This is a genomic window from Citrobacter sp. Awk 2 (assembly GCF_028069815.1).
In the GTDB taxonomy this organism is placed as follows: domain Bacteria; phylum Pseudomonadota; class Gammaproteobacteria; order Enterobacterales; family Enterobacteriaceae; genus Citrobacter.
Map to the genome: position 1 here is coordinate 1 of NZ_JANEWL010000006.1, position 56,432 is coordinate 56,432.

The window sequence follows — 56,432 nt, forward strand, 5'->3', positions numbered from 1 at the left end:
ATTTAAATCACTTTATTTATTCCTTATTTATTCAAAATGGCCTGGCGATTCTCCACATTAACAAGGAAATGGATATGAGTTTACCTTCCCAGGATAATAAGGTAGGGCCGGGCGCTTATTTTGCTCTGGCATTCGCCGCAGTATTTTTCTCTGGATTACTTGGCGGAAAAGAGTGGTACGGCGTATTTGATTTCACCACCCTGAATGGTGCATTTGGCAAAGTGGTCAGTAAAGCGAGCCTGGAAGGCGATACGCTGACCACGGCGAGCAGCGCGTTTCGTGGCACCGGCGGTCACGGTGCGATGGACGGCTTCCTTTTCGCATTGGGACTGATTCCTGCCGTTATGTTTGCTCTGGGCATGATCAATGTGCTGGAGCATTACGGCGCTCTGCGTGCGGCGCGTCGTCTGTTAACCCCTTTGTTGCGTCCGCTGATGGGGATCCCCGGGAATACCGGACTGGCGCTGATTGGCAGCTTGCAGAGTACAGACGTTGGCGCGTCGTTAACGCGTAACCTCGCTGATGAAGGCGAAATCACGCAGAATGAGAAAGACATTTTTGCTATGTTCCAGTTTTCCGCTGGGGCCATGATCACCAACTTCTTCTCCTCTGGTGCAATCCTGTTCACGCTGATGGCCGTAGACGGCACCCCAGCCGTGCCTGCGTCTATTGGCGCATGCGTTGCTGTGATGTTCATTATGAAAATTGTTGGCGCCAACATGATGCGCCTGGTCCTGACGTTCACCAGTAAAAAAGCCGAATCAACTGTTGCGGGAGAAGCATCATGAGCGCACCAACTTCTAATCCTGTTATTACCGATGTGTTTGTCGAAGGTGCCCGCAAAGGTTGGAATATTGCGACAACTAGCACGCTGCCGAACGTTGTAATGGCCTTTATCATCATCAAAGCGCTGGAGATCACCGGTGCGCTGAAAGGGCTTGGCATGGTATTCGCACCGCTGATGGGGCTCTTTGGTCTGCCCGGCGAAGCTGCTGCGGTGTTGATTGGCGGATGGATGTCGATGGGCGGAGGAATCGGTGTCGCTATTGGTCTGTTTGATAAAGGTATTCTGACCGGTGAGCATCTGGCGATACTTGCCCCGGCGATTTATCTGATGGGCTCGCAGGTACAGTATCTGGGCCGCATTCTCGGGGTGATTGGCACTAATGCTAAACGTATTCCCCTGATGATTATTATCTCCGTTCTGAACGCTTTTTTAGCGATGCTGCTGATGCGCATTATTCTCTGATAAGGAAATACCATGGATTTGGAAAAGTACATTGATGAACTGCAAACGCTGGTCAACATTGACTGCGGAACGCAAACGGTCGCAGGTGTTGCCCATGTTGCTGCGGTGATGCGCGAGCTCTGGCAGCAGGAAGGCTGGCAAACAGAGATGGTTGATTTAGGCTGTGCGGTTGGGCCAGCGCTACTGGCGACCAATAAACCTCATGCGACAGAATATGATGTGCTGCTGGTCGGCCATCTGGATACCGTTTTCCCGGCGGGAACCGTGGCTGAACGGCCGATGAGCCGTGATGAAAATCGCCTGTACGGACCAGGCGTCTCCGATATGAAAAGTGGTTTGCTGAACATCGTCTGGGCCATGCGTACCTTGCCCGCGGAGCATCAGGCACGCTTATCTATCGCCGTCGCCATGAACCCGGATGAAGAGACCGGTAGCGTTCACTCCAGCGAATGGATTGGTGGACTGGCGAAACGTGCGCGTTGCGTGCTGGTGTGTGAGTCTGCCCGGGCAGACGGTTCGCTGGTGAAAGCGCGCAAAGGCGTGGGCGGCTATCAACTGACCTTTGAGGGGGTAGCAGCGCATGCCGGTAATGAACCGGAAAAAGGGCGCTCTGCCATAACCGCTTTTGCTCATAGCGTCCTGGCGATTAACGCATTGGCTGACATAGCGCGTGGCACCACGCTGAACGTGGGAGTGGTGCAGGGCGGAAGTGCGGCGAACGTAGTGGCGGCGAAGCTGCATGCGGAACTGGATGTGCGTTTCTGGGAAAACGAAGAATATGATCGTGTGCATCAGGCGCTTCAGTCTCTTTGTCAGCAAGGTTTCCTTGAGGGCGTGACGACTACGCTCACCCGCGTAAGTCATAAACCTGCGATGGCGGCGAGCGAAGACACGCAACACCTGATGACTCTGGTTGAACGCGCTGGGCAGGAAGAGGGAATTGCGGTTACCTGGCAGGCTGTTGGTGGTGGCAGCGATGCGAACCTCACGGCGGCGTTAGGCATTCCGACACTGGACGGGCTGGGACCCATCGGTGCAGGTTTTCATAGTGCAGATGAGTGGCTGGATATTGCCTCCATCGAACCGCGAATTCGTTTATTAAAACGTATCATCACGATGTTGTAATCTACGGCTAATATAGCCTCCTGCAGGAGGCTATATTAATGCCATGGTTATTTATCAACGTCAGAAATATTAGCTAGCATACTATTAAATGTTATTTATGCATCATGCGACTGAAGCTGGCTTTCTGAATGACGATCGCGCAGCGTTGAATAAATAAAGGTGATGACAAACAGCAGGGAAAATAAAACGACAATCGTCGGCGCGGGGGCACTGTCGATGAAAAATGACAGGTATACACCCAGAAATGATGTTGCAACCGATATGGCGGTAGCCAGTAATAATGCCTGGGCGAACCTGCGTGTCATTAAAATCGCAATCGCACCGGGGGCAATTAACAAAGAGATCGACAAAATAATACCTACCGACTTTAGCGTCGCGACGATAGTCAGGGCGATCATACACAGCAGACCATAATGCAGCAGTGTGGTGTTAAGACCGCTGGCCTTTGCCTGGTGCGGATCGAATGCATGCAGTAGCAGATCTTTCCATTTGAGCCCGATGATAAGCGCTATCCCCAAAGCGATAACCGCAGTCTGCGCAATATCGCCCAGCGAAACGCCCAGCATGTCACCGAACAAAATATGGTCCAGATGAATTTCAGACTGGATTGACACATACAGCACCAGCCCGGCGCCAAACATACCGGAAAAGACGATCCCCATCAGGGTATCGCGCTTGATACGGCTGTTATCGTCAAGATACCCGGTTGCTACTGCGCAGAACAATCCGGCGACAAAAGCGCCAATCGCCAGCGGAATACCTGCAATCCAGGCCAGTACAATCCCCGGAAAGACCGCATGGCTCATGGCATCACCCATTAGCGCCCAACCTTTCAACACCAAAAAGACCGACAGCAGTGCGCAGGGTACGGCGACGATAACTGAGATGGTCAGCGCATTGACCATAAAGCTGAACTGAAAGGGTTCCAGTAATGTGGTTAAGAACATGAGGACTCCTTGTTCACCCGTCGGGCGCGGCGGCGATTTGCCAGCAGACCATGTTTGGGCGCAAACACGAACGCCAGCAGGAATAACAGCGTTTGCAGAACCACAATAATTCCTCCGGTTGCGCCGTCCAGCCAGTAGCTTAGCCAGGCACCAAAAAAGCTGGTCAGGCTACCGATAGCGACTGCGATAGTGAGCAGGCGTGGAAAACGATCCGTCAGCAACCAGGCGGTTGCGCCAGGTGTGACCACCAGGCAAATGACCAGAAATGCGCCGACGGTTTGCAGTGCGGCAACGGTGGAAACGGAGAGCAGCGTAAAAAAAAGCAGCTTCAGCCGACCAGGATTCAGACCGATCGAGCGGGCATGGTTTTCATCGAAAAAGACCACCATCAGGTCTTTCCATTTCAGCAGCAGGATGGTCAGTGAGATAACACCGATGATCGCCAGTTGCAAAATGTCTTCCGGCGCAATCGCCAGCACGTTACCGAGAATAATGGTCTGGATGTTCACCGACATCGGATTGAGCGACACCATAAACAGCCCGATACCGAAGAAAGAGGAAAATATCAGCCCGATGATGGCATCTTCTTTCAGACGTGATCGCTGATTGAGAAACAGCATACTGCCCGCAGCCAGTCCCCCGGAAAGAAATGCCCCCAGCGCGAAGGGAAGCCCTAACATATAGGCCCCGGCAACACCGGGCACGATGGAATGCGATAGTGCATCGCCAATCAGCGACCAGCCTTTGAGCATCAGGTAGCACGAGAGGAACGCGCACAGGCCGCCGACCATCGCCGAAACCCACATGGCGTTGAGCATATACTGGTAACCAAAGGGTTCTGTCAGCCAGTTCATGACTATTCCCCCTCGCGTGCCGCGCGACGTGAAATAAACGGGCGCTCATCATCGGTAATCACATGTTGCTCGCCCCCGCTCAATGCGACGTGACGCAGAACGCCGCTAAATGCCTGTTCAAGGTTCTCGGTGGTAAAGGTGGTGTCAGTTGGACCGCTGGCCAGTACGGTGCCTTTAATCATTACCGTGTAATCACAAAACTCGGTGACCGAGCCCAGGTTATGGGTGGAGACCAGCATGGTTCGGCCCTCATCGCGCAATTCTCGCAGCAGACCGATGATACGGGCCTCGGTTTTTACATCTACGCCGGTGAAGGGTTCATCCAGCAAAATGACCTGCCCATCTTGTACAATGGCCCTTGCCAGGAAAACGCGTTTTTTCTGCCCACCGGAAAGTTCACCAATCTGGCGATGGCGGTATTCCAGCATATCGACCCGCGCCAGAGCAGCATCTACGCAGGCGTGATCGTGCGCCTTTGGCCGGCGCAGCCAGCCCATATGGCCAAAGCGTCCCATCATGACCACATCTTCCACCAGCACCGGAAATGACCAGTCCACCTCTTCAGACTGGGGCACATACGCAATCAGATTCTGTTTTAGCGCCTTGCTGACCGGCTGTTGCAGGATAGAGATTTCCCCCTGTGCCAGCCGGACAAACCCCATCAACGCCTTAAACAGTGTTGATTTCCCGGAACCATTTACACCAACCAGCGCGGCAATCGAGCCGCCCGGAACCTGAAACGTGGCATCCCGCAGTGCGGTGTGGCCGTTGCGATACGTCACCGTAACCTGATTCACGGTAATCGCAGATTGACTCATGGTTGACTCCCAAGGCCGTTGTTGATGCCGTTAACAATGGTTTGTGTGGTGACGCGCAGTAGATCCAAATAGGTCGGGACCGGGCCGTCGGCAGCGCTGAGTGAATCGACGTACAGCACGCCGCCGTAATGTGCGCCAGATTCTCGGGCCACCTGACGCGCGGGCTTGTCGGACACGGTACTTTCGCTAAATACCGTGGGGATCTGATGCGCTCGTAGGGTATCGATCACCTTGCGTACCTGTTTCGGCGTACCTTGTTGATCGGCGTTGATCGGCCATAAGTACAGTTCTTTCAGATCGTTATCGCGTGCCAGATAGGAGAACGCCCCTTCGCTAGTGACCAGCCAGCGTTTATCGGCAGGAATTTTGGCAAGTTCAGCTTGTAGCGGCGCGAGCGTTTGCTTAATTTCCGCTTTATAACGCTCGGCATTCTTCTGGTAGGTCTCCGCGTTTTCCGGGTCATATTTCATTAACGCATCGCGGATGTTATCCACGTAAATCAGTGCGTTGTCTGCTGACATCCAGGCATGTGGATTGGGTTTTCCATTGTATGGCCCTTCGCTGATGCCCATCGGTTGTACGCCGTTTGAGACCATCACTTCCGGTACGCCGGACAGATGTTGGTAGAAGCGGGCGAACCAGAGTTCCAGATTGAGACCATTTGAGAGAATTAACTGCGCACCCTGCGCCCGCTTAATGTCGCCTGGTGTGGGCTGGTATTCGTGAATTTCTGCTCCGGGCTTGGTAATTGAACTGACGTCCGCCGCATCGCCTGCCACATTGCTTGCCATATCAGCAATGATCGTAAACGTCGTGATGACCTTAAACTTTTCTTTCGCCCAGGCAGGTGACAGCGTAAGTGCCGTCAACAGGCTGGCAAGGAGAACTGATTTCAGACGAGGCAGATGCGGCATAGTATCCCTCACAACAAAGTGGTTAATTAATCATCGAATATAGCCTTTGCTATGTTATATAGCACATGGCATAAATAAATGAAAATAATTCTTATTTGCGTAGGGCGCTAAGGATGTATCACCTTCAGGTAATAGTGCTGCGTATTTTTAAGGTGTATTATTTATGCAACTTAGTTGTGGAGGCATCATGTCCGGCAAACGTATTGCTCGCGAAAAAATGACGATCCAAAAGATGATCTCGCTGTACGAAAGTCAGTGTCCGGAAGCTTCAGATGAGCAGGGGCATTACGATGCGTTGTTTGCTTATGCGCAAAAGCGCCTGGATAAGTGCGTGTTTGGCGAGGAAAAACCGGCCTGCAAACAGTGCCCGGTACACTGCTATCAGCCAGCCAAACGGGAAGAGATGAAGCAAATTATGCGTTGGGCCGGGCCGAGAATGCTCTGGCGTCACCCGATTCTGACCATTCGCCATCTGATTGATGACAAGCGTCCGGTCCCGGAATTACCTGAGAAATATCAGCGCAAGAAGTAATCTGGTTATTTTGTGCCGGATGGCGGCGATGCCTTATCCGGCCTACAAGAGCAAGTGCACCGTCGCGTAGGCCCGATGAGCGTAGCGCCATCGGGCAATTTAACTATCCGGTACCGGATGGCGGTTACGCTTTGGTGGCAATAAGAATGGCCGAGGCTTTGATCAGCGCGATGACCCGGCTTCCCTTGCTCAGTTTCATCTCTTGCTGACTTTCGTTCGTCACGACCGCGACAATGTCAAAACCGGCATCAGTTTTGATGTGTACGGTGGCGTTAACGGCGCCTTCGGTGACCTGTGAAACGCTACCGGCAAACTGGTTGCGGGCAGAGAACTTCAGACCGCAGTCTTCAGTCGCCAGCGTCACCCACGGCGCTTTGATCAGCGCAATGGCTTCTTTTCCTTTCGCCAGACCCAGTGCCTGCTGACTGCTATGAGTCACAATCGCGACCAGTTTTGCGCCGCCAGCCAGCGTCAGTTCAACTTCATCATTCACTGCGCCAGTTGCAACTGCACTGACTGTACCGGTTAATTGATTACGTGCTGATACCGCCATACTGCCTCCTTTCGTTGAGTTATCACCCAGTATAGCCACAATGGCTAAACCAGCGCATCCTTATCAATACCTAATCGCTTCATCCGCGACAACAACGTGGTTCGTTTTAGCCCCAGTCGCTGCGCAGCACCTTTAGGACCGGCGACAACGCCATTGGTCTCTTTCAGTACCCGCATAATCAGCTGGTATTCATCTTCGCCATCCTGTGCGACTTCGGTTGCAACCGGAGGGGGGGGCGGTGCCTGCGTGGTGATATCCGGTAGGGATAATTGCAGTACGTTGCCTCGGGTCAGCAGAACGGCGCGTTCCACCACGTTTTCCAGTTCGCGGACGTTACCCGGCCACTCCATGCTGCTCAAGGTACGAAGCGCTTCGGCAGGAATACTGTCGATATTGCGCCCCATCCGGCGAGCGATTTTAAAGGTAAAGGCTTTCACCAGCAGTGGAATGTCTTCTGGACGCTCGCGCAGCGGAGGTAAATGGATCGGGAAAACGTTCAGCCGGTAATACAGATCGTTACGGAATTCCCGATCGGCAACCATCTTTTTTAGATCGCGGTTGGTGGCGGCGATCAACCGAACGTCGGTTTGGATCAGTTTGTTGCTGCCCAGGCGTTCAAATTCCTGCTCCTGAAGTACACGCAGTAACTTCGGCTGGAGTTCCAGCGGCATGTCACCGACTTCGTCGAGGAACAGGGAGCTTTTATCCGCCAGTTCGAAACGCCCAATTCGCTGTGTGCTGGCCCCGGTAAATGCGCCGCGCTCGTGACCAAACAGGTCGCTTTCCAGTAATCCGGCAGGCATTGCTGCGCAGTTCATCTTCACCATCCGGCGGGCATTACGTCCACTCAGATTATGAATTGCTCTGGCGATCAGCTCTTTACCCGTACCTGTCTCACCCAGAATCAATACGGTACTGTCGCTTTGCGCCACCATTTCGACCTGTTTGAGTACGCTGTACATGGCTTCGCTGCGACCGATAATTTCGCCGAACTCACTGTCCACATTGTTCAGTTGCTCGGTCAGCGCCAGGTTTTCATCGACCAGACGTTCTTTCAGGCGGTGTATCTCCTGATAGGCAAGCGCGTTATCTACCGCAATGGCTACGCGTTCGGCAATCTGGCGCAACAGTTTCAGGTTGGCGGTGGTGAAAACTTTTTCTTCACACTGCGCCAGTTTGAGCACGCCAAGCATCGTATTGCCGGACATCAGCGGCAGCAGGCACAGCGTTTGTAACTGGTTACCCCAGGTTTCGAACAGCATGCGTTCATACGGCGCAAGGGTATCGCGTTCGCTCAGGTTAATCAGCAGCATCTCTTTGCTGCGGAACACCCGCTCGGAAAGCGTGCCAGCTTCATCCACTTCACTTTGTTCGTGAGCTGGATGATTCTCATCCAGATAGTGGGTGGAGTAGATACTCAACTTATTTTTGCGATCGCTGCGTAATACGATGCTGATGGCATCAATATCGAAATAGTGGTGGATCTCTTTGGCGACTTCGCTGACCAGTTCGTCAATGTCCAGTCGGGAGAGTACCGCATTGGTAATGGCGACGAGGATACGAAAGTTATCACGTTCGCGACACAGCAAATCGTAATCGACGTTGTTGCTGACCCTGCTCTGAATTTGTTCCGCAACGACGCCGACTATTTGGGTGAAGGTCTGTAGCCGGTTGTACTCTTTTTCACTCCACGGGCGATCCTCGTTGCGGATAAATTCGCAGCCGCCAAAGATGCGTCCGTCCGCCGCCAGCGGCAGCAAACAGTAGTGACCAAATTCAGAATACAATCCGCCAGAGGCCAACTGTGGCCAGGTTTCTGAAAATTCATGATAGTTACAGTGCAGCGCATCGGGGCGAGACAGAATACGACGTACCGGACCGTGTGCCAGTACCGTTTCGTCTTCATAGTCGATGGGGTTACCATTTTCACGCGTCGCAAAATAACGCGCACGCTGCGTCTGTGCCTGCCATAACACAATAGCCGCGCAGTCAGCCAGCGCTGAACGCTTGACCAGCTGCGAAAGCGCCTCACTAAGAGACTGAAGATCGGGCTGCTGTAATAATGTACGAGTAATATCGAACAGGCCTTGCTGTCCGAGGTCACTCATCGGTGTATACGACATATTGCTTTTCCAGGGAAAACACCGCAGAACGGTGCGAAAACGGTAAATGAATTATAGGTATAAGTCGTAAATTATTGCCGGATGGGTCGGGTATTCAAACCATAGGCCTGATAAGCAAAGCGCCATCAGGCAGTAATACAGTATTAATGCCGGATAACGACCAAAACGCGGCTTATCCGGCCAGGAACAGATTGCCAACCGGCTGCTAGCATATACGAGGCAGTGGCTCGGCGTGTGGTAAATCGAGGGTCCGTTTCACGCCGTAAAGTCCGGCAAGACGTACACCTTTACGTTCAACCACTTCACCAATTAGCGCGGCATCGCGTCCTAAAGGATGGGCGTGGAGTGCGGCGAGTACGGCTTCAGCAGCCTGACGTTCAACGGCAATCACCAGCTTGCCTTCGTTGGCAAAGTTGAGTGCGTCCAGACCCAGCAGTTCGCAAACGCCACGCACGGCAGGTTTCACCGGCAGTGCCGCTTCAGACAGCTCAATGCCAAATCCGCAAGAGGCCGCAAATTCATGTGTTACCGCATTTACGCCGCCGCGGGTGGCATCACGCAGCGCTTTCACGCCAGGAATATCGCGTAGCGTCTGGATAAGCGGCGTTAACACCGCACAGTCGCTGACCAGTTCGCCATCAAGCCCCAACTGTTCGCGCAGGTTGAGGATAGTCGCACCGTGATCGCCAAGTGTACCACTCACCAGCAGCACATCACCCACGCTCAGGGTTTGCGCACCCCAGTGAATATTGGCGGGAATCGCGCCCATACCGGCGGTGTTGATGAACAGTTTGTCCGCGGCGCCGCGCTGCACTACTTTGGTATCACCGGTTACGATAGCAATACCCGCTTCACGGGCGGTTGCTGCCATGCTGTTCACGACGGTTTTCAGCGTGTCCATTGGCAGACCCTCTTCGAGGATAAAACCGCAGGAGAGGTAGCGCGGTATCGCGCCGCTGACCGCGACATCGTTAGCCGTACCGCAAATTGCCAGCTTGCCAATGTTGCCGCCGGGGAAGAACAGGGGGTCGATAACGTAGCTGTCCGTTGAAAACGCCAGACGATCGCCTTCTGCGACCAGTTGTGCCAGTTCCAGGCGCGCCTGATCTTCCTGTTCAGCCAGCCACGGGTTAGCAAAGGCTTCCATAAACAGACTGTTGATCAACTGCTGCATAGCCTGACCGCCGCTACCGTGGGCGAGTTGTACGCTGTTCATGCTTCACACTCCTGCTGACGATACTGATACCAGGCGGCACATGCGCCTTCAGAGGAGACCATCAGGGCACCAAATGCGGTCTCCGGGTTACAGGTTTTACCAAATAATGGGCACTGATGCGGTTTGCATCGGCCAGTCAGCACCTCTCCGCAACGTGCGCGCGGATCGTCATAGACCTGCTGCGGCGCTGGCTGGAAATGTGCTTCGGCGTCAAAACGCTGATAATCAGGCGTCAGGTGAACGCCGGATGATTCGATCACGCCCAGACCCCGCCATTCGCTGTCACCGTTGACACTGAACACGTCGGCGATAGCCTGCTGGGCTAACGCGTTACCGGCATCCGGTACCACGCGGCGGTACTGGTTCTCAACCTGGCTTTGGGCCGCTATTTTCTGCTCGATCAGCATCACCACGCCTTGCAGCAGATCAAGCGGCTCGAAGCCGGCGACCACCAGCGGGCGATGGAAATCTGAGGCAATGAAATTATAGGCGTCAGTGCCAATCACCATACTGACGTGACCTGGCGCCAAAAAGGCGTCGATACCGTTGTCCGGCTGTTCAAGCAGGCTGCGCAGCGTTGGGATCAAGGTGATGTGCTGGCAGAAAAAGTAAAAGTTCTGCACATCGCGCTGTTTTGCCTGCTGCAGAGTGATAGCGGTTGTCGGCATGGTGGTTTCAAAACCCAGGCCAAAGAACACCACTTTGCGCGTTGGGTTTTCTTCGGCCAGCTTCAGCGCATCCATCGGAGAATAGACGATACGGACATCCGCGCCGCGTGCTTTGGCCTGTAGCAGTGAGCCCTGTTTTCCCGGGACGCGCATCGCATCACCAAAGGTGCAGAAAATCACTTCCGGGTGGCTGGCGATTTCGACACAACTGTCAATTCTGCCCATCGGCAGAACGCACACCGGACAGCCTGGACCGTGAATAAACTCCACGTTTGCGGGCAGAAGCTGATCGAGGCCGAATTTAAAGATAGCATGGGTATGGCCACCGCAAACTTCCATAATGCGCAGTGGGCGTTCAGCGGTATAAGAGAGGTGAGCGGCACGCTCGCACAGATGCTCTATCAACTGCATCACCTGTTCTGGTGCGCGATATTCGTCAACAAAACGCATTTATTTTTCCTCGCCATACAGCAACGCGCCGACATCCGGCTCAACGTCAAACATGTTTTGTAGCGCGTCGAGCGTATCGCGCGCTTCAGCTTCATTAATGATGCTCATGGCGAAACCGACGTGAACCAGTACCCACTGGCCCAGACGTGGCTCACCCTTTTCATCACAGCTCCCGACCAGCGTCAGATCGACGTCGCGCTGAATACCGCAAACATCGACCTTAGCCTGGTTGCCATCAATGGTGCGGATTTGACCCGGAACACCTATGCACATCGCTGATTCTCCAGCCATGACAGCCATTGATCCATCCCTTCGCCGCTGGTGGCGGAAATCAGGATGATTTCAATGTCCGGGTTCACTTCCCGGGCGCTGGCGATGCACTTTTCAACATCAAAATTGAGGTAAGGCAGCAGATCCACTTTGTTGAGCAGCATCAGTGATGCAGCAGCAAACATGTGCGGGTACTTCAGCGGCTTATCTTCGCCTTCGGTAACAGAGAGCACGGCGACTTTATGACGCTCGCCGAGGTCAAAGCTGGCTGGGCAGACCAGGTTACCAACGTTCTCAATGAACAGAATGCCATTGTCATCAAGCGGCAGACGTGGCGCAGCATCGGCAATCATTTGCGCATCAAGGTGGCAACCTTTACCGGTGTTGACCTGGATTGCGGGTGTGCCGGTAGCGCGAATACGAGCGGCATCGTTAACCGTCTGCTGGTCGCCTTCAATGACGGCACATGGCACACTGTCTTTCAGCTTCATCAGCGTTTCGGTCAGCAGCGTCGTTTTACCGGAACCTGGGCTTGAGACGAGGTTCAGTACCAGATGCTGACGGGCAGCGAATCGGGCGCGGTTGCGCTCGGCCAGACGATTGTTTTTGTCCAGTACGTCTATTTCGACTTCCAGCATGCGGCGCTGGCTCATACCTGGCGCGTGAGTGCCTGCTTCACCGTGACCATAGTGCAGATCGCCTTCAGCGGTCTGGCTCGGTGCGAAACTGGAGGTTTTCACACCGGTAATATTCAGTGCCGGGCGAGCCGCCGGGGCAAATGGCGCGCTGCGGAACGCCGAGTGGGGGTTATGTTCATCACCCTCTATATATAGGTTGCCTTCAGCGCAACCACATGTCGTACACATCGCTCACTCCTGATCTTTATCTTGCGGTATATCTGTTGCCGGATGGCAGTTTTGCCTTATCCGGCCTACCAGAGGTGTCACCGGAATTAGTCTTCGGCGTCGCCTATTTCAATTCTTCGAATCTGTAAGCCGTCGTCAGCCACAATTCTCAGCATATCGCTATTGCATTGCGGACATCGACGCACGCGCTGCGTCAGCAACGTGACGTATTGCTGACAAGATTCGCACCAACATTCGGCTTCTTGTTCTTCGAGGTGGAGTTTACAACCTTCTGCAAGGGTGCCACGGCATACCAGATCAAAACAAAAGGCGAGAGCGCTGGTTTCTACGCAAGAAAATGCACCAATTTTGAGCCAGACCCCAGTTACCCGCTTTGCGCCGTGTTGGGTGGCCTGTTGTTCAATCAATTCCAGTGCCCGTTGGCAGAGGGTTATTTCGTGCATATCGCCTCCTAAGATGTTGCCGTTTTAAAAGCAATAAACATGCCAGGTTGAATTTTCACGTTCGTGACAATGTCGACGATGACGAAATGACATGTCGTCATCGCGTCATAAATTCATAACAGTATGAAAATAAACAAAATTAATTTTGGCATGAAATGTGCTTAAGGCTGTTCATCTCTGCTAAACGGGTAACCTGACATGACTATTTGGGAAATAAGCGAAAAAGCCGATTACATCGCTGAACGGCATCGTCGCCTACAGGACCAGTGGCGTATCTACTGCAACTCGCTGGTTCAGGGGATCACCCTGTCAAAAGCGCGTTTGCATCATGCGATGAGCTGCGCGCCGGACAAGGATTTGTGCTTTGTCCTTTTTGAACACTTCACTATCTACGTCACGCTGGCGGACGGCTTTAACAGCCACACCATCGAGTACTACGTTGAAACGAAAGACGGTGATGATAAGCAACTGATTGCACAGGCAGAGTTGACCCTCGACGGACAGGTCGATGAGCGCATCAGCAACCGCGATCGCGAGCAGGTGCTGGAGCACTATCTCGAAAAAATCGCCAGTGTTTACGACAGCCTGTACACCGCGGTTGAAAACAATATGCCGGTGAATTTAAGCCAGCTGGTTGAAGGACATAACCCGGCTTAAGCCTCGGGTGTTGCCCACTTGAGTCATGATGCGGTTTGCTCTGCATCACGACGGTTTAGGGAATGGGCATGTCGAAAAATGTCGAAATGACATTTTCCAGACATGTTTTCGTCAAAAATGACTATCACCTGAGGAATGCCTGGTGAATCGTTTTGTAATTGCTGACTCCACTCTTTGCATTGGCTGCCACACCTGTGAGGCCGCCTGCTCAGAGACACATCGCCAGCATGGCCTGCAGTCAATGCCGCGCCTGAAAGTGATGTTAAATGAAAAAGAATCTGCACCGCAGCTTTGCCACCAGTGTGAAGATGCGCCTTGTGCCACAGTTTGCCCGGTTAATGCGATTAACCGTGTCGACGGCGCCGTACAGCTGAATGAAAGCCTGTGCGTCAGCTGCAAATTGTGCGGGATCGCCTGTCCGTTCGGCGCGATTGAGTTTTCCGGTAGCCGTCCGCTGCACATCCCGGCGAACGCCAATACGCCAAAAGCGCCCCCGGCTCCGCCGGCTCCTGCGCGTGTGAGCACGCTGCTGGACTGGGTACCGGGCGTTCGCGCTATCGCGGTGAAATGCGATCTGTGTAGTTTTGACGAGCAAGGTCCGGCCTGCGTACGCATGTGCCCGACCAAAGCCCTGCACCTGGTGAGTAACATCGATATCGCACGCGCCAGTAAACGTAAGCGTGAGCTGACTTTCAATACCGATTTCGGCGATCTCACCTTGTTTCAGCAGGCTCAGAGTGGAGATGCAAAATGAGCGCAATTTCACTGATTAACAGCGGCGTAGCCTGGTTTACAGCGGCTGCGGTTCTGGCATTTCTGTTTTCATTTCATAAATCGTTGAGCGGCTGGATTGCTGGGGTTGGCGGTGCGGTAGGCAGCCTGTGTACGGCGGCTGCTGGTTTTCTCGTACTGACCCGCGCCGTTGCGATTAGCGGGGTGATGCCGTTTATCGGCCACAGTCTGCAAGTGACCCCGCTGAATGCTATCTGGCTGATTACGCTGGGCCTGTGCGGCCTGTTTGTCAGCTTGTACAACATTGACTGGCATCGTCATCCGCAGGTGAAGGCTAACGGCCTGCTGGTGAATCTGCTGATGGCCGCGGCCGTGTGCGCAGTGGTTGCCAGCAACCTCGGTACGCTGGTGGTGATGGCAGAAATCATGGCGCTGTGCGCGGTGTTCCTGACTGGCTGCAGCAAAGAAGGCAAGCTGTGGTTTGCTCTGGGGCGTATCGGTACGCTGATGTTGGCGCTCGCGTGTTATCTGGTGTGGCAACGCTACGGCACCCTGGAACTGCGCCTGCTTGACCTGCGTACCCAGGAGCTGCCGCTTGGCTCCGACATCTGGCTGCTGGGTGTGGCTGGCTTTGGCTTGTTGGCAGGGATTATCCCGCTGCACGGTTGGGTGCCTCAGGCACACGCTAACGCCAGCGCACCGGCTGCGGCATTGTTCTCTACCGTGGTCATGAAAGTCGGTTTGCTGGGTATTCTCTCCCTGTCGCTGCTGGGCGGTAACGCGCCGCTGTGGTGGGGCGTTACGCTGCTGGTGTTAGGCATGATCACCGCGTTTGTCGGTGGTTTGTATGCGCTGATGGAACATAACATCCAGCGTCTGCTGGCGTACCACACGCTGGAAAACATCGGCATTATTCTGCTGGGGCTGGGTGCTGGCGTGACCGGGATTTCGCTGAATCAACCTGCGCTGATTGCGCTGGGTCTGACTGGCGGTCTGTATCATCTGGTTAACCACAGTTTGTTCAAAAGCGTCTTGTTCCTGGGCGCAGGCAGCATTTGGTTCCGTACTGGTCATCGTGATATCGAAAAACTGGGCGGTATCGGTAAACGTATGCCGGTTATCTCTCTGGCGATGCTGGTTGGGCTGATGGCGATGGCTGCACTGCCGCCGCTGAACGGTTTTGCCGGTGAGTGGGTTATCTATCAGTCCTTCTTTAAGCTCGGAAACAGTGGCGCGTTTGTCGGCAGTTTGTTAGGACCGTTGCTGGCGGTCGGGCTGGCGATTACCGGCGCACTGGCTGTGATGTGTATGGCGAAAGTCTATGGCGTTACGTTCCTTGGCGCTCCGCGTACAAAAGAAGCTGAAAATGCCTGCTGCGCACCCATCCTGATGGGCGTGAGCGTGGTTGCGCTGGCTATCTGCTGTGTGATTGGCGGTGTTGCTGCACCGTGGCTGCTGCCGCTTCTCTCCTCGGCTGTTCCACTGCCGCTGGAAACGGCGAATACCACCGTCTCTCAGCCAATGATCACGCTGCTGCTGATCGCGTGTCCGCTGCTGCCGTTCATCATCATGGCCATTTTCAAAGGCAACCGTCTGCCGTCGCGTTCACGCGGTGCGGCATGGGTGTGTGGTTACGATCACGAGCAGTCAATGGTGATTACCGCGCACGGTTTTGCCATGCCGGTGAAAGAAGCCTTTGCCCCGGTACTCAAACTGCGTAAATGGCTGAACCCGGTCTCACTGGTTCCGGGCTGGCAGAATGCGGCTGCACCGGTGCTGTTCCGTCGCCTGGCGCTGATTGAGCTGGCGGTGCTGGTGGTGATTGTGGTTTCACGAGGAGCCTGAGAATGAGTGTTTTATATCCGTTAATTCAGGCGCTGGTACTGTTTGCCGTTGCGCCGCTGCTGTCCGGTATTACCCGCGTGGCGCGTGCGCGTTTGCACAACCGCCGCGGTCCAGGCGTTTTGCAGGAATACCGCGACATTATCAAACTGCTGGGCCGCCAGAGCATTGCGCCTGCTGATTCCAGCTGGGTTTTCCGTCTGACGCCGTTTGTGATGGTTGGCGTGATGCTAACTATCGCCACCGCGTTGCCAGTTGTGACCGTGGGTTCGCCGCTGCCGCAACTGGGTGATTTGATAACCTTAATCTACCTGTTCGCCATTGCCCGCTTCTTCTTTTCAATCTCGGGTCTGGATACCGGTAGCCCGTTCACCGCAATCGGTGCCAGCCGTGAAGCGATGCTTGGCGTACTGGTTGAGCCCATCCTGCTGCTGGGGCTGTGGGTTGCGGCGCAGGTTGCAGGTTCAACGCATATCAGCAACATCGCTGACACCATTTATCACTGGCCTGCGGCTCGCAGTATCCCGCTGATTCTGGCGCTGTGCGCCTGTGCCTTCGCCACCTTTATCGAAATGGGCAAACTGCCGTTCGACCTGGCTGAAGCTGAACAGGAACTGCAGGAAGGTCCACTGACCGAATACAGCGGCAGCGGTTTTGCGGTGCTGAAGTGGGGCATTAGCCTCAAACAGTTGGTGGTTCTGCAAATGTTCGTCGGCGTATTCCTGCCGTGGGGACAGATGGAAACCTTCACCGCGGGTGGGTTGCTGCTGGCGCTGGTGATTGCCGTCGTCAAGCTGGTCCTCGGCGTGCTGGTCATCGCCCTGTTCGAAAACAGCATGGCGCGTCTGCGTTTTTGCGCCACTTCACGCGTGACCTGGGCCGGTTTTGGGTTTGCGTTTTTAGCGTTCGTCTCCTTGCTGGTGGCGTGATTTAAGAGAGTTTGAGCATGTCTGAAGAAAAATTAGGTCAACACTATCTCGCCGCACTGCACCAGGCCTTTCCGGGTGTGGTGTTGGATGAAGCCTGGCAGACCAAAGATCAGCTGACAATTACCGTCAAAGTGAACTATCTGCCTGAAGTGGTGGAGTTCCTGTACTACAAACAGGGCGGTTGGTTGTCCGTATTGTTTGGTAACGACGAACGCCAGTTGTGCGGTCATTATGCCGTTTACTACGTGATGTCGATGGAGCAGGGTACCAAGTGCTGGATAACCGTCCGCGTTGAAGTCGATGCCAATAAACTGGAATTCCCATCCGTTACGCCTCGCGTACCCGCAGCCGTCTGGGGTGAGCGTGAAGTGCGTGATATGTACGGTTTGATCCCTGTGGGTCTGCCGGATGAACGTCGTCTGGTCCTGCCGGATGACTGGCCGGACGAACTTTATCCGCTGCGTAAAGACAGCATGGATTATCGTCAGCGCCCAGCACCGACTACCGATGCCGAAACCTACGAGTTCATTAACGAGCTGGGCGACAAGAAAAATAACGTGGTGCCGATTGGCCCACTGCATGTGACCTCCGATGAACCGGGGCATTTCCGTCTGTTTGTTGATGGTGAGAACATCATCGACGCCGACTACCGCCTGTTCTATGTCCATCGTGGCATGGAAAAGCTGGCAGAAACCCGTATGGGTTATAACGAAGTGACATTCCTGTCGGACCGTGTTTGCGGCATCTGTGGTTTTGCCCACAGCACTGCGTATACCACGTCCGTTGAGAATGCGATGGGCATCGAGGTGCCGGAACGTGCACAGATGATCCGCGCCATTCTGCTGGAAGTTGAACGTCTGCACTCGCACCTGCTGAACCTCGGTCTTGCCTGTCACTTTACCGGTTTCGATTCCGGCTTCATGCAATTCTTCCGTGTACGCGAAACGTCCATGAAAATGGCGGAAATTCTCACCGGGGCGCGTAAAACGTACGGTCTGAACCTGATCGGCGGGATCCGTCGTGACCTGCTGAAAGAGGACATGATCCAGACCCGTCAACTGGCGCAGCAAATGCGTCGTGACGTACAGGAACTGGTCGACATGCTGCTCAGCACGCCGAACATGGAACAGCGTACCGTTGGCATTGGTCGTCTGGACCCGGAAATTGCCCGTGACTTCAGTAACGTTGGCCCAATGGTTCGCGCCAGCGGCCACGCGCGTGATACCCGCGCAGACCACCCGTTCGTAGGCTACGGTCTGCTGCCGATGGAAGTCCACAGCGAGCAAGGTTGTGACGTCATTTCTCGTCTGAAAGTCCGTATCAATGAAGTCTATACCGCACTGAACATGATCGACTTTGGTCTGGATAACCTGCCGGGCGGTCCGCTGATGGTGGAAGGCTTTACCTATATTCCACACCGTTTTGCGCTGGGCTTTGCCGAAGCGCCACGTGGGGATGATATCCACTGGAGCATGACTGGCGACAACCAGAAACTGTACCGCTGGCGCTGCCGTGCAGCCACTTATGCTAACTGGCCGACGCTGCGTTACATGCTGCGTGGTAACACCGTTTCCGATGCTCCGCTGATTATCGGTAGCCTCGATCCTTGCTATTCCTGTACTGACCGTATGACCGTGGTCGATGTGCGTAAGAAGAAGAGCAAAGTCGTACCGTACAAAGAACTTGAGCGCTACAGCATCGAGCGTAAAAACTCGCCGCTGAAATAAGGAATCGCCATGTTTACCTTTATCAAAAAAGTCATCAAAACTGGGGCGCCGACGTCGTCGTATCCACTGGAACCGATTGCGGTCGATAAAAACTTTCGTGGTAAGCCGGAACACAATCCGCAGCAGTGCATTGGCTGCGCAGCCTGCGTTAATGCCTGTCCGTCCAATGCGCTGACGGTTGAAACCGATTTGGCCACCAATGAGTTGGCGTGGCAGTTCAATCTCGGACGCTGCATTTTCTGTGCTCGCTGCGAAGAAGTTTGCCCGACGGCGGCAATCAAGCTGTCGCAGGAATATGAGCTGGCGGTGTGGAAGAAAGAAGATTTCCTGCAGCAGTCTCGCTTTGCGCTGTGCAATTGCCGCGTCTGTAACCGCCCGTTTGCGGTACAAAAAGAGATTGATTACGCCATTGCGCTGCTGAAGCACAACGGTGACACCCGTGCGGAAAATCACCGTGAAAGCTTTGAGACCTGCCCGGACTGTAAGCGCCAGAAATGTCTGGTGCCGTCTGACCGTATTGAACTGACTCGCCATATGAAAGAGGCCAGCTGATGAGCAATTTATTAGGCCCACGTGATGCCAACGGTATTCCGGTACCGATGACGGTGGATGAATCCATTGCCAGCATGAAAGCGTCGCTGCTGAAAAGTATCAAGCGTTCAGCGTATGTTTACCGTGTGGACTGCGGGGGTTGCAATGGTTGCGAAATCGAAATCTTTGCGACACTTTCCCCACTGTTTGATGCTGAACGTTTCGGTATCAAAGTCGTCCCATCACCGCGTCATGCGGATATTCTGCTGTTTACTGGCGCGGTAACCCGTGCGATGCGCTCTCCGGCACTGCGCGCCTGGCAGTCTGCGCCAGACCCGAAGATTTGCATCTCCTACGGAGCCTGCGGTAACAGCGGTGGTATTTTCCACGACCTATACTGCGTATGGGGCGGCACCGACAAAATTGTACCGGTGGATGTGTATATTCCGGGCTGTCCTCCGACGCCTGCGGCAACACTGTACGGTTTTGCGATGGCGCTTGGCCTGTTGGAACAGAAAATTCATGCACGTGCGCCGGGCGAACTGGACGAACAACCTGCTGAAATTCTGCATCCGGATATGGTTCAACCGCTGCGCGTGAAGGTGGATCGCGAAGCGCGTCGTCTGGCAGGTTATCGCTATGGCCGCCAGATTGCAGATGATTATATGTTGCAGTTAGGTCAGGGTGAGCAGCAGGTGGCGCGCTGGCTGGAGACGGAAAACGATCCGCGTCTGACCGAAATCGTCACCCATCTTAACCATGTAGTCGAAGAGGCGCGTATCCGATGAGTGAAACGGTGGTGTTCAGTCAACTGAGCCGTAAGTTTATTGATGAGAACGATGCAACGCCCGCCGAGGCGCAGCAGGTTGTCTATTACAGCCTGGCGATTGGTCACCACCTGGGGGTCATCGATTGCCTGGAGGCGGCGTTAACCTGTCCATGGGATGAGTATCTGGCGTGGATTGCCACACTAGCCGAAGGCAGCGAAGCCCGACGTAAAATGGAAGGTGTGCCGAAGTACGGTGAAATCGTCATCGATTTTAACCATGTGCAAATGCTGGCGCGCGCGTTTGACGATGCACGCGCCGTGCAGACGCCGCAGCAACAGGAATGGAGCAAGCTGATGCTGAGTATGCTTCATGACATTCACCAGGAAAGCGCTATCTATCTGATGGTGAGGAGACACCGTGACTGACGTTTTATTATGTGTGGGTAACAGCATGATGGGCGATGACGGCGCAGGTCCGCTGTTGGCGGAAATGTGTGCCGCAAATCCTCAGGGCAACTGGGTTGTCATTGATGGCGGCAGCGCGCCGGAAAACGATATTGTCGCGATCCGTGAACTGCGCCCTGAGCGTCTGTTGATTGTGGATGCCACCGATATGGGGTTAAACCCCGGCGAGATCCGTATTATCGATCCTGATGATATTGCCGAAATGTTCATGATGACCACGCACAACATGCCGCTGAACTACCTGGTCGATCAGCTGAAAGACGATGTTGGTGAGGTGATTTTCCTCGGTATTCAGCCGGATATCGTCGGCTTTTACTACCCTATGACACAGCCAATCAAAGAGGCGGTTGAAACCGTGTATCAGCGATTAGCCGGGTGGAAAGGCCACGGTGGATTCTCTGAGTTAGAAGCCCCGGAAGACTAAACTGTGCCAGTGCCGGATGCATTGTGCGTCCGGCCTGTTTTACTTCTCGTACCCTCTGCTATTCCGTTGCTTGTTCAATAATTAATCTTCCCTGCATCACTGACACCTTCACTGCCGTACCGGTAGGAAACCCAGCCTGTTCCAGCCAGTCGCCATTCAGCGTTAACGAGGCGTGTCGGCTGATGCGTAGCGTGAAACCTGTCTTGCGATCTTCATGGCGTTTCCTGACATACCCCACGGTTAAACGGCGGATGGGCTTGGTGATTACCCCGGTTGTGTTGCCATTTTTATCCGACATGAACGCTTCCTTGTGCTGAATGGTTAAGACGAAAAACTACTGAATAAAATGCCAGTAAAAAAGCATGGGGGCAAACCTGAAACTGGAAGGGGGATTCCACATTGAGAATGCAATTAATGAAATGAAAGTATTTTGCGGGTAGATTTCATGGGCGATTTGCGTCGCGATTCGACGTCTTATCTTTATGCCGGGAGGTGGGGTTTTTACGTCGCCAAAAAGTTTCACCGGCGAGTTGATTGATCGCGACGCCATTGCTCCGTCAGTTTCACGTTGACCGCCGTCATTAGTCATCGTCACTAGTGACGATGACACCCCATACAGCACCAGCATAAAATAAAAATCCTTAAATAACAGTGAATTAAATTCTGGCACGATTTGTGTATGTTTCGGCAGATAATCTGTCATTGCTGGAGAATTTGATGAACCGTTTCATCATTGCAGACGCCAATAAATGCATTGGTTGCCGTACCTGTGAAGTGGCCTGCGTGGTATCCCATCAGGATAACCAGGACTGCGCATCGCTGACCCCTGAAACCTTTTTACCCCGCATTCACGTGATCAAAGGTGTTAATGTTTCCACGGCGACGCTGTGTCGTCAGTGTGAAGATGCGCCGTGCGCTAACGTCTGTCCGAATGGTGCAATCAGCCGTGATAAAGGCTTTGTCCACGTGATGCAGGAACGCTGCATTGGTTGTAAAACCTGCGTTGTGGCTTGCCCTTACGGTGCGATGGAAGTGGTTGTACGTCCGGTTGTGCGTAACAGCGGTGCGGGTCTAAATGTCCGTGCAGAAAAAGCCGAAGCCAATAAATGCGACCTGTGCCACCACCGCGAAGCGGGACCTGCCTGCATGGAAGTGTGCCCAACTCACGCGCTGATTTATGTGGATCGCAATAAACTCGAGCAACTGAGCGCCGAAAAACGTCGCCGTGCCGCGCTGGACTCTACCGCATCTTTGCTGTTCTGATATCTGAAAATCCGCGTAAAATACGTGCCTGATGGCGCGCAGCTTATCAGGCCTACAAGGGCGTCATGTAGGCCGGATAAGGCGAAGCCGCCATCCGGCAAACGGACATTTCAGGGATACAATACCGCGGGAATTCATCATGACAATAAACCACCACTCCGGCGTACAACTGCGTATTCGCGGCAAGGTTCAGGGCGTCGGATTTCGCCCCTTTGTCTGGCAACTGGCGCAGCGCCTGAACCTACACGGCGACGTGTGTAACGACGGTGATGGTGTGGTTGTGCGATTGCTGGACGATCCCGCGGCGTTTATTACCCAGTTGCATCAGCACTGCCCACCGCTGGCACGTATCGATAGCGTCGAAAGTGAGCCATTTGTCTGGACGCAGCGGCCAGCTGATTTCTCGATTCGACAGAGCGCGGGCGGAACAATGAATACGCAAATTGTCCCCGATGCCGCGACCTGTCCTGAATGCCTTGTTGAAATGAACACGCCCGGCGAACGTCGCTATCGCTATCCCTTTATCAACTGTACCCACTGTGGCCCACGCTTTACGATTATCCGCGCGATGCCGTATGACCGTCCGTTGACCGTCATGGCGTCTTTCCCGCTCTGTCCGCAGTGCGACAAAGAGTATCGCGATCCGTATGATCGTCGCTTCCACGCCCAGCCCGTTGCTTGCCCGGCATGCGGCCCGCATCTGGAATGGATCGGTACTGGTGTGCGTGCTGAAAAAGAAGATGCACTGCTGGCGGCGGTGGCACAGCTGAAAGCGGGCGGCATTGTGGCCGTGAAAGGCATTGGCGGATTTCATCTGGTCTGCGATGCCCGTAACGATAATGCCGTGGCCCGACTCAGGCAGCGCAAACACCGTCCGGCTAAGCCTCTGGCGGTAATGTTGCCCGATGATAACGGATTGCCAGAGGCCGCTCGTCGTCTGCTGACAACGCCCGCCGCGCCTATCGTGTTAGTGAATAAACACGATGTGGTTGCGCTCAGTGAGGAGATTGCGCCCGGGCTGACGGAAGTGGGGGTAATGCTACCTGCTAATCCATTACAGCACCTGCTGTTACAGGCACTGAACTGCCCACTGGTGATGACCTCCGGCAATCTCAGCGGCAGGCCACCGGCCATTACCAATGCGCAAGCTCTGGATGATTTGCGTGAGATTGCAGATGGGTTCCTGCTACACAACCGTGAAATTGTGCAGCGTATGGATGACTCCGTGGTACGTCAAAGCGGGGAAATGCTACGCCGCTCCCGGGGCTACGTGCCGGATGTGGTTGCGCTACCGCCGGGTTTTCGCGATGTGCCGCCGATGTTGTGTTTAGGCGCAGATTTAAAAAATACTTTCTGTCTGGTGCGTGGTGAGCAGGCGGTTATCAGCCAGCATTTGGGCGATCTTAGCGACGATGGTATTCAACATCAGTGGCGTGACGCGTTGCGCCTGATCCAGAATATTTATGACTTTACACCGCAGCGTATCGTCCATGACGCGCACCCTGGTTATGTTTCCAGCCAGTGGGCCAGCGAGATGAATCTGCCGACTGAAACGGTGCTGCATCATCATGCGCATGCTGCTGCGTGTCTGGCCGAGCACGGCTGGCCGCTGGACGGTGGCGATGTGATTGCCCTGACGCTAGACGGTATTGGCATGGGCGAAAACGGTGCGCTGTGGGGCGGCGAGTGTTTGCGGGTCAATTATCGTGAATGCGAACACCTCGGTGGCTTACCTGCCGTGGCACTGGCCGGCGGCGATCTGGCGGCAAAACAGCCGTGGCGCAATCTGTTGGCGCAGTGCCTGCGTTTTGTTCCTGACTGGCAGCGTTACCCGGAAACGGCAGTGTTGCAACAGCAAAACTGGCCAGTGTTGGCTCGCGCCATCGAGCGAGGGATCAATACCCCGCAGGCCTCATCGTGCGGACGGTTGTTTGATGCCGTTGCAGCCGCACTCCAGTGCGCGCCGGAATCGCTGAGCTACGAGGGGGAAGCGGCCTGTGCCCTGGAGGCGATGGCATCGCAATGTGCTGGCGTTGATCATCCTGTCACGGTGCCGCTTGATGGTAATCATCTGGACTTAGCGGCTTTTTGGCACCAATGGCTGAACTGGCAGGCCAAATCGACAGAAAGAGCGTGGGCGTTTCACGATGCGCTGGCGCGTGGGTTTGCCACTCTGATGCGGGAACAGGCTGAAGCGCGCAGGATTAAGACGTTAGTATTCAGCGGTGGCGTAATGCATAACCGCTTATTATCAGCCCGACTGGCATTTTACCTGGCCGATTTTACGTTATTGTTCCCGCAGCGTTTACCGGCGGGTGACGGTGGATTGTCATTGGGACAGGGTGTGATTGCCGCCGCGCGAGCGTTGGGGCAAAAATAAAAAAAGCCCCGGGACTGGCGGGGCAAGAAAAACATGTCGGGGCATACCGACAAGTGGCAACGCACGTCCATGTGCGTGAGGTTAATAAATCAGTAGCCGCGTTGCTGGATAAGGTTGTAGGTCGGATAAGGCGTAGCCGCCATCCGGCATCACAGATTTACACGGGCAACGTTTTCAGCAGCGCGAAGGCTTCTTTCATCCGGTCTTCACTCACGACAAACGCACACAGTTGGCCTTCGTCATTCATCCCTCTGGCGACCATCCCTTGCGCTTCGGCGGCAATATGCCAGTTCAGATCGCGACGCTGGGTTTCCCCTGCCAGGTGTAACGGCAGTTCCGGCGTTTTGACTTTTACCAGCATGGCGGGCAGTTTCAATGGCGCATTGCCGCCGAGCAGGTTTTTCGCCAGATACATGGCGCTCAGCTGAATCGGCTGCAGGAACGGGAGCACCTGACCGTTAATCTCCGCACAGTCGCCGAGAGCATAAATGTCCGGATGACTGGTTTGCAGGTAGCTGTCGACGCAAACGCCCCGATTGATGTTCAATCCAGCGCGACGCGCCAGTGCGGTTTCCGGACGCAGACCGGTTGCGGCGATTACCGCATCAACGTCGACACTACGGTGACGATCGAGCGTGGCGCGGATACCCGTGCTGGTTTTCTCCAGACCCTGCAGTTGCGATTTCAACAGCAGATGCACACCCATATCGGTCAGACGGTGCTGCAAACGGCTGCTGACTTCCGGCGGCATTAACGAGGCCAGAATGCTGGCGGCGTTATCGATAAGCGTCACCGCTTTGCCGGCACGACAGAAATCCATCGCCAGTTCGCTGCCAATCAAGCCACCGCCGACAATCAGTACCCGCTGGGCGTCACGCAGCTGTGTTTCACAAGCGCGGTACTCTTGCTGGCTATTCAGAGTAAGCATTAACTCACGCCCGGAAACAGGTGGCACAAAAGCCGATGCACCCGTTGCCAGTACCAGCTTGTCGTACTCCCACTGCTGCTCCTGGCTTTTCACCACGTGAGCATCCGCGTCGATATCAGTAACCCAGGTATGCGGAAACAGGCGTAAGTTAAACTGTTCGGCAAACTCCCCCGCCGACTGGCGGGTGAGGTCGTCTGCGCGCTGCGCCTGACTGATCACGTGGCTGAGATCGGGCTTGTTATACTCATCCATGCTGTCAGCGGCAATCAGGGTCAACGGAACCGTTGCATCCTGTTTACGGATATTTTTGACTAACTGGCGGGCGGCAAAGCCCGAACCAATAATGACAATTCCGCGGCTCATTTTGCCTCCGTTGCCAGTACGTCGAAGACGTCTTTACCTAATGAACATTCCGGGCACAGGAAGTTGTCCGGCACGTCGCTCCATGGTGTACCCGGTGCGACATCCTGCAGCGGCTCACCTTTTGCTGGATCGTAGATCCACTGGCAAACGCTGCACTGCATGCTCGGGCCGAGGTCCGCGGCAGCCGCAGCGGCACAGGCGCAGGCTTCTTCCTGGGCGACGGTTTTCACCTGGGTTTCCGGCAGCGGAGCAAGTGCCCACTGACGTGCAATTTCTCGACCGTGCTGGCGGCACAGTTCCAGCGCATCCTGGTCTGGACGCCATTTTGCTTTCAGGCTCAGTGACATTTCAAAACCCGCATCCTGCAGGCGAGTGGACAAACGGTCTACCGCACCGCCACTCCAGCCATGTGAACCGAAGGCGCTGGCGCGTTTGTTACGAAAACGTAGGCCGGTCATTTCTTCCACCAGACCCGCGATTTTCGGCATCATCACGTTATTCATGGTCGAAGTCCCTACCAGCACGCCTTTAGAGCGGAAGACGTTAGTCAGTACTTCGTTTTTATCGCTGCGGGCAACGTTGAAGATTTTCACCGCGACGTTCGGGTCCACTTCGTTGATGCCCTGGGCAATCGCATCGGCCATCATGCGGGTGTTGTTCGACATGGTGTCGTAGAAAATGGTGATGCGGTCTTCCTGGTAATCCGCCGCCCATTTCAGGTACATCTCCACGATTTGTGTCGGGTTGTCGCGCCATACCACACCGTGGGAAGTGGCAATCATGTCGACCGGCAAGTTGAAGCCGAGGATCTCGGTGATTTTCGGTGTGACCAGACGGCTGAACGGCGTCAGGATATTGGCGTAGTAGCGCTGACACTGTTCGAATAACTCCGTCTGATCCACTTCGTCGTTGAATAAGCGTTCATCACAATAGTGCTGGCCAAAGGCGTCGTTACTGAACAGTACCGCATCACCGGTCATGTAGGTCATCATGCTGTCCGGCCAGTGCAGCATCGGTGTTTCCACGAAGATCAGCTGTTTGCCGTTACCAATGTCCAGCGAGTCACCGGTTTTCACCACGTTAAAGTTCCATTCCGGGTGATGGTGGTGACCGTTGATGGAGTCAATGGCGTTGGCTGTGCAGTAAATCGGGGTATCCGGGATGCAGGACATCAGCTCGGTCAGCGCCCCGGCGTGGTCTTCTTCCGCATGGTTAATGATGATGTAATCGATATCTGCCAGGTCGATTTCACTGCGCAGGTTCTGGACGAATTCACGGCTAAACTTGTGGTCTACTGTATCGATCAGGACATTTTTTTCTTCACGGATAAGATAGCTGTTGTAGCTGCTGCCGCGCAGCGTTTTGTATTCGGTTCCGTGGAAATCACGAACTTCCCAGTCACGTTGGCCAACCCAATGAATGTTATTTTTAACCAGAATAGACATAGCAACCTCAGTAATTAATTTCGCGTTTTTCTAAAAAAGATGTTTTGCTTATTGCAGGTTGCGTGCCAACTTTTTATTTATTTGATTTATAACGATTTAATATTTATTGCCTACAAGGTGGTAGTCAAAATGACTATTCATTTCATTGTCAATATGACAATATGAATTGTCAAAATGACAATGAGGTGGTCATGAGCTTTTCTGTAGACGTGCTGGCGGGCATCGCCATTGAATTACAAAGCGGTATTGGGCATCAGGACCGTTTTCAACGCCTGATCACGACGTTACGTCAGGTGCTGGAGTGCGATGCGTCGGCATTGTTGCGCTATGAATCCCGACAATTTATTCCGCTGGCGATCGATGGACTGACGCAGGATGTTCTCGGCAGGCGCTTTACGCTGGAGGGGCACCCACGGCTGGAGGCGATTGCCCGTGCCGGGGATGTGGTGCGTTTCCCCGCCGACAGCGATTTGCCCGATCCTTATGATGGGTTGATCCCCGGTCAGGAGAGCCTGAAGGTGCATGCCTGTATCGGATTGCCGCTGTTTGCCGGACAAAGTCTGATCGGGGCGCTCACGCTGGATGGCATGGAACCCGATCAGTTCGATGTGTTCAGTGATGAAGAGCTTAGGCTGATTGCTGCGCTGGCGGCGGGCGCGCTCAGTAATGCGCTGCTGATTGAGCAACTGGAAAGCCAGAACATGCTGCCAGGCTCGTCAACGGCCTTCGAGCAGGTGAAAGAAACGCAAATGATTGGCCTGTCGCCCAATATGATGCAACTGAAAAAAGAGATCGAGATTGTTGCGGGCTCCGATCTCAATGTTTTGATCAGCGGTGAGACGGGAACCGGGAAAGAGCTGGTGGCGAAGGCCATCCACGAAGGTTCGCCGCGTGCGGTAAATCCACTGGTGTATCTGAACTGCGCAGCGTTGCCGGAAAGCGTGGCAGAAAGCGAGCTGTTTGGTCACGTCAAAGGGGCGTTTACCGGGGCTATCAGCAACCGTAGCGGGAAATTTGAAATGGCGGACAACGGTACGCTGTTTCTGGATGAGATAGGTGAATTGTCGCTGGCGCTACAGGCCAAGTTGCTGCGCGTATTGCAGTACGGGGATATTCAGCGCGTGGGGGACGATCGCAGTCTGCGCGTTGACGTACGCGTGCTGGCAGCAACCAACCGCGATTTGCGTGAAGAGGTGCTGGCCGGGAATTTCCGCGCGGATTTGTTTCATCGCCTGAGCGTCTTTCCTCTTTCTGTGCCACCACTGCGCGAACGCGGTGAGGACGTTGTTTTGCTGGCGGGATATTTTTGCGAGCAATGTCGGCTGCGACTGGGACTTTCCCGCGTGGTGTTAAGTGGCGGTGCGCGTAGCCATTTGTTGAACTACGGCTGGCCGGGAAACGTTCGTGAACTGGAACATGCTATTCACCGCGCCGTGGTGCTGGCAAGGGCGACAAGGGCAGGGGATGAAGTGGTTCTGGAAGCGCAGCATTTTGCTTTACAGGATGACAGTTCCGTCCCGCCGCCGGAGGTTCTTCCCGAGGTTCCGCTGCATCAGAACCTGCGTGAGGCAACAGAATCTTTCCAACGGGAGATGATTCGCCGGGCACTGGCGCAGAATAATCACAGTTGGGCGGCAAGTGCGCGGGCGCTGGAAACAGACGTCGCCAACCTGCACCGGCTGGCGAAGCGTCTTGGACTTAAGGATTAAATAATCCCTGCCTGATAGAAATCCTGCAGGTTGATAGCGCCGGTGAGTTTACCGTTTTCATCCACCACCGGCGCTGCGGTGATTTTGCGCTTCATCAGGACTTCCTTGGCATCAATCGCTCGGCTCTGCGCCTGCAGCGTGACGCCATTATGGGTCATCGCTTCGCTTACCTGAGTCGTAAGTGCGCCACCGCCGACCAGCCAACGGCGCAGGTCTCCGTCGGTAAAGACACCTTTCACCAGCGATTGATCGTCGCAGACCGCTACCAGGCCCAGACCTGTGCGACTCAGTTCCAGCATGGCATCCATGACGCTGGTAGTGAGCGTTACCTGTGGTACAGCATCGTCACGGCGCATCAGGTGATGCACTTTATTTAACAGACGTGCGCCCAGCGCACCGGCCGGATGGGAACGGGCAAAATCTTCTTCGTTAAACCCACGAGCCTGCATCACGGCTATCGCCAGCGCATCGCCCATCATCAGCGTGTTGACGGTGCTGGAGGTTGGCGCCAGGCGCATCGGGCAGGCTTCACGCTCTACTGAAATATCCAACACCGCTTTGGCTGCCAGGCCCAGTGGCGAAGTTGGTTTTCCGGTCATTGCCAGCAGGGTGACGGATTTGTCTTCCAGGCGTGGAATGATGAGATCCAGCTCCTTAGCCCCGCCAGAGTAGGAGATAAACAGCATGACATCGCGACTTTCAATCATTCCTAAGTCGCCGTGCAGCGCTTCTGCCGGATGCACAAAAAAGGCGGGCGTGCCGGTACTGGCGAGGGTTGCCGCGATTTTTTTGCCAATATGGCCTGACTTGCCAATCCCGGAAACAATCACTTTGCCTTCACAGTGGATGATAGTATTGGCGGCCCGAACAAAATCATCGCCCAGTCGCTCTGGCAGTCGACTGGCTTCCTGTAATTCCAGCATTAACGTCTGACGGCCCGCGTTCAGTAGTGCATCACTCATTGGTCTCTCCGGTTATAATCACTTCAATCCCTTTTGCTTCCAGCGCCTGACGAAACGCAGGGTTAATACCCGCATCGGTAATCAATTTGTCGACGCTTTCCAGACTGCACACAACATTGGGACTTTTGCGCCCAAATTTTGACGAGTCAGCCATCAGAATGACTTCGCGAGCGGCATTGCACATCGCTTTACTGACGCTAAACACCTCATTAAATGTGGTTACGCCGGCATTGAGATCGATGCCGTCGGTGCCCATGAAGAGTTTATCAAAGCTGAACTGCTCAAAGGCATTTTCTGCCAGCTGTCCGTGAAATGACGCAGATTTTTTACGGAATGTCCCGCCGGGCATCAGGATGGTTTGCTCGTTGTCCAGCTCCGAAAGCGCATTAACAATGTGCAGGCTGTTGGTCATGACGGTGATGTTGCTAAAGCGGCTGAGCATCGGCACCATCTGCAGCACCGTACTGCCTGCATCCAGAATAATGGAGTCGCCATCGTGAATAAAGCGAACGGCGGCTTCGGCTATTTGCTCTTTTTTATGCGTGTTGATCAGCGTCTTGTGATCGATTGGCGGGTCAGATTCGTCTTTATTCAATACTACGCCGCCATAGGTGCGAATGACGGTTCCGGCATTTTCCAGAGTGACCAGATCCTTACGAATGGTCGTACCGGTGGTGTCAAAGTAGTGGGCCAGTTCTTCAACCGAGCATTTTCCCTGCTTTTGCAAGTGCTCCAGTATGGCAGCCTGACGCTGACGAGGTTTCATAGGCGTGATTACCCTGACTTAATAAGTTGCAAAATGATAATTTCGCAAGCTATTAGCATTCACAACGAAATTACCCATGTTTCAGTTTAAGCGCCAATGATAGTGCATTCTGCGAAAGCGGATCATGGGGAAAGATCACATCAGGCTGTAATTCATCAAGATGTTTGCCCATAATTGTGGCAATTTTGCCAGGTCTTGCAAAAACGGTAAGACCTTTCATAAATAACGTATCAGCAACCCGCTGTTGCTCATCCAGTGCGATAGCGACCACAACACGGGGTTTAAAACGCCCACCGGAGCGACCCACGCCGACCCGACCCCGCTGGCAGAGCTTATCGAAAGCCCGATTAAAACGGGATATTTGCCAGCCTCCCAATGCCAGTTGCAGACACCACGCAATGGCGGCGACGGTAATCAGTGCGGAAACCATAATGTGCTCCTTTGATTTCGCCGGATGGCGGCTGCGCCTTATCCGGCCTACTGCGTGTAGGCCCGGTAAGCGCAGCGCCACCGGGCAATCATACCTCTTAAAACATCACCTGGCCGCCGGTCACGTTGATGGACTGCCCGGTGCAGTAAGACGCTTTTGGACTGGCGTAAAACAGCAGCATATTCAGTACGTCCTGATAATCGCAGCCGCGCTTGAGTGGCACTTTATCAATGTAGTACTGCTCCACTTCGTCCGGCTTGAGGCCAAGTTTAGTGGCATATTGCGGTAATAATGACTGGAACATTGGGGATTTCAGCAGGTTACCCAGCATCAATGAGTGCACCGTAATGCCGTATTCCGCCAGGTCCAGTGCCAGCGATTGCGTTAAGCCCACGCCGCCAAATTTCGCCGCGCTGTAACCCGAGTTATGCTTGCTACCCACTTTCCCCGATTTGGAGTTGATTTGGATAATGCGGCCCTGCACGCCATCACGGATCATCAGGCGCGAGAATTCACGTGCACAGAGGAAATAGCCGACCAGATTCACCTGAAGTGAACGGTCGAAATCCCCCAACTGAAAGTCGCTGATAAATGCCGCTTTGGCAATGCCCGCGCTGTAAACCAGCAGGTCAACGCGACCGAATATTTCATCGACTCCGCGAGACAGCGCCAGCACGCTCTGTTCGCTGGTGGCATCTGCACCAAAACCGTAAGCGGTACCTTCACCGAACTCGGCGTTAATTTCCTGTGCCACATTCGCCGCTTTATCGCTTTGAATATCGACGACCGCAACGCGGTATCCTTCTGTCGCAAGCCCACGGCAAAGGAATGCTCCCAGGGTCTGGCCTCCACCAATGACAACGGCTACCTGATTCATTTTTTTCTCCTTCAATCTTAAGCAACAAACTTCAAAATACAGCCCGGTGCGATATCGTCCGGTACGGGCCCCGCTATGTGCACGGTGCCGGGAAATTCCGCTTCGCTTAGTCCGTCGAAGCGCAGGGTGATATGTCCGAGTTCACGTAAGTTTTGTTCTGCCACGCTGCCGACAGCCGTAACCGGGTAGTGATGCTGGCCCAGTTCGAAACGGATACCAGCTTGCAGAGAACCGTTCAGCACGCCATGGCAATGAATGAAGCAAAACTCTTCGATATCGGCAGGGGCGCCTTCACGAAAGGTAATCAGCATCTGGTCGCAAAGTGCATCTGCTGCGCTTTGGCCGATACGGGTGATGGTGGTCTGATAAATCACGGTCATTTCTGAGTGCCTCTTATTGGTAAATAAAGCCGGAAACAAACCAGGCGATGAGAACGGTAGGCGCACCGGTGAGGAAGCGGCTTACCAGAACAGATGGCACACCGACGCGCACGGTGTCCTGACGGGCTTCGGCCAGCGACAGGCCTACCGGGATAAAATCGCACGCTGCCTGGGCGTTAATGGCAAACAGGGCAGGTAGTGCCAGATGCGGCGGGATATTTCCCAGACCAATCTGTACACCGATCAGTACGCCGATAACTTGTGCAATTACCGCGCCAGGGCCGAGGAAAGGCGATAGCAATGGGAATGAGCAAATTAGCGCCAGGGTCACCAATCCCAGAGGATGGCTGGCCAGCGGCGCAAGACCATGGGCTATCCAGTCACCTAAACCGGAAGCCATAATGATGCCAATCAGTGCTGAGACGAACGCCATAAACGGCAGAATGGTTTTCAGTACGGTATCAATCGTGTCGCGTCCGGACTGGAACAGCACCGCAACGGCGGAACCCATGCCCATACCGACTTTTGCCAGCAGGCCATCACTTTGTTCGGTAATCTTTTTGCTGGTGTCGTAATCGCGACCAATAGTGCTGCTTGCAGGCTGCGGCGTAGCAGATGTTTCACCGACAACGGTGATATTTTCTTCTTTCACGCCAGAGACATAGATATCTTCAACAATGTATTGTGCCAGTGGGCCGGATTTCCCGGTCGCGTGAATATTTACCGTCGGTATACGACGTTTCGGATAGATCCCGCAGCGCAACGTGCCGCCGCAGTCGATGATTGCAACACCGATTTCATTCTCGGGTGGTTCACCTTCTTTGAAGCCATCAACGGCCTGCCAGCCGGTCAAGCTGGCCAGTTTGTCGACAATTGCAGGGCGTGTCCCGGCAGTGATATAGACAATTTTCTTTCCTGAAATGGCGTCCAGTTCGAGTGGGCCACCCCAGCCGCCTGTGCCTTTTTCAATACGAATACGTGTCATGATGTTGCTCCCGCCAGATGCACTTTCTGCTCAAGTTGAATGCCCATTTTTTTCTCAAAAATGGCGGTGGTGAAATCGGTCACCCAGCCACGGAAGAAGTTGGTGACCAGACCGACCAGTAAATAGCTCACGGCGAGCGGGCCAAGCGGGAGGCCCAGCGTCGTCAAGCCGCTGGCGATCCCCAGATAGACAAACAACTCTCCGGGGTTAATGTGTGGGAACAAGCCGTTCATTGAGTGGCAGCTATAGGACGCTGCTGCGTAATAGCTGGGCTTATATTTCTCTGGCATAAAACGGCCCAGGCTCAGGGTCATGGGGTTACAAAAAACGAATGTGCCGATGCACGGCAGCAGCAGATAGCGGGACAATGGGTTCCCGGCACAACGCTGGGCAAAACGTTCAATACGCTGCTGGCCAATAAAGTTAATCAGCGCATTCATGATGACCAGCAGGCTAATCAGCAGTGGAAGAATACCGGTCACCATGCCGGTAAACACTTCTCCGCCTTTCTGGAACAGCCCGATAAACCACTCAGCACCGAGTGTGATGGTGTCGATCATTATTCTCTCCTGTAGGGATTTTAGTTACCTTGCCAAACGGTAATTAATTTTAATCAGATCGAAAGGTTTAAAAGTGTTATTTTGATCTCAAAATGAAAGATAAATATTTTAATTTGAAAGTTATTGCGTGAGTGCTCGCAAATGTGCGGGTCGGAGATGAAAGGGGATGTAAATTCTGTGAAGGAGAGCGACTACCGCTTCCTTGTATGACGGAGGATGCTTTACCATACTTCCCCCAGGCTGAATTTGTTTAATGGATGTCTCATGTTCAAGCGTCGTTATGTAGCGTTACTCCCCCTTTTCGTACTGCTCGCTGCCTGTAGCAGCAAACCCAAACCTTCAGAGACTCAAACGACTACGGGTGCGCCATCCGGCGGCTTCCTGCTTGAGCCACAGCACAACGTCATGCAAACAAGCGGTGATTTCGCCAATAATCCGAATGCACAGCAGTTCATCGAGAAAATGGTGAATAAGCATGGTTTTGACCGTCAGCAATTGCAGGAAATCCTGTCGCAGGCTAAGCGGCTGGACTCAGTATTGCGTCTGATGGACCGCCAGGCACCCACAACGCAGCCGCCAGCCGGACCTAATGGCGCATGGCTGCGCTATCGCAAGCAGTTCATCACCCCGGACAACGTGCAAAATGGTGTGGCGTTCTGGAATCAATATGAAGATGCGCTGAACCGCGCGTGGCAGGTATACGGAGTACCACCAGAAATTATCGTCGGCATTATCGGCGTTGAAACGCGCTGGGGCCGCGTGATGGGCAAAACGCGTATTCTGGATGCGCTGGCGACGCTTTCCTTCAACTATCCGCGCCGTGCGGAATACTTCTCTGGCGAGCTGGAAACCTTCCTGCTGATGGCGCGAGATGAAAGTGATGATCCGCTCGATCTAAAAGGTTCCTTTGCTGGTGCGATGGGTTACGGTCAGTTTATGCCATCCTCCTATAAACAATATGCCGTTGATTTCAATGGTGATGGGCACATTAACCTGTGGGACCCCGTCGATGCTATCGGCAGCGTGGCAAACTATTTCAAAGGGCACGGCTGGGTGAAAGGCGATACCGTGGCAGTACCTGCAAATGGACAGGCACCGGGTCTTGCGAATGGCTTTAAAACCCAATACAGCATTTCTCAGCTTGCCGCGGCTGGCCTGACACCGCAGCAGTCGTTGGGGAATCATCAGCAGGCTAGCCTGCTGCGTCTGGATGTTGGCACCGGCTACCAGTACTGGTATGGACTGCCGAACTTCTACACCATCACCCGCTATAACCACAGCACGCATTACGCGATGGCGGTTTGGCAGTTGGGGCAGGCGGTAGCGCTGGCTCGCGTGCAGTAATCGCGTGTTACCGGCCTACAGGAAGATTTCGCTTGTAGGCCGGATAAGATGCGCTGGCATCGCTACCCGGCAGGTCTTATTTAGGTAACGGATCAATTTTTGGAATCCCCCTCGTAAAACGTTCTCCTCATCCCCATCTTGATTGTGAAAGTGCTATCTTGTCCGGCATATTTTTTTAACTGACAGAGGCTGAAATGACCGACAGTGAACTGATGCAGTTAAGTGAGCAGGTGGGGCTGGCGTTAAAAGCACGCGGAGCAACGGTGACAACAGCGGAATCCTGCACCGGCGGTTGGGTGGCAAAAGCCATTACCGATATTGCCGGTAGCTCAGCCTGGTTTGAGCGCGGGTTTGTCACTTACAGCAACCAAGCCAAAGCGCAGATGATCGGCGTGCGCGAAGAAACGCTGGCGCAGCATGGGGCGGTGAGTGAACCGGTGGTCGTTGAAATGGCGATTGGCGCGCTAAAAGCCGCCCGTGCAGACTTCGCCGTCTCAATTAGCGGTATCGCAGGACCCGATGGCGGTAGTGAAGACAAACCTGTGGGTACGGTGTGGTTTGCCTTTGCCAGCGTCAGCGGTGAGGGGATTACCCGACGGGAATGCTTCAACGGTGACCGTGAGTCGGTACGTCGTCAGGCGACCGCGTATGCGTTACAAACCCTGTGGCAACAATTTCTACAAAATACTTGATACTGTATGAGCATACAGTATAATTGCCACAACAGAACATTATCTTTCACGTTTCGCGGTTTAATCCGAAAGCGGCATGACAGGAGTAATTAATGGCTATCGACGAAAACAAACAGAAAGCGTTGGCGGCAGCGCTGGGTCAGATCGAAAAGCAATTCGGTAAAGGCTCCATCATGCGCCTGGGTGAAGACCGTTCCATGGACGTGGAAACCATCTCTACCGGTTCGCTTTCTCTGGATATCGCATTGGGCGCGGGCGGTTTGCCGATGGGACGCATCGTCGAAATTTATGGGCCTGAATCCTCCGGTAAAACAACGCTGACGCTGCAAGTTATTGCTGCCGCACAGCGCGAAGGTAAAACCTGTGCATTCATCGATGCAGAACACGCGTTGGATCCTGTCTATGCGCGTAAGCTTGGCGTTGATATCGATAACCTGCTGTGTTCTCAGCCGGATACGGGTGAACAAGCTCTGGAAATCTGTGACGCACTGGCGCGTTCTGGCGCAGTCGACGTTATCGTTGTTGACTCCGTTGCTGCACTGACGCCGAAGGCTGAAATCGAAGGTGAGATCGGTGACTCTCATATGGGCCTTGCGGCACGTATGATGAGCCAGGCAATGCGTAAGCTGGCGGGTAACCTGAAGCAGTCCAACACATTGCTGATTTTCATCAACCAGATCCGTATGAAAATTGGTGTTATGTTCGGTAACCCGGAAACGACTACCGGTGGTAACGCTCTGAAATTTTACGCCTCCGTCCGTCTGGATATCCGTCGTATTGGCGCGGTGAAAGAGGGCGATAACGTGGTCGGTAGCGAAACCCGCGTTAAGGTCGTGAAAAACAAAATTGCAGCACCGTTTAAACAGGCTGAATTCCAGATTCTTTACGGCGAAGGTATCAACTTCTACGGCGAACTGGTTGACCTGGGCGTGAAAGAGAAGCTGATTGAAAAAGCGGGCGCATGGTATAGCTACAACGGTGACAAAATTGGTCAGGGTAAAGCGAATGCCACCAACTGGCTGAAAGAAAACCCGGCTGCCGCAAAAGAAATTGAGAAAAAATTACGCGAGTTACTGCTCAATAACCAGGATTCAACGCCAGATTTCTCCGTTGATGACAGTGGTCAAGATGTAGCAGAAACCAACGAAGATTTCTGATAGTCTGATGTAATCGCATATAAAAGGGCTGCATATCATGCAGCCCTTTTCCATTTCTGAAGGCTCAATATGACAGATTCAACTTCCCGCCGCTCTGCTTACTCCCGATTACTTGACCGCGCGGTGCGAATACTTGCGATGCGCGACCACAGTGAGCAGGAACTGCGGCGTAAACTGGCTGCCCCGGTGATGGGGAAAAATGGACCAGAAGAAATTGATGCCACGCCGGAGGATTACGACAAGGTTGTCGCCTGGTGTATTGAAAGCCGTTATCTTGATGATGACCGATTTGTTCAGCAATTCATCGCCAGCCGTAGCCGTAAAGGTTATGGGCCAGCGCGTGTGCGCCAGGAATTAGGTCAGAAAGGGATCGCGCGTGAGGCCATTGAGCGGGCAATGCGGGAATGTGAAATTGACTGGGCGCTGCTTGCGCGGGAGCAGGCAATCAGAAAATATGGCGACCCCTTACCTGTCGATTTTTCAGAAAAGGTTAAGGTCCAGCGTTTTTTACTCTATCGCGGCTATCTGATGGAAGATATTCAGGCAATATGGCGAAATTTTGACGATTGAGCGCATACGGGATTTTACTTCCCAGTAAAGAAAACTTATCTTATTCCCACTTTTCGATTGCCAGAGGCGCAGTTTGCATGCCGATGCTGGTAATGACATTTCGTTAGCTTGATTTCTTCAGGATAATTATGAGCAAGAGCACCGCTGAGATCCGTCAGGCGTTTCTCGATTTTTTCCATAGTAAAGGACATCAGGTAGTTGCCAGCAGCTCCCTGGTACCCAACAATGACCCTACTTTGTTGTTTACCAACGCCGGGATGAACCAGTTCAAGGATGTATTCCTTGGCCTCGACAAGCGTAATTATTCCCGCGCAACCACTTCGCAGCGTTGCGTACGCGCGGGCGGTAAGCACAACGATCTGGAAAACGTCGGTTACACTGCACGTCACCACACCTTCTTCGAAATGCTGGGCAACTTCAGCTTCGGCGACTACTTCAAACACGATGCCATTCAATACGCATGGGAACTGCTGACCGGTGAAAACTGGTTTGCTCTGCCGAAAGAGCGTCTGTGGGTCACCGTCTATGAAACTGACGATGAAGCCTATGAAATCTGGGAAAAAGAAGTCGGTATTCCGCGCGAACGTATCATCCGTATTGGTGATAACAAAGGCGCTGCTTATGCATCCGACAACTTCTGGCAGATGGGTGATACCGGTCCTTGCGGTCCGTGCACCGAGATTTTCTACGATCACGGTGACCACATTTGGGGTGGCCCTCCGGGAAGTGCAGAAGAAGATGGCGATCGCTACATTGAGATCTGGAACATCGTCTTCATGCAGTTCAACCGTCAAGCCGACGGTACCATGGAACCGCTGCCGAAGCCGTCCGTAGACACCGGTATGGGTCTGGAGCGTATTGCGGCCGTGCTGCAACACGTTAACTCCAACTACGAAATCGACCTGTTCCGCTCACTGATCGAAGCCGTGGCGAAAGTGACCGGTGCGACCGATCTGAGTAATAAATCACTGCGCGTTATCGCCGACCATATTCGTTCCTGCGCATTCCTGATTGCCGATGGCGTTGTCCCGTCGAATGAAAACCGTGGCTATGTGCTGCGCCGTATCATTCGTCGCGCGGTACGTCATGGCAACATGCTGGGCGCAAAAGATACCTTCTTCTACAAGCTGGTTGGTCCGCTGGTGGAGGTCATGGGCTCTGCGGGTGAAGAACTGAAGCGTCAACAAACCATGGTTGAGCAGGTTCTGAAAACCGAAGAAGAGCAGTTTGCGCGTACGCTGGAACGTGGGCTGGCACTGCTGGATGAAGAGCTGGCGAAACTGTCTGGCGATACGCTGGACGGCGAAACAGCATTCCGCCTGTATGACACTTACGGTTTCCCGGTTGACCTGACGGCAGACGTTTGCCGCGAGCGCAACATTAAGGTTGATGAAGCTGGCTTTGAGGCCGCAATGGAAGAACAGCGCCGTCGTGCGCGTGAAGCCAGCGGTTTTGGCGCAGACTACAATGCGATGATTCGTGTTGATGGTGCCTCTGAATTTAAAGGCTATGAGAACCTGGAACTGAACGGTAAAGTGACCGCGCTGTTTGTTGATGGTAAAGCGGTAGATGCCATTAACGCCGGTCAGGACGCTGTCGTTGTTCTGGACCAGACGCCGTTCTATGCCGAATCCGGTGGCCAGGTTGGCGATAAAGGTGAACTGAAAGGCGCCGGTTTTGCCTTTGCCGTGAACGACACGCAAAAATATGGTCAGGCAATTGGTCATATTGGCAAGCTGTCTGCGGGTTCTCTGAAAGTGGGCGATGCGGTGCAGGCTGATGTGGATGAAGCGCGTCGTGCGCGGATCCGTCTCAATCACTCTGCAACGCACCTGATGCACGCCGCGTTGCGTCAGGTTCTGGGCACGCATGTGGCGCAGAAAGGTTCACTGGTCAACGATAAAGTGCTGCGTTTCGACTTCTCGCATACCGAAGCGATGAAACCTGCTGAAATTCGTGCTGTTGAAGATCTGGTGAATGCGCAAATTCGTCGCAACCTGCCGATTGAAACGAACATCATGGATCTCGAAGCAGCGAAAGCCAAAGGCGCAATGGCGCTGTTTGGTGAGAAATACGATGACCACGTGCGCGTTCTGAGCATGGGTGATTTCTCTACCGAACTGTGTGGTGGTACTCACGCCAGCCGTACGGGCGATATCGGTCTGTTCCGTATTATCTCCGAGTCTGGTACCGCTGCGGGCGTTCGTCGTATCGAAGCCGTGACCGGTGAAGGTGCTCTGAATACCGTGCATGCTGAAAGCGATCGCTTAAGCGATATTGCGCAGCTGCTGAAAGGTGATAGCCAGAATATCGGTGATAAAGTTCGTTCCGTACTGGAACGTACGCGTCAGCTCGAAAAAGAATTGCAGCAATTGAAGGAACAGGCCGCAGCGCAGGAAAGTGCGAACCTTTCCAGCAAAGCAGTTGATATCAACGGCGTGAAGCTGTTGGTCAGCGAGCTTGCGGACGTTGAACCGAAAATGCTGCGTACCATGGTTGATGATCTGAAAAATCAGCTGGGTTCTACTGTTGTTGTACTGGCAACAGTTGCTGAAGGTAAGGTTTCTCTGATTGCGGGCGTGTCTAAGGATGTGACAGACCGCGTGAAAGCAGGGGAACTGATTGGGATGGTCGCTCAGCAGGTAGGCGGCAAGGGTGGTGGTCGTCCGGACATGGCGCAAGCCGGTGGTACGGATGCTGCGGCTCTGCCGGCAGCGTTAGCCAGTGTGAAAGGCTGGGTTAGCGCAAAACTGTAAAAATTATAAGCGTAAGTCGACGCTGCGGACTTCAATCCGCAGCGTTTGCATCAACGCTGTCGACAACGATAAAGTCAGGTTGAAGTTGTGTATATCGGCTAAACTTAGGTTTAACAGAATGTGATGCCGTGACTGCTTACACTTAGGTGTTTGTCATCGCTTACTTTTTGGCGTTATATGATGGATAATGCCGGGATACAGAGAGACCCGACTCTTTTAATCTTTCAAGGAGCAAAGAATGCTGATTCTGACTCGTCGAGTTGGTGAGACCCTCATGATAGGCGATGAGGTCACCGTGACAGTTTTAGGGGTGAAGGGCAACCAGGTGCGCATTGGCGTCAACGCCCCGAAAGAAGTTTCTGTCCATCGTGAAGAGATCTACCAGCGTATCCAGGCTGAAAAATCCCAGCAGTCCAGTTACTAAGGTTTTCGCGTCTCACCTCCCTGGTGAGGCGCAACCTGATAGAGCATTCTCTTTTCTTACTTTTTACCGCCTCATTGCGCTCTTATCTCTTTCTATACTGCTCTGACTTCTCTCTGATTCTTGTCATTTCACGTCGTTTTCTCTGCTGTGATGCTGTTATTGTCTTCTCCGATGATTTTTCTGTTCGTACATTGTCTCCGTATAACGCCGATTTATCTGTTGATAAAACACTCTTTTTGCCGTTTTTGCAGACTAATTGCGCGTGAAATGTGCAAACGATAAAAGCTCTGGAAAAATTGTTTGACTTATAAGTCCCAGAAAGTAATATGTGCGCCACGCAGCGACGATGAGCAGAAACAAGTTCTTCGGAGCACTCGTAAGAGGCGTGTTGGTGAGGTGGCCGAGAGGCTGAAGGCGCTCCCCTGCTAAGGGAGTATGCGGTCAAAAGCTGCATCCGGGGTTCGAATCCCCGCCTCACCGCCATTTGCATCCGTAGCTCAGCTGGATAGAGTACTCGGCTACGAACCGAGCGGTCGGAGGTTCGAATCCTCCCGGATGCACCATTTTATCTGTAATAGCGTATAAGCGTTGTTACGGAAAATTGATAGCGCTTTAGCAGCGACATCAAATCTGCAGTAAAGTAAGTTTCCCTGATGCATCCGTAGCTCAGCTGGATAGAGTACTCGGCTACGAACCGAGCGGTCGGAGGTTCGAATCCTCCCGGATGCACCATATACTCCGCAGTATTAGTTGTAAATCAGCAGTCCCCGATGCATCCGTAGCTCAGCTGGATAGAGTACTCGGCTACGAACCGAGCGGTCGGAGGTTCGAATCCTCCCGGATGCACCATCTTCTCTGCAGTCTTAGTTGTAAATCAGCAATTCCCGATGCATCCGTAGCTCAGCTGGATAGAGTACTCGGCTACGAACCGAGCGGTCGGAGGTTCGAATCCTCCCGGATGCACCATCTTCTCCGAGATAACAGCTAACGTGTTGTTTCATGGTCTGCGAGATAATCGCCAGCACCAGGGAGGATAACGTTGCTTCAGCAACGGCCCGCAGGGCGAGGGTAACTGAGTCATCCTCCCGGATGCACCATCTTCTCCTGAATTATTTCCTTATCTTCCCTGAACAATCCTCAATTCGCTGTCAGCGACAAAATCAATCAATTACGATAAAATAACGTCTGGTTAATCGGCTTGTGAGAAGACGATGTACGAACGTTATGCAGGTTTAATTTTTGATATGGATGGTACCATCCTGGATACCGAGCCTACGCACCGTAAAGCGTGGCATGAGGTATTAGGACGTTATGGGCTACGTTTTGATGAGCAGGCTATGGTCGCTCTCAACGGTTCCCCAACGTGGCGTATTGCCCAATCGGTGATTGAACTGAACCATGCCGATCTTGATCCCCATGCACTGGCGCGTGAAAAAACCGATAAGGTTAAAAGCATGCTGCTGGATAGCGTCCAGCCTTTACCGTTGGTCGATGTTGTGAAAGCCTGGTATGGTCGCCGTCCTATGTCAGTTGGCACTGGGAGCGAAAGTGCCATTGCAGAAGCTCTGCTCACTCACCTTGGGCTGCATCGCTATTTTGATGCTGTGGTGGCGGCCGATCACGTACAACGCCATAAACCGGCTCCAGATACTTTCTTGTTATGTGCTGAGCGTATGGGCGTCGTTCCGGCTCGCTGCGTTGTGTTTGAAGATGCCGATTTTGGGTTGCAGGCAGCGCGTGCGGCAGGAATGGATGTTGTGGATGTTCGGTTACTGTGAGTGATGGACTGTCGCTCCTCTCACTGTTTGCCAGCAGCTTTCTCAGCGCCACGCTATTACCTGGAAATTCTGAAGTTGTTTTAGTTGCCTTACTGGTTTCTGGAGCGAGTCATCCCTGGGTCTTAGTTTTAACAGCAACAATGGGTAATAGCCTTGGAGGGTTAACTAACGTTATCCTTGGGCGTTTCTTTCCGTTGCGTAAAACATCGCGCTGGCAAGAGAAAGCCACTGGCTGGCTGAAGCGCTATGGCGCAGTCACACTATTATTAAGCTGGATGCCGGTTGTGGGTGATTTACTGTGCTTGTTAGCGGGATGGATGCGCATCTCGTGGGGCCCGGTGATCTTTTTTTTATGTCTTGGCAAAGCGCTGCGCTATGTTGTGGTCGCGGCGGTTACGACGCAAGGCATTATGTGGTGGCACTAATTGTGTTGTGGAATAACCTTCAGGGTGACCAATACCATTATGCTAATTAAAACGATTTTGACAGGCGGGAGGTCAATTTGATCCCGGACGTATCACAGGCGCTGGCCTGGCTGGAAAAACATCCTCATGCGTTAGAGGGGATTCAACGCGGGCTCGAGCGCGAAACGCTGCGTGTTAATGCTGATGGTTCATTGGCAACTACAGGCCATCCTGAAGTGTTAGGCTCAGCGCTAACGCATAAATGGATAACCACCGACTTTGCCGAAACGCTGCTGGAGTTTATTACTCCACCGGGCGATGACATTCACAAAATGCTCACGTTCATGCGCGATCTGCATCGCTATACCGCCAGGAATCTTGGCGATGAGCGTATGTGGCCACTGAGCATGCCTTGCTATATTGCTGAAGGTCAGGATATCGAGCTGGCGCAGTACGGTACTTCGAATATCGGTCGTCTGAAAACCCTTTACCGTGAAGGCCTCAAAAACCGTTACGGCGCGTTGATGCAGACTATCTCCGGCGTACACTACAACTTCTCGCTGCCGATGGCTTTCTGGCAGGCGAAATGTGGCGTAACAGATAGTGATGAAGACGTTAAAGAAAAAGTGTCAGCAGGGTATTTCCGTCTGATCCGCAACTACTACCGTTTCGGTTGGGTGATCCCGTATCTGTTTGGTGCCTCACCCGCAATTTGTTCCTCCTTCCTGCAAGGAAAGCCGACAACGCTGCCGTTTGAAAAAACCGATTGTGGTATGTATTACCTGCCTTATGCCACGTCGCTGCGTCTGAGTGACCTGGGTTATACCAATAAGTCGCAAAGCAATCTCGGAATTACGTTTAACGATTTGCATGAGTATGTGGCAGGATTGAAGCGCGCGATTAAAACGCCTTCAGAAGAATACGCGGCGATCGGTCTTGAGAAAGACGGTAAGCGCCTGCAAATCAACAGCAACGTTTTGCAAATCGAAAATGAACTGTATGCGCCAATTCGTCCGAAACGCGTGACTCGCAGCGGTGAAACGCCATCTGATGCACTTCTACGCGGCGGCATTGAGTACATCGAAGTGCGTTCACTCGATATCAACCCATTCTCGCCAATCGGCGTAGATGAACAGCAGGTGCGCTTCCTCGATTTGTTCATGGTTTGGTGTGTTCTGGCAGATGCGCCGGAAATGAGTAGCGACGAGCTGCTGTGTACGCGTACTAACTGGAATCGCGTTATTCTGGAAGGGCGCAAGCCAGGTCTGACGTTAGGTATTGGTTGTGAAACGGCTCAGTTCCCGCTGCCTAAAGTGGGTAAAGATCTGTTCCGTGATCTGAAACGTGTGGCACAAACGCTGGACAGCATTCACGGGGGAGAGGAATATCAAAAAGTCTGTGACGAACTGGTTGCCTGCTTTGATAATCCTGAGCTGACATTCTCAGCGCGTATCCTGCGGTCTATGATTGATACAGGTATTGGCGGCACGGGTAAAGCGTTGGGTGAAGCCTACCGTAACCTGTTGCGCGAAGAGCCATTGGAACTGCTGCCGGAAGAAGAATTTATTGCTGAAAGTGCGGCTTCCAAGCGCCGTCAGCAGGAGATTGAAGCGGCAGATACTGAGCCGTTTGGTGTGTGGCTGGAAAAGCACGCCTGATACAAAAGAAAAAGGCCACTCGGGAGTGGCCAAAATTTCATCTCTGAAAACAGGGATGATGATAACAAATGCGCGTCTTTCATATACTCAGACTCGCCCCGGAACAAAGAGTTCAGAATATTTTAAAAAAATTTATCGGAGGTGGCTAAATGCCGTTGTTAGATAGTTTTACTGTCGATCACACCCGGATGGAAGCTCCTGCAGTCCGGGTTGCAAAAACGATGAACACCCCGCATGGCGACGCTATCACCGTGTTTGATCTGCGTTTCTGCATTCCGAACAAAGAAGTGATGCCTGAGAAAGGTATTCATACGCTGGAACACCTGTTTGCTGGTTTTATGCGTAACCACCTGAATGGTAACGGTGTCGAGATTATTGATATTTCGCCAATGGGTTGCCGTACCGGCTTCTACATGAGCCTGATTGGAACGCCGGATGAACAACGTGTAGCTGATGCCTGGAAAGCGGCAATGGCAGACGTGTTGAAAGTGCAGGATCAGAATCAGATCCCGGAACTGAACGTCTACCAGTGCGGTACGTATCAGATGCACTCGCTCAGCGAAGCGCAGGATATTGCTCGTCATATTCTGGAACGTGATGTCCGCGTTAACAGTAATGAAGAGCTGGCACTGCCGAAAGAAAAATTGCAGGAACTGCATATCTAGTCTGGGCGGGCCTGCTAAGCATCGTGCTATCGGGTCACCAAATGTCAGGCATAAAAAAGCCAGTTCATCTGAACTGGCTTTTTTGATCAATGCGCGCCGCCGCCGCCACTGCCTGCACCGAATGGCGGTTTGGCAAACCACACCAGGCCGAGTAGCACGAGGAAGATCCCTGCAGACATCCAGAAGATTTCATTAGCAGAAATAATCAGCCCTTGGTTGGTGATTTGCTGCGCCAGCCAGCCGGATGCCTGTTCTTTGGTCATCCCTAATCCCTGCAGCTGGTTATACATAGCCTGCGCATTAGGGTTATAAGGGTTTACTGACTCCGTCAGTTGCGCATGGTGCAGCGACTCACGGCTAGTCCACATCGTTGTGGTGATCGATGTACCAATAGAACCCGCCAGTGTTCGCGTAAAGTTAGACAGGCTCGATGCTGCCGCCATACGTTCAGGCGGTAAACCCGATAGCGTGATGGTGGTCAGTGGCATAAAGAAGCAAGCCACCGCGAACCCCTGAATAAACTGCGGCCAGGCCGATGCACCAAAATCCATACCGGGCTCGAACGTCCACGCACGCCAGTAGAAACAGACTGCATACATGATGAAGCTGAACGTGACCAGCCGACGCATATCCAGCTTGTGTGCGAAACGGCCGATAATCGGCGACAGAATTACTGGAATCACCCCAACCGGTGCAGACGCCAGACCTGCCCAGGTTGCCGTATATCCGTACACCTCCTGCAATAACTGCGGCAACAGGACGATTGCGCCGAAGTAGAGCATATAGGCCAGACTGATACACAGACAGCCGATGGTAAAGTTACGCGACTTAAACAGCGAGAGATCGACAATGGGGTGCTCGTCGGTAAGCTCCCAGACGATGAGGAAGCTGATTGCCACCACGGCGACAACCGTCAGGATGATAATTTCCTGTGAGGCGAACCAGTCCAATTCTTTGCCGCGGTCGAGCATAATCTGCAAACTGCCGATACCAATGACCAGCAGCGCCAGACCAATGGCGTCGATACGCCGCTGCTCGGTTTTGGTTTCCCGACCGCGCAGCGTTTGCAGCGTCATCAATACCACTACAGCACCGATTGGCACGTTGATGAAAAATATCCAGCCCCAGTGATAGTTGTCGCTGATATAGCCCCCAAGAATGGGGCCACAGATCGGGGCAACAATCACCGTCATCGACCAGAGCGCGAGGGCAATGGAGCGTTTGGCGGGAGGATAGTTATTCAGTAACAGGCTTTGCGATAGCGGGATTAACGGACCGGCGACAATACCCTGAATGACGCGGAAGAAAATCAGCATATTCAGGCTGGTGGACATCCCACATGCCCATGACGCAATGACGAAGGCGATAGTTGACCACATGAATAGTCGTACTTCGCCAACGCGTTTTGCCAGCCAGCCGGTGATCGGAATAGAGATAGCATTCGCCACCCCGAATGAGGTGATCACCCAGGTTCCCTGGCTCAGTGAAGAGCCGAGGTTCCCGGCGATAGTGGGGATCGCCACGTTAGCAATGGTGGAGTCCAGCACCTGCATGAATGTCGCCAGGGACAGCGCAATCGTCATAATGACGAGCTGCGCGCCTTCCAGCGGTTTTTGCTGTTGCATCACACGCACCTTTGAATTAGCCCGCGTTGGCCTGCACGATCTCTTCGATCATCTTATTGACCGGATCAAGGTTGATTTCACGTGCATTACTTTCTGATACTGGCGTCGTGCGGACCTGGCTTGCCAGGATCTGCCCGTCACGATTAGCGGTATCTACCGTAACCAGTGTCGACAAACCAATACGCAGTGGATGTTGTGCCAGCTGCTGCGCATCCAGTTCGATACGTACCGGCAAACGCTGGACGACTTTGATCCAGTTACCGGTCGCGTTTTGCGCCGGCAGCAGGGAGAAGGCGCTGCCCGTACCCATATCCAGGCCGACGACTTTCCCGGTGTATTTCACATCATCGCCGTAAATATCACTGATGACGGTCGCCGGTTGGCCAATACGCATGTGCGCCAGCTGTGTTTCTTTGAAGTTGGCATCCACCCACAGGTTAGTCGCCGGAACAACTGCCATCAGCGGCGTCGTGGGGCTAATTTGTGCGCCGGGCTGCACGGCACGACGGGAAACATAGCCGGTCATCGGGCTGACAATTTTGGTACGTTCCAGCGCCAGCCAGGCATTACGCACTTCGGTGGCAGCCTGTTGTACAGCAGGTTGATCTTCCAGCTTGCTACCCAGAATCATTGCCTGGTTCGCATTATATTGTTGGATTGCGACATCAAGCTGAGCCTGAGCGCTGGCGACAGCATCGCGGGCATGTTGCAGTTCTTCGCGGCCAATCAGGTTGGCGTTACCCAGTGGGACACGGCGATTAAAATCGCTTTGTGCCTGGGCCAGCGCGGTTCTCTGCACTTCAATGCTTGCCTGCAGTTGCTTGCTGTTGATCATCAACTGGTGCGTCTGGCGCACGCTGGACGCCAGCGCAGTTTTGGCTTTTTCAAATGCCTGTTTGGCATCTGTCTGATCGAGAGTGACCAGGACATCGCCCTGTTTCACAAAGTCAGTGTTATCAGCCCAGACTTTCGTCACGCTGCCTGATACCTGCGCCATAATTTGAACCTGGTTCCCTGCCACGTAAGCATCGTCTGTCTCTTCGATATGACGCAGTACTAAAAACCAATAAATCCCATATGCCACGGCAATGATAATAAAGAGCAAGGTCAGCAGGAGCAGCATACTTTTACGTTTGCCATTCTTCTTGACCGGTTGCTGCGGGGTTTGAGTCTCCGCATTTGCGCTCATGTTGTTCTCCACGATCTTATTTTTTTCACATCGGCTGGGGCCGACCTGTTTATCAGAAAGGCCAGCACTGTGCGTGCTGGCCTGTCGGTTTTTCATTTTTAAATCTGGATTTCTGAGCGAGTCAGCGCGTTAGCGCAGCGCTTCTAATACCGCGCCATCCTGCTCCATCTGATCAAGACGGGTCAGAAGTTTACGGGTGATGTGCTCAAGTTGATCTTTTTCGGTGGTGCTGAGAGATGACCAAAGCTGATGAAGGCAGTTGTGCTGAGGCGGTAATACCTCCTGCAAAAAAGCATGGCCTTTTTCGGTCAATTGCAGATGCAGACAGCGGCGATCGTTATCGCTTTCGCGACGCTCGATCCAGCCACGCTTTTCTAACTCATCCGCGATGCGGGTAGCGTTAGTCCGTGACGAGCCAAGTGCACAACTCAGTTCAGAAGGCTGAATACTGTGGTTTTCCTGAGACTCCAGCGTAATCAACGCCATAAACAACGTCTCGTTAATCCCTTGAGCTTTCAGCATCTTATTGCGGTTTTCCAGCAGCTTGCCCTGCATATGCATGCAAAGACGAGTCAGAAGCACTTCCTGATAAGGGAACTCTTCGTAGCGGCTGGCGCGAAATTTTAGCATTTGTTCAATGGGCGTAAACGAACTATCCATTTGGGTATAACCTCATTAATTTCAGCCGATATAGTAACGACAGTGACAAATAAAGTAAATGTATTATTTATTTAAAATGATTATTTTCATCTATAAGACAAACAGCATTTTCCAGGCTAATCCATAGCCCAGAGCACTCAGTAAGGTCGGAATGATAATGCTGCGGGTCTTATAGAAGCTTGCACCCAGTACCACAAACCCCACCAGCGTAGGTACAAAACGACGAGCGTCGTGCATCACTTCTGGCGCGGTAGACACCACCAGCAGGGCGCAAATTGATGCAATACCGATGGTGTCGAGTAATATTCCAGTGGCTCCGCGTTTTGTCGGGCGCACGTTCCCCATTCGCAGACGCAGTGGTAAATAGCGAAAACAGTAATTGACGCAGCCGACCAGCAGACCGAGCAGCAGAACCTCATAGCTCATCAGGACCCCCCTGCCAGAACGACTGAATGAGCGCAGTCAGGCATCCGCAGGCTATGCCTGCCAGGATGGCTGCCGGAATGGAAAACAGCATCACGCCAGCCAGTGCACCGGCTAATGCCGCCGTGACGCATAGCGTTTGCTTACGCTGGAAAGAGGCCAGCAGAAAACTCATAAACAGCGCCGGGAGCATAAACCCCAGCGCCGCTTCTACCGCCGGGAAACCCTTCAGTAAGCCAGTGCCGGAAAATGCGCCGATAACTGTGCCAAGTACCCAGGAAGCCCAGGAGCATAGCGCGATGCCGATCATCCAGTTTTCACTCCAGCGCCGATTATCCCGTACCAGCTTCGCCGTTGCAGCGGCAAAGACTTCGTCGGTGAGGCCAAAGGCCCATAACGCGCTTTTAGGTTTGCTCAGCTGTCGGGCGATACGGCTACGTAGAGATGGGCCATACAAAACGTGGCGAACATCCATCGCCATGACGGTCAGAGCTGCGACCCACAGTGAGCTGCCTGCGGCGAGCATGGTTGTGATGACAAACTGGCTGGCACCGGCGTAAATGATGCAGGAGAAAAAAACGCTTTCAACGGGAGTAAAGCCCAGGCGAGTCGCATTCATACCAAATGCAAATGCGACCGGAATATAACTGATAACTATCGGTAGGCTGTCTTTGAATCCTTCAGTTAACGTAGCAGAACGGAATTCAGACTGGGGAACAGGGCTTTCCATAGGATTATAGGCTTCATTACCGAAATTAAAATAACCTGGCTCAATGCGTTATAACCTTAGCAGACTGATGGGCTCCTTAACACCCTGAGGAGCCCAATCAAAGGTAAACAGACGTTATACGCTTAATTTGCGGCTTCCTGGCGGTGAAAACCTCGCCACCAGACCAGCAGGTTGAGTACGGCAACGGTCACACCTGCCAGACAAACGCCAGCCCAGCCGGCATGCTGCCAGGCTGAAGCTGAAATCAGAGAACCTGCTGCACCACCAATGAAATAGCTGGTCATGTACCCGGCAGTCAGACGATTACGTGCGTCCGGGTGAATGCGATAGATAACGGTCTGGTTGGTGATATGTACCCCCTGAACAGTCAGATCCAGTACCAGGATACCGATAATCAGCATCGGCACTGAAGTATGTCCGAGCCAGATAGCCAGCCAGGAGAGCAACAGTAACAGCAGGCCTGCGGTAGTCGTGAGATGCGATTTACCCTTATCGGCAAAACCGCCCGCCGGACGAGCGCCTAACGCACCGGCAGCACCTGCCAGCCCGAACAGGCCAATCATTCCCTCTGAATAGTTAAACGGCGGTGCGGCGAGTAAAAATGCCATTGATGTCCAGAGGATACTGAAGTTAGCAAAGGTCAGGCAGCCCAACATCGCGCGGGTGCGGAGTAATTTATCGTGGATAAACAGGCTAAACACGGATCCCAATAGCTGCGGGTAGTTAAGATGGGTCTCTGATTTCATCTTCGGCAAACCACGCCACAGGGCAATCGCCATCAGCGCCATCAATACTGAGGCCACCCAAAACACGGTGCGCCAACCGCCGAGATTCGCCAGCAACCCTGCAACCGTTCGCGCCAGCAAAATCCCCAGCAACAGGCCGCTCATAATCGTACCAACGACTTTACCGCGCTTGTCTGGCGTGGCGAGCGTCGCCGCCAGCGGAACCAGGATCTGTGCGACAACTGAGAACAACCCGGTTAGCGCAGTACCGAGGATCAGCATCCCCAGCGACTGACTGCTGGCAGTAATCAACATGCCGCCTGCGGCTAACAGTGTCATCGAGACAATTAACATCCGGCGTTCAAACATATCGCCAAGTGGCACCAGAAACAGGAGCCCCGCAGCGTAGCCAAGCTGTGCTGCAGTAACGATAAAGCCCGCAGTACTGGCCGATAGCGAAAAGTTTCGCGCGATGGTGTCGAGCAGCGGCTGGGCGTAATAGTTACTGGCAACGGCGAGGCCGGTCGCCACAGACATTAAAACAATCAGTGCCGGGCTAAGCCCGTGAGTGGGTTTGGTCATTGTTTTCAACTGAATAATGGGTTGCAGAAAACAATCATAACGGAAGTGATTAAATGTTGCTGATTTGTTGGGTGATGGATTGTGCGGTGTGGGAAGGGGGGTAGGCCGGATAAGGCGCATCGCGCCACCATCCGGCCTTGGTGGGGTTACTGGGCCTGAAAGCGCTATGCTTATCAGGCCTATGAATGGGTTATTTCTGTGCAGCCAGCGCTTCTTTTACCCAGCCGTCGAACTGCTGCTGGTGGGCTTTAATCCAGCCATCAACGTGGCCCTGAACGTCAGCTTCTGAGGCTTTACCATCATGCATCATTGCGTTCTGCGCGTTGATATCTGCCAGTGGCAATTTCATGATCGCAAACAGTTTCGCCGCCGCCGGGTTTTTCTCCGCCCAGGCCTTATTAGCGACAATGTGCATGGTGTTTACCGGGAAGCCATAGTTCGCGCCGTTCGGCAGTTTGGTATCGATATCTTTCTGTTCACCGGGCAGAGAAGAGAACGGGACCTGCAGCCAGACGACATCTTTGCCCGGTTTCATCACGTCACTGACCCAGTATGGTGTCCAGGTGTAGTAGAGGATCGGTTTGCCTTCTTTAAAGCGGGTAATGGTGTCAGCCATCATTGCTGCATAGTTACCGTGGCTGACCTCGACTGTTTTTTCCAGATCGAAGGCTTTGTTCTGGTGGTTAATCACGGCTTCACAACCCCAGCCCGGTGAACAGCCCATCATATCGGCTTTTCCGTCACCGTTGGTGTCAAAGATTTTGGCGATCTTCGGATCTTTTAACTGGGCGATGTTAGTGATTTTGTACTGCTCAGCGGTTTTTTTGTCGATCAGATAACCCTGTGCGGCACCCGTCACGAATACCCCCTCGCGATAAAACTTTTTGTCTCCGCCGGCTGCGGCGTACATATCATCATGCAGCGGCTGCCAGTTCACGGCGGTAAACGTCGCATCGCCAGAGGCAATAGAGGTATAGCCGACGTTGTAGTCAACTTCGCTGGTTTTGTTAACGGTGTAACCCAGTTTCTCCAGCGCGCGGGCAACCAGCTGCGTCTGGAAGGATTCTTCAGAGATGGTGCTCTGGATTGGCTGTACGGTGATGCCTTTGCCCGGCAGGTCGGCAGCGAAAGCGCTGGTGGAGACAAGGGTGGCAAACGCTGTGGCAATAATAACTTTCTGTCGCATCGTTGTTCCTTATTACACTTCATCCTTCAAGCTGCCTCTTTGTTGGCTGCACTCATGCACCCCAGTCACGTACTACTTGTACGCTCCTGGGGATACATTCGTTTGCCGCCGCGATGCAACTTGAACGATTTTGTGTAAGCTAATGAATTGTAGGCCCGGTAAGCAATGTGTCACCGGGCAACGGGTGAACTACTTAGTGAAAGGGCGGGTGAGAAGCCCAACCGGACCGGTGGTGTACCAGCGACGGTTACCGCGGCTACGCGAGTCGCGGCCTACAGCCTGCGTCAGACGGTCCAGAATGATGGCGAGGATCACGATCCCTACACCGCCAACGGTAGCCAGACCCATGTCCAGACGGCCGATACCGCGCAGAACCATCTGACCCAAGCCACCGACGGCGATCATCGACGCGATAACCACCATGGAGAGTGCCAGCATCAGCGTCTGGTTCACCCCTGCCATAATGGTGGGCATCGCCAGCGGCAACTGCACTTTAAACAGCATCTGACGCGGGCTGGCACCAAATGAGCGCGAGGCTTCAATCAGATCGGCCGGGACCTGATTAATCCCCAGAATGGTCAGACGCACGATGGGTGGCAGGGCGAAGATAATTGTCACCACTACGCCGGGGACGTTGCCAATACCGAACAGCATGACGATCGGCACCAGATAGACGAACGCGGGGGTGGTCTGCATGGCATCCAGCAGTGGTCGGACAATCTTCGCCGCACGCGGGCTGCGCGCCAGCCAGATCCCCATTGGCAAGCCGATCACCACGCAGAACAGCAACGCGGTTAGCACCAGCGCCAGGGTGATCATGGCCTGCGACCAGGCACCGATAGCACCGATAGCAATCAGTGAAATCAGCGTGGCTGCGCCCATTCCGATGCCGGAAATTTGCCAGGCGATCAGGGCGAACAGGATAATGGCCACCGGCGCAGGCATACCCAGCAGGAGTTGCTGGAAGCCATTGAGTATGTAATCCACCGGGACTCGAATGCCCTGGAAGACAGGACGGAAATGGGTGACCACCCAATCGATCCCTTCGGTGACCCAGCTATCCAGCGGGATCAGCGTTTTATGGAATGGATCCATAATATTGAAATGCTCTGGTGCCGGTGCCGGTGCACTGGTTAGCCAGTCTGCGCTAGCGCCGTCGGCAGGTGCGCCTGCGGGGGTCCCCCAGGCATCAGCAGATTGCGCGGCGCTATCGGCCGCAGGTGCGGTATCCCACGGATTGGTTTGATCAGCCATTGTTTGCCCCCTCGCGATCTAAAGCCTGTAGCAGCATGCGTTTTGAAATGATGCCCACATACTGTTGTTCCTCATCGACAACCGGCACCGCGCACGGGGCCTGACCGACATGAGAAAGTAACTCGCTAAGAGGCGTTTGTGCATCCACGGCTAGCGGCTCGTTGATTAATGCCGCATCAATACCTTGTGCCTGGCTTAATGCGGTTTTTAATGAATCGATCGACACCACACCGACGAATTTATTACCGCGTTCAATCACGTAACCATATTCGCGATCTTTGTCCTGCAGTAATTGCAGGGCCGAACGGGGGCCGACGCCTGGCGTTTTACGAATTAGCCCTTCAGGGCTACGACGGGATATATCTTTAGCGCTAAAGACCTGACTAATATCTACGCCACGGAAGAAGGTACGCACATAATCATTCGCCGGGTTATTCAGGATTTCATCCGGTGTACCGACCTGTACCACTTCACCGTTTTGCATAATGGCAATTCTGTCGCCAATACGCATCGCTTCGTCAAGATCGTGGGAAATAAAGACCACGGTACGCTGATGCTTCGCCTGGAGTTTTACCAGTTCATCCTGCATTTCGGTGCGAATTAACGGATCGAGCGCAGAGAAGGCTTCATCCATTAATAAGATATCGGGATTGATGGCTAATGCGCGGGCGAGACCCACGCGCTGGCGCATTCCGCCGGAAAGTTCATCCGGGTAGCCGTGCGCGTAATTCTCCAGACCTACCTGACGTAACGCATCCAGCGCTTTTTCACGACGCTCTTCAGCGGCAACACCGGCTAATTCCATGCCGAATGCCGTATTGTCCAACACCGTCATATGCGGCATCAGAGCAAAGGACTGGAAGACCATCGCAATCTTTTTTCTGCGCACCTCGCGAAGTTCAGCATCGGAGATTCGGGCAATGTCTACGCCGTCTATCAATACCTGTCCGCGGGTGGGTTCAATCAGGCGATTGAGAAGGCGTACCATTGTGGATTTACCCGAACCAGATAATCCCATGATGACAAATATCTCGCCTTCTTCAATGGCCAGACTGGCGTCTTTAACGCCAAGCGATAGCCCTGTTTTATCCAGAATTTGCTCTTTTGAAAGTCCTTTTTCAATATATTTGAACGCTCTCTGGGGATGCTCGCCAAATATCTTATAGAGATTTTTAACTTCTAATTTAATTGCCATGCAATAGAATGATTCCTGTTATTTGTTTATATCGATATATTACCTGATGGAAATAGTGACCTTTTTCTACCCTAACATACTGAGAATCTGAGACAACCCTGAATTTGTTTGTGGCATGAATATTGCCAAACGTCAGATGGCGGGATTTCCCATGATATAAGGGCTGAGCGCGGATGAGCCTTGAGGGATATTTTTTGTAAATGACACTGAAAATGCGCCTGAATTGTTGAAATACAGGCGAATATTGCGGCTGATATTGAGTGTAGATCACCCAATCATATTTGTGTGATAAAAATGTGATCTCGTTAAAATATTAACGCGGAAAATGTAAGGTATTTCCCGCGGAAGGAAACGTTAAAAATTCCAGTCGTCATCTTCTGTTTCGACGGCTTTACCCATCACATAAGATGACCCTGAACCAGAGAAGAAATCATGGTTTTCGTCTGCGTTGGGTGAGAGCGCAGCGAGGATTGTCGGGTTCACATCCGCCATTTCTGCCGGGAACAGGGCCTCATAACCTAAATTCATTAGCGCCTTATTGGCGTTGTAGCAGAGAAAGGCTTTGACGTCTTCTACCCACGGGGTTTCCGCATACAGTTCCTCCGTATAACGAACTTCGTTGTCATATAATTCCATCAACAGATCGAGGGCATAATTCTGTAGCGCGTCACGCGTAGAGGGTGAAACGTGCTCCAGACCTTTTTGGTATTTATAGCCAATGTAATAACCATGAACTGCTTCATCACGAATGATCAGGCGGATAAGGTCTGCGGTATTCGTCAACTTGCCGCGGCTGGAGAAATACATCGGTAGCCAGAAGCCGGAATAGAACAGGAAGGATTCCAGAAATACGCTGGCTATTTTCTTTTTCAGCGGTTCCTCGCTGGCGTAATGCGTCAGAATTATCTGTGCCTTGTGCTGGAGCGGAGAATTTTTCTCACTCCAGAGGTAAGCCGCGTCCACATCTTTGGTCTGACAAAGCGTGGAAAAAATAGAACTGTAGGAGCGCGCGTGCACGGCTTCCATAAAGCTGATATTCGACAGTACCGCCTCTTCATGTGGCGTGATTGAATCCGCCATTAGCGCGGGGGCGCCGGCGATATTCTGAATCGTGTCGAGCAGCGTCAGGCCGGTAAATACGCGGATAGTGAGCTGCTGCTCGGCAGCGCTCAACGTTTGCCATGCCGGAATATCATTGGAAAGCGGGACTTTTTCCGGTAGCCAGAAGTTACTGGTCAGGCGATTCCATACCTCAAGGTCTTT

58 protein-coding genes and 5 tRNA genes (1 of these 63 running past the window's edge) are annotated in these 56,432 nt (G+C 53.3%); 31 read left to right on the top strand and 32 right to left on the bottom strand.

Features of this window, described 5'->3' with window-relative positions; translation table 11 throughout:
* Positions 1–68: 68 nt before the first annotated feature.
* The 3 genes from NNO02_RS02805 to NNO02_RS02815 are packed head-to-tail and all read left to right on the top strand — an operon-like array spanning position 69 to position 2,374.
* Positions 69–788, top strand: coding sequence for a nucleoside recognition domain-containing protein (locus NNO02_RS02805; RefSeq protein WP_271449783.1), 720 nt, complete (start codon positions 69–71; stop codon positions 786–788).
* Positions 785–1,249 (top strand): YjiG family protein, encoded by a 465-nt coding sequence (locus NNO02_RS02810; RefSeq protein ID WP_271442632.1) that lies wholly within the window; start codon positions 785–787, stop codon positions 1,247–1,249. Before NNO02_RS02805 ends, NNO02_RS02810 begins: the two co-directional genes overlap by 4 nt.
* A 12-nt stretch (positions 1,250–1,261) precedes the next feature.
* The gene (locus NNO02_RS02815) at positions 1,262–2,374 is read left to right on the top strand and encodes a M20 family metallopeptidase (protein ID WP_271442631.1); all 1,113 of its coding nucleotides are present in this window, start codon (positions 1,262–1,264) and stop codon (positions 2,372–2,374) included.
* 95 nt (positions 2,375–2,469) lie between these two features.
* Here NNO02_RS02815 and sitD read toward each other — a convergent pair whose 3' ends face one another.
* Genes sitD through NNO02_RS02835 form a run of 4 tightly spaced genes read right to left on the bottom strand, consistent with a single transcriptional unit; the run spans position 2,470 to position 5,907 of the window.
* On the bottom strand, positions 2,470–3,321 hold the full coding sequence (sitD, locus tag NNO02_RS02820) for an iron/manganese ABC transporter permease subunit SitD (protein WP_271449785.1): 852 nt from the start codon (positions 3,319–3,321) through the stop codon (positions 2,470–2,472).
* Complete coding sequence (sitC, locus tag NNO02_RS02825; RefSeq protein ID WP_202037915.1) at positions 3,312–4,175, bottom strand: iron/manganese ABC transporter permease subunit SitC; 864 nt, start codon at positions 4,173–4,175, stop codon at positions 3,312–3,314. The genes sitD and sitC overlap by 10 nt, the downstream gene beginning before the upstream one ends.
* A 2-nt stretch (positions 4,176–4,177) precedes the next feature.
* Positions 4,178–4,993, bottom strand: coding sequence for an iron/manganese ABC transporter ATP-binding protein SitB (gene sitB / locus NNO02_RS02830; RefSeq protein ID WP_271454163.1), 816 nt, complete (start codon positions 4,991–4,993; stop codon positions 4,178–4,180).
* Entirely contained in the window at positions 4,990–5,907 is a 918-nt protein-coding gene (locus NNO02_RS02835; RefSeq protein ID WP_271454164.1) for a metal ABC transporter substrate-binding protein, read from the bottom strand. The genes sitB and NNO02_RS02835 overlap by 4 nt, the downstream gene beginning before the upstream one ends.
* 187 nt (positions 5,908–6,094) lie before the next feature.
* On the opposite strand from NNO02_RS02835, the gene NNO02_RS02840 reads away from it, so the two are divergent.
* Complete coding sequence (locus tag NNO02_RS02840) at positions 6,095–6,439, top strand: nitrous oxide-stimulated promoter family protein (RefSeq protein WP_271454165.1); 345 nt, start codon at positions 6,095–6,097, stop codon at positions 6,437–6,439.
* Between the two features lie 124 nt (positions 6,440–6,563).
* On the opposite strand, the gene NNO02_RS02845 is transcribed toward NNO02_RS02840, so the two are convergent.
* From NNO02_RS02845 to hypA, 7 genes are all read right to left on the bottom strand, one after another.
* Positions 6,564–6,992: a TOBE domain-containing protein gene (locus NNO02_RS02845; RefSeq protein ID WP_271454166.1), complete on the bottom strand. Its 429-nt coding sequence runs from the start codon at positions 6,990–6,992 to the stop codon at positions 6,564–6,566.
* Between the two features lie 44 nt (positions 6,993–7,036).
* Complete coding sequence (gene flhA / locus NNO02_RS02850) at positions 7,037–9,115, bottom strand: formate hydrogenlyase transcriptional activator FlhA (protein ID WP_271454167.1); 2,079 nt, start codon at positions 9,113–9,115, stop codon at positions 7,037–7,039.
* 205 nt (positions 9,116–9,320) lie between these two features.
* Positions 9,321–10,331 carry a hydrogenase maturation carbamoyl dehydratase HypE gene (gene hypE / locus NNO02_RS02855; RefSeq protein ID WP_061068461.1) on the bottom strand — a complete coding sequence of 337 codons (1,011 nt, stop codon included), beginning with the start codon at positions 10,329–10,331 and terminating at the stop codon, positions 9,321–9,323.
* Positions 10,328–11,449: a hydrogenase formation protein HypD gene (hypD, locus tag NNO02_RS02860; protein ID WP_137382771.1), complete on the bottom strand. Its 1,122-nt coding sequence runs from the start codon at positions 11,447–11,449 to the stop codon at positions 10,328–10,330. The genes hypE and hypD overlap by 4 nt, the downstream gene beginning before the upstream one ends.
* Positions 11,450–11,722 carry a hydrogenase 3 maturation protein HypC gene (hypC, locus tag NNO02_RS02865; protein ID WP_061068460.1) on the bottom strand — a complete coding sequence of 91 codons (273 nt, stop codon included), beginning with the start codon at positions 11,720–11,722 and terminating at the stop codon, positions 11,450–11,452.
* Entirely contained in the window at positions 11,713–12,585 is an 873-nt protein-coding gene (gene hypB, locus NNO02_RS02870; protein ID WP_124020831.1) for a hydrogenase nickel incorporation protein HypB, read from the bottom strand. The genes hypC and hypB overlap by 10 nt, the downstream gene beginning before the upstream one ends.
* 86 nt (positions 12,586–12,671) lie before the next feature.
* Entirely contained in the window at positions 12,672–13,028 is a 357-nt protein-coding gene (gene hypA, locus NNO02_RS02875; protein ID WP_101741655.1) for a hydrogenase maturation nickel metallochaperone HypA, read from the bottom strand.
* 198 nt (positions 13,029–13,226) lie between these two features.
* Here hypA and hycA point away from each other — a divergent pair, with 198 nt between their 5' ends.
* The 9 genes from hycA (at position 13,227) to hycI (ending at position 21,104) form a co-directional block, all read left to right on the top strand.
* Positions 13,227–13,685, top strand: coding sequence for a formate hydrogenlyase regulator HycA (gene hycA, locus NNO02_RS02880; protein WP_271454168.1), 459 nt, complete (start codon positions 13,227–13,229; stop codon positions 13,683–13,685).
* A 142-nt stretch (positions 13,686–13,827) separates the two neighbouring features.
* Positions 13,828–14,439 carry a formate hydrogenlyase subunit HycB gene (gene hycB, locus NNO02_RS02885; protein WP_271441806.1) on the top strand — a complete coding sequence of 204 codons (612 nt, stop codon included), beginning with the start codon at positions 13,828–13,830 and terminating at the stop codon, positions 14,437–14,439.
* Entirely contained in the window at positions 14,436–16,262 is a 1,827-nt protein-coding gene (gene hycC, locus NNO02_RS02890; protein WP_271454169.1) for a formate hydrogenlyase subunit 3, read from the top strand. The genes hycB and hycC overlap by 4 nt, the downstream gene beginning before the upstream one ends.
* A 2-nt stretch (positions 16,263–16,264) precedes the next feature.
* Positions 16,265–17,188, top strand: a complete 924-nt coding sequence (locus NNO02_RS02895; protein ID WP_271454170.1) for a respiratory chain complex I subunit 1 family protein — start codon at positions 16,265–16,267, stop codon at positions 17,186–17,188.
* A 17-nt stretch (positions 17,189–17,205) separates the two neighbouring features.
* Positions 17,206–18,915 carry a formate hydrogenlyase subunit HycE gene (gene hycE / locus NNO02_RS02900; protein ID WP_271454171.1) on the top strand — a complete coding sequence of 570 codons (1,710 nt, stop codon included), beginning with the start codon at positions 17,206–17,208 and terminating at the stop codon, positions 18,913–18,915.
* 9 nt (positions 18,916–18,924) lie between these two features.
* Positions 18,925–19,467 carry a formate hydrogenlyase subunit HycF gene (hycF, locus tag NNO02_RS02905; protein WP_271449792.1) on the top strand — a complete coding sequence of 181 codons (543 nt, stop codon included), beginning with the start codon at positions 18,925–18,927 and terminating at the stop codon, positions 19,465–19,467.
* Entirely contained in the window at positions 19,467–20,234 is a 768-nt protein-coding gene (hycG, locus tag NNO02_RS02910) for a formate hydrogenlyase subunit HycG (RefSeq protein ID WP_271449793.1), read from the top strand. The genes hycF and hycG overlap by 1 nt, the downstream gene beginning before the upstream one ends.
* On the top strand, positions 20,231–20,641 hold the full coding sequence (locus NNO02_RS02915) for a formate hydrogenlyase maturation HycH family protein (RefSeq protein ID WP_069324564.1): 411 nt from the start codon (positions 20,231–20,233) through the stop codon (positions 20,639–20,641). The genes hycG and NNO02_RS02915 overlap by 4 nt, the downstream gene beginning before the upstream one ends.
* Positions 20,634–21,104 carry a hydrogenase maturation peptidase HycI gene (gene hycI / locus NNO02_RS02920; RefSeq protein WP_271454172.1) on the top strand — a complete coding sequence of 157 codons (471 nt, stop codon included), beginning with the start codon at positions 20,634–20,636 and terminating at the stop codon, positions 21,102–21,104. Before NNO02_RS02915 ends, hycI begins: the two co-directional genes overlap by 8 nt.
* A 58-nt stretch (positions 21,105–21,162) precedes the next feature.
* On the opposite strand, the gene NNO02_RS02925 is transcribed toward hycI, so the two are convergent.
* Together NNO02_RS02925 and NNO02_RS02930 are read right to left on the bottom strand one after the other, a co-directional pair.
* On the bottom strand, positions 21,163–21,402 hold the full coding sequence (locus NNO02_RS02925) for a SymE family type I addiction module toxin (protein ID WP_271454173.1): 240 nt from the start codon (positions 21,400–21,402) through the stop codon (positions 21,163–21,165).
* A 36-nt stretch (positions 21,403–21,438) separates the two neighbouring features.
* Positions 21,439–21,807 carry a hypothetical protein gene (locus NNO02_RS02930; RefSeq protein WP_271454174.1) on the bottom strand — a complete coding sequence of 123 codons (369 nt, stop codon included), beginning with the start codon at positions 21,805–21,807 and terminating at the stop codon, positions 21,439–21,441.
* Between the two features lie 14 nt (positions 21,808–21,821).
* Here NNO02_RS02930 and hydN point away from each other — a divergent pair, with 14 nt between their 5' ends.
* Together hydN and hypF are read left to right on the top strand one after the other, a co-directional pair.
* Entirely contained in the window at positions 21,822–22,367 is a 546-nt protein-coding gene (hydN, locus tag NNO02_RS02935) for an electron transport protein HydN (protein WP_003037366.1), read from the top strand.
* A gap of 139 nt (positions 22,368–22,506) precedes the next feature.
* Entirely contained in the window at positions 22,507–24,747 is a 2,241-nt protein-coding gene (hypF, locus tag NNO02_RS02940) for a carbamoyltransferase HypF (protein ID WP_271454175.1), read from the top strand.
* 157 nt (positions 24,748–24,904) lie between these two features.
* Here hypF and norW read toward each other — a convergent pair whose 3' ends face one another.
* Together norW and norV are read right to left on the bottom strand one after the other, a co-directional pair.
* Positions 24,905–26,038 carry an NADH:flavorubredoxin reductase NorW gene (gene norW, locus NNO02_RS02945; RefSeq protein WP_271454176.1) on the bottom strand — a complete coding sequence of 378 codons (1,134 nt, stop codon included), beginning with the start codon at positions 26,036–26,038 and terminating at the stop codon, positions 24,905–24,907.
* Positions 26,035–27,483 carry an anaerobic nitric oxide reductase flavorubredoxin gene (gene norV, locus NNO02_RS02950; RefSeq protein WP_271454177.1) on the bottom strand — a complete coding sequence of 483 codons (1,449 nt, stop codon included), beginning with the start codon at positions 27,481–27,483 and terminating at the stop codon, positions 26,035–26,037. Before norV ends, norW begins: the two co-directional genes overlap by 4 nt.
* 191 nt (positions 27,484–27,674) lie before the next feature.
* Here norV and norR point away from each other — a divergent pair, with 191 nt between their 5' ends.
* A complete protein-coding gene (norR, locus tag NNO02_RS02955; RefSeq protein WP_271454178.1) occupies positions 27,675–29,192 on the top strand; it encodes a nitric oxide reductase transcriptional regulator NorR in 1,518 nt (505 codons plus the stop codon).
* Here norR and gutQ read toward each other — a convergent pair.
* The 7 genes from gutQ to srlA all read right to left on the bottom strand — a co-directional run bounded on the left by gutQ (position 29,189) and on the right by srlA (position 34,152).
* Positions 29,189–30,154 (bottom strand): arabinose-5-phosphate isomerase GutQ, encoded by a 966-nt coding sequence (gene gutQ / locus NNO02_RS02960; RefSeq protein ID WP_137382783.1) that lies wholly within the window; start codon positions 30,152–30,154, stop codon positions 29,189–29,191. The two genes, norR and gutQ, sit on opposite strands and share 4 nt — an antisense overlap.
* Positions 30,147–30,920 carry a glucitol operon DNA-binding transcriptional repressor SrlR gene (srlR, locus tag NNO02_RS02965; protein WP_137382784.1) on the bottom strand — a complete coding sequence of 258 codons (774 nt, stop codon included), beginning with the start codon at positions 30,918–30,920 and terminating at the stop codon, positions 30,147–30,149. The genes gutQ and srlR overlap by 8 nt, the downstream gene beginning before the upstream one ends.
* A gap of 70 nt (positions 30,921–30,990) precedes the next feature.
* Positions 30,991–31,350, bottom strand: coding sequence for a transcriptional regulator GutM (gene gutM, locus NNO02_RS02970; RefSeq protein ID WP_137382785.1), 360 nt, complete (start codon positions 31,348–31,350; stop codon positions 30,991–30,993).
* Positions 31,351–31,447: 97 nt separating this feature from the next.
* The gene (srlD, locus tag NNO02_RS02975) at positions 31,448–32,227 is read right to left on the bottom strand and encodes a sorbitol-6-phosphate dehydrogenase (RefSeq protein ID WP_003037345.1); all 780 of its coding nucleotides are present in this window, start codon (positions 32,225–32,227) and stop codon (positions 31,448–31,450) included.
* Positions 32,228–32,244: 17 nt separating this feature from the next.
* The gene (srlB, locus tag NNO02_RS02980; RefSeq protein WP_271441816.1) at positions 32,245–32,607 is read right to left on the bottom strand and encodes a PTS glucitol/sorbitol transporter subunit IIA; all 363 of its coding nucleotides are present in this window, start codon (positions 32,605–32,607) and stop codon (positions 32,245–32,247) included.
* Positions 32,608–32,620: 13 nt separating this feature from the next.
* Positions 32,621–33,592, bottom strand: coding sequence for a PTS glucitol/sorbitol transporter subunit IIB (gene srlE, locus NNO02_RS02985; protein ID WP_271441817.1), 972 nt, complete (start codon positions 33,590–33,592; stop codon positions 32,621–32,623).
* Positions 33,589–34,152, bottom strand: a complete 564-nt coding sequence (srlA, locus tag NNO02_RS02990; RefSeq protein WP_003825953.1) for a PTS glucitol/sorbitol transporter subunit IIC — start codon at positions 34,150–34,152, stop codon at positions 33,589–33,591. Before srlA ends, srlE begins: the two co-directional genes overlap by 4 nt.
* 264 nt (positions 34,153–34,416) lie before the next feature.
* On the opposite strand from srlA, the gene mltB reads away from it, so the two are divergent.
* From mltB to luxS, 15 genes are all read left to right on the top strand, one after another.
* The gene (gene mltB, locus NNO02_RS02995) at positions 34,417–35,496 is read left to right on the top strand and encodes a lytic murein transglycosylase B (RefSeq protein ID WP_271441819.1); all 1,080 of its coding nucleotides are present in this window, start codon (positions 34,417–34,419) and stop codon (positions 35,494–35,496) included.
* A gap of 194 nt (positions 35,497–35,690) precedes the next feature.
* A complete protein-coding gene (gene pncC / locus NNO02_RS03000) occupies positions 35,691–36,188 on the top strand; it encodes a nicotinamide-nucleotide amidase (RefSeq protein WP_271449800.1) in 498 nt (165 codons plus the stop codon).
* Between the two features lie 92 nt (positions 36,189–36,280).
* Positions 36,281–37,345: a recombinase RecA gene (recA, locus tag NNO02_RS03005; protein WP_137382790.1), complete on the top strand. Its 1,065-nt coding sequence runs from the start codon at positions 36,281–36,283 to the stop codon at positions 37,343–37,345.
* A 69-nt stretch (positions 37,346–37,414) separates the two neighbouring features.
* Positions 37,415–37,915: a recombination regulator RecX gene (recX, locus tag NNO02_RS03010; protein WP_271454179.1), complete on the top strand. Its 501-nt coding sequence runs from the start codon at positions 37,415–37,417 to the stop codon at positions 37,913–37,915.
* Between the two features lie 128 nt (positions 37,916–38,043).
* Positions 38,044–40,671 (top strand): alanine--tRNA ligase, encoded by a 2,628-nt coding sequence (gene alaS, locus NNO02_RS03015; RefSeq protein WP_271454180.1) that lies wholly within the window; start codon positions 38,044–38,046, stop codon positions 40,669–40,671.
* A 238-nt stretch (positions 40,672–40,909) separates the two neighbouring features.
* Positions 40,910–41,095, top strand: coding sequence for a carbon storage regulator CsrA (csrA, locus tag NNO02_RS03020; protein WP_000906486.1), 186 nt, complete (start codon positions 40,910–40,912; stop codon positions 41,093–41,095).
* A 390-nt stretch (positions 41,096–41,485) separates the two neighbouring features.
* Positions 41,486–41,578, top strand: a tRNA-Ser gene (locus tag NNO02_RS03025).
* 3 nt (positions 41,579–41,581) lie between these two features.
* Positions 41,582–41,658: transfer RNA gene (locus tag NNO02_RS03030), tRNA-Arg, on the top strand.
* Positions 41,659–41,750: 92 nt separating this feature from the next.
* A tRNA-Arg gene (locus tag NNO02_RS03035) sits at positions 41,751–41,827 on the top strand.
* A 40-nt stretch (positions 41,828–41,867) separates the two neighbouring features.
* Positions 41,868–41,944: transfer RNA gene (locus NNO02_RS03040), tRNA-Arg, on the top strand.
* Between the two features lie 40 nt (positions 41,945–41,984).
* Positions 41,985–42,061 (top strand) — tRNA-Arg (locus NNO02_RS03045).
* Positions 42,062–42,306: 245 nt separating this feature from the next.
* Positions 42,307–42,873, top strand: coding sequence for a fructose-1-phosphate/6-phosphogluconate phosphatase (gene yqaB, locus NNO02_RS03050; protein WP_271454181.1), 567 nt, complete (start codon positions 42,307–42,309; stop codon positions 42,871–42,873).
* On the top strand, positions 42,870–43,298 hold the full coding sequence (locus tag NNO02_RS03055) for a YqaA family protein (protein ID WP_271441824.1): 429 nt from the start codon (positions 42,870–42,872) through the stop codon (positions 43,296–43,298). Before yqaB ends, NNO02_RS03055 begins: the two co-directional genes overlap by 4 nt.
* Positions 43,299–43,375: 77 nt before the next feature.
* Positions 43,376–44,935: a glutamate--cysteine ligase gene (gene gshA, locus NNO02_RS03060; protein WP_271454182.1), complete on the top strand. Its 1,560-nt coding sequence runs from the start codon at positions 43,376–43,378 to the stop codon at positions 44,933–44,935.
* Between the two features lie 149 nt (positions 44,936–45,084).
* On the top strand, positions 45,085–45,600 hold the full coding sequence (gene luxS, locus NNO02_RS03065) for an S-ribosylhomocysteine lyase (RefSeq protein WP_003037312.1): 516 nt from the start codon (positions 45,085–45,087) through the stop codon (positions 45,598–45,600).
* Positions 45,601–45,686: 86 nt separating this feature from the next.
* On the opposite strand, the gene emrB is transcribed toward luxS, so the two are convergent.
* From emrB to nrdF, 10 genes are all read right to left on the bottom strand, one after another.
* Positions 45,687–47,225 carry a multidrug efflux MFS transporter permease subunit EmrB gene (gene emrB / locus NNO02_RS03070; protein WP_061068443.1) on the bottom strand — a complete coding sequence of 513 codons (1,539 nt, stop codon included), beginning with the start codon at positions 47,223–47,225 and terminating at the stop codon, positions 45,687–45,689.
* A 16-nt stretch (positions 47,226–47,241) separates the two neighbouring features.
* Entirely contained in the window at positions 47,242–48,414 is a 1,173-nt protein-coding gene (gene emrA, locus NNO02_RS03075) for a multidrug efflux MFS transporter periplasmic adaptor subunit EmrA (RefSeq protein ID WP_048213008.1), read from the bottom strand.
* A gap of 129 nt (positions 48,415–48,543) precedes the next feature.
* Entirely contained in the window at positions 48,544–49,074 is a 531-nt protein-coding gene (gene mprA, locus NNO02_RS03080) for a transcriptional repressor MprA (RefSeq protein ID WP_005122929.1), read from the bottom strand.
* A gap of 90 nt (positions 49,075–49,164) precedes the next feature.
* Complete coding sequence (gene ygaH / locus NNO02_RS03085; RefSeq protein WP_005122930.1) at positions 49,165–49,500, bottom strand: L-valine transporter subunit YgaH; 336 nt, start codon at positions 49,498–49,500, stop codon at positions 49,165–49,167.
* Positions 49,490–50,227: an AzlC family ABC transporter permease gene (locus NNO02_RS03090; RefSeq protein WP_271449804.1), complete on the bottom strand. Its 738-nt coding sequence runs from the start codon at positions 50,225–50,227 to the stop codon at positions 49,490–49,492. Before NNO02_RS03090 ends, ygaH begins: the two co-directional genes overlap by 11 nt.
* Before the next feature lie 122 nt (positions 50,228–50,349).
* Complete coding sequence (locus tag NNO02_RS03095; protein ID WP_271442287.1) at positions 50,350–51,534, bottom strand: MFS transporter; 1,185 nt, start codon at positions 51,532–51,534, stop codon at positions 50,350–50,352.
* A 190-nt stretch (positions 51,535–51,724) separates the two neighbouring features.
* Positions 51,725–52,720 carry a glycine betaine/L-proline ABC transporter substrate-binding protein ProX gene (gene proX, locus NNO02_RS03100; protein WP_271454183.1) on the bottom strand — a complete coding sequence of 332 codons (996 nt, stop codon included), beginning with the start codon at positions 52,718–52,720 and terminating at the stop codon, positions 51,725–51,727.
* A gap of 189 nt (positions 52,721–52,909) precedes the next feature.
* On the bottom strand, positions 52,910–53,974 hold the full coding sequence (gene proW / locus NNO02_RS03105; protein ID WP_271449806.1) for a glycine betaine/L-proline ABC transporter permease ProW: 1,065 nt from the start codon (positions 53,972–53,974) through the stop codon (positions 52,910–52,912).
* The gene (proV, locus tag NNO02_RS03110; protein ID WP_271454184.1) at positions 53,967–55,169 is read right to left on the bottom strand and encodes a glycine betaine/L-proline ABC transporter ATP-binding protein ProV; all 1,203 of its coding nucleotides are present in this window, start codon (positions 55,167–55,169) and stop codon (positions 53,967–53,969) included. Before proV ends, proW begins: the two co-directional genes overlap by 8 nt.
* Before the next feature lie 354 nt (positions 55,170–55,523).
* Positions 55,524–56,432, bottom strand: partial view of a class 1b ribonucleoside-diphosphate reductase subunit beta gene (gene nrdF / locus NNO02_RS03115; RefSeq protein ID WP_271454185.1) — the 3' portion only. It continues 51 nt past the right edge of the window; the window shows 909 of its 960 coding nt (coding positions 52–960); its start codon lies beyond the right edge, outside the window; it ends in the stop codon at positions 55,524–55,526.

Excerpts from the sequence above, each read along its gene's own strand:
- NNO02_RS03095 (WP_271442287.1), bottom strand. The coding sequence starts at position 51,534 with ATGACCAAACCCACTCACGGGCTTAGCCCGGCACTGATTGTTTTAATG.
- srlA (WP_003825953.1), bottom strand. The coding sequence starts at position 34,152 with ATGATCGACACCATCACACTCGGTGCTGAGTGGTTTATCGGGCTGTTC.
- norR (WP_271454178.1), top strand. The coding sequence starts at position 27,675 with ATGAGCTTTTCTGTAGACGTGCTGGCGGGCATCGCCATTGAATTACAA.
- NNO02_RS02835 (WP_271454164.1), bottom strand. The coding sequence starts at position 5,907 with ATGCCGCATCTGCCTCGTCTGAAATCAGTTCTCCTTGCCAGCCTGTTG.
- hypF (WP_271454175.1), top strand. The coding sequence starts at position 22,507 with ATGACAATAAACCACCACTCCGGCGTACAACTGCGTATTCGCGGCAAG.
- mprA (WP_005122929.1), bottom strand. The coding sequence starts at position 49,074 with ATGGATAGTTCGTTTACGCCCATTGAACAAATGCTAAAATTTCGCGCC.
- flhA (WP_271454167.1), bottom strand. The coding sequence starts at position 9,115 with ATGTCGTATACACCGATGAGTGACCTCGGACAGCAAGGCCTGTTCGAT.
- csrA (WP_000906486.1), top strand. The coding sequence starts at position 40,910 with ATGCTGATTCTGACTCGTCGAGTTGGTGAGACCCTCATGATAGGCGAT.
- recA (WP_137382790.1), top strand. The coding sequence starts at position 36,281 with ATGGCTATCGACGAAAACAAACAGAAAGCGTTGGCGGCAGCGCTGGGT.
- mltB (WP_271441819.1), top strand. The coding sequence starts at position 34,417 with ATGTTCAAGCGTCGTTATGTAGCGTTACTCCCCCTTTTCGTACTGCTC.
- emrA (WP_048213008.1), bottom strand. The coding sequence starts at position 48,414 with ATGAGCGCAAATGCGGAGACTCAAACCCCGCAGCAACCGGTCAAGAAG.
- proW (WP_271449806.1), bottom strand. The coding sequence starts at position 53,974 with ATGGCTGATCAAACCAATCCGTGGGATACCGCACCTGCGGCCGATAGC.
- norW (WP_271454176.1), bottom strand. The coding sequence starts at position 26,038 with ATGAGCCGCGGAATTGTCATTATTGGTTCGGGCTTTGCCGCCCGCCAG.
- NNO02_RS02895 (WP_271454170.1), top strand. The coding sequence starts at position 16,265 with ATGAGTGTTTTATATCCGTTAATTCAGGCGCTGGTACTGTTTGCCGTT.
- hycC (WP_271454169.1), top strand. The coding sequence starts at position 14,436 with ATGAGCGCAATTTCACTGATTAACAGCGGCGTAGCCTGGTTTACAGCG.
- srlR (WP_137382784.1), bottom strand. The coding sequence starts at position 30,920 with ATGAAACCTCGTCAGCGTCAGGCTGCCATACTGGAGCACTTGCAAAAG.
- pncC (WP_271449800.1), top strand. The coding sequence starts at position 35,691 with ATGACCGACAGTGAACTGATGCAGTTAAGTGAGCAGGTGGGGCTGGCG.
- luxS (WP_003037312.1), top strand. The coding sequence starts at position 45,085 with ATGCCGTTGTTAGATAGTTTTACTGTCGATCACACCCGGATGGAAGCT.
- srlB (WP_271441816.1), bottom strand. The coding sequence starts at position 32,607 with ATGACCGTGATTTATCAGACCACCATCACCCGTATCGGCCAAAGCGCA.
- hypA (WP_101741655.1), bottom strand. The coding sequence starts at position 13,028 with ATGCACGAAATAACCCTCTGCCAACGGGCACTGGAATTGATTGAACAA.
- alaS (WP_271454180.1), top strand. The coding sequence starts at position 38,044 with ATGAGCAAGAGCACCGCTGAGATCCGTCAGGCGTTTCTCGATTTTTTC.
- gutQ (WP_137382783.1), bottom strand. The coding sequence starts at position 30,154 with ATGAGTGATGCACTACTGAACGCGGGCCGTCAGACGTTAATGCTGGAA.
- norV (WP_271454177.1), bottom strand. The coding sequence starts at position 27,483 with ATGTCTATTCTGGTTAAAAATAACATTCATTGGGTTGGCCAACGTGAC.
- hycE (WP_271454171.1), top strand. The coding sequence starts at position 17,206 with ATGTCTGAAGAAAAATTAGGTCAACACTATCTCGCCGCACTGCACCAG.
- sitC (WP_202037915.1), bottom strand. The coding sequence starts at position 4,175 with ATGAACTGGCTGACAGAACCCTTTGGTTACCAGTATATGCTCAACGCC.
- sitB (WP_271454163.1), bottom strand. The coding sequence starts at position 4,993 with ATGAGTCAATCTGCGATTACCGTGAATCAGGTTACGGTGACGTATCGC.
- srlD (WP_003037345.1), bottom strand. The coding sequence starts at position 32,227 with ATGAATCAGGTAGCCGTTGTCATTGGTGGAGGCCAGACCCTGGGAGCA.
- hypD (WP_137382771.1), bottom strand. The coding sequence starts at position 11,449 with ATGCGTTTTGTTGACGAATATCGCGCACCAGAACAGGTGATGCAGTTG.
- hypC (WP_061068460.1), bottom strand. The coding sequence starts at position 11,722 with ATGTGCATAGGTGTTCCGGGTCAAATCCGCACCATTGATGGCAACCAG.
- hycG (WP_271449793.1), top strand. The coding sequence starts at position 19,467 with ATGAGCAATTTATTAGGCCCACGTGATGCCAACGGTATTCCGGTACCG.
- hycF (WP_271449792.1), top strand. The coding sequence starts at position 18,925 with ATGTTTACCTTTATCAAAAAAGTCATCAAAACTGGGGCGCCGACGTCG.
- NNO02_RS02805 (WP_271449783.1), top strand. The coding sequence starts at position 69 with ATGGATATGAGTTTACCTTCCCAGGATAATAAGGTAGGGCCGGGCGCT.
- hypE (WP_061068461.1), bottom strand. The coding sequence starts at position 10,331 with ATGAACAGCGTACAACTCGCCCACGGTAGCGGCGGTCAGGCTATGCAG.
- yqaB (WP_271454181.1), top strand. The coding sequence starts at position 42,307 with ATGTACGAACGTTATGCAGGTTTAATTTTTGATATGGATGGTACCATC.
- gutM (WP_137382785.1), bottom strand. The coding sequence starts at position 31,350 with ATGGTTTCCGCACTGATTACCGTCGCCGCCATTGCGTGGTGTCTGCAA.
- emrB (WP_061068443.1), bottom strand. The coding sequence starts at position 47,225 with ATGCAACAGCAAAAACCGCTGGAAGGCGCGCAGCTCGTCATTATGACG.
- NNO02_RS03090 (WP_271449804.1), bottom strand. The coding sequence starts at position 50,227 with ATGGAAAGCCCTGTTCCCCAGTCTGAATTCCGTTCTGCTACGTTAACT.
- NNO02_RS02845 (WP_271454166.1), bottom strand. The coding sequence starts at position 6,992 with ATGGCGGTATCAGCACGTAATCAATTAACCGGTACAGTCAGTGCAGTT.
- NNO02_RS02840 (WP_271454165.1), top strand. The coding sequence starts at position 6,095 with ATGTCCGGCAAACGTATTGCTCGCGAAAAAATGACGATCCAAAAGATG.
- NNO02_RS02930 (WP_271454174.1), bottom strand. The coding sequence starts at position 21,807 with ATGACAGATTATCTGCCGAAACATACACAAATCGTGCCAGAATTTAAT.
- srlE (WP_271441817.1), bottom strand. The coding sequence starts at position 33,592 with ATGACACGTATTCGTATTGAAAAAGGCACAGGCGGCTGGGGTGGCCCA.
- ygaH (WP_005122930.1), bottom strand. The coding sequence starts at position 49,500 with ATGAGCTATGAGGTTCTGCTGCTCGGTCTGCTGGTCGGCTGCGTCAAT.
- NNO02_RS02810 (WP_271442632.1), top strand. The coding sequence starts at position 785 with ATGAGCGCACCAACTTCTAATCCTGTTATTACCGATGTGTTTGTCGAA.
- hydN (WP_003037366.1), top strand. The coding sequence starts at position 21,822 with ATGAACCGTTTCATCATTGCAGACGCCAATAAATGCATTGGTTGCCGT.
- hycA (WP_271454168.1), top strand. The coding sequence starts at position 13,227 with ATGACTATTTGGGAAATAAGCGAAAAAGCCGATTACATCGCTGAACGG.
- recX (WP_271454179.1), top strand. The coding sequence starts at position 37,415 with ATGACAGATTCAACTTCCCGCCGCTCTGCTTACTCCCGATTACTTGAC.
- sitD (WP_271449785.1), bottom strand. The coding sequence starts at position 3,321 with ATGTTCTTAACCACATTACTGGAACCCTTTCAGTTCAGCTTTATGGTC.
- proV (WP_271454184.1), bottom strand. The coding sequence starts at position 55,169 with ATGGCAATTAAATTAGAAGTTAAAAATCTCTATAAGATATTTGGCGAG.
- NNO02_RS02815 (WP_271442631.1), top strand. The coding sequence starts at position 1,262 with ATGGATTTGGAAAAGTACATTGATGAACTGCAAACGCTGGTCAACATT.
- NNO02_RS02925 (WP_271454173.1), bottom strand. The coding sequence starts at position 21,402 with ATGTCGGATAAAAATGGCAACACAACCGGGGTAATCACCAAGCCCATC.
- NNO02_RS02915 (WP_069324564.1), top strand. The coding sequence starts at position 20,231 with ATGAGTGAAACGGTGGTGTTCAGTCAACTGAGCCGTAAGTTTATTGAT.
- proX (WP_271454183.1), bottom strand. The coding sequence starts at position 52,720 with ATGCGACAGAAAGTTATTATTGCCACAGCGTTTGCCACCCTTGTCTCC.
- hypB (WP_124020831.1), bottom strand. The coding sequence starts at position 12,585 with ATGTGTACGACATGTGGTTGCGCTGAAGGCAACCTATATATAGAGGGT.